At 43.6% G+C, this 57671-nt stretch carries 54 protein-coding genes (1 of these 54 running past the window's edge); 21 read left to right on the top strand and 33 right to left on the bottom strand.

All coding sequences use genetic code 11. From position 1 onward, the window contains the following. From K1X84_04845 to K1X84_04810, 8 genes are all read right to left on the bottom strand, one after another. Positions 1-1992: the 5' portion of a dehydrogenase E1 component subunit alpha/beta gene (locus K1X84_04845; GenBank protein ID MBX7150943.1), read on the bottom strand. Its footprint begins 81 nt before the window's first position; the window shows 1992 of its 2073 coding nt (coding positions 1-1992); it begins with the start codon at positions 1990-1992; its stop codon lies beyond the left edge, outside the window. Positions 1993-2129: 137 nt separating this feature from the next. Further along, positions 2130-3011, bottom strand: coding sequence for a tetratricopeptide repeat protein (locus K1X84_04840; GenBank protein ID MBX7150942.1), 882 nt, complete (start codon positions 3009-3011; stop codon positions 2130-2132). Continuing rightward, positions 2995-3720 (bottom strand): lipoyl(octanoyl) transferase LipB, encoded by a 726-nt coding sequence (lipB, locus tag K1X84_04835; protein ID MBX7150941.1) that lies wholly within the window; start codon positions 3718-3720, stop codon positions 2995-2997. The genes K1X84_04840 and lipB overlap by 17 nt, the downstream gene beginning before the upstream one ends. Continuing rightward, positions 3717-5057 (bottom strand): replication-associated recombination protein A, encoded by a 1341-nt coding sequence (locus tag K1X84_04830; GenBank protein MBX7150940.1) that lies wholly within the window; start codon positions 5055-5057, stop codon positions 3717-3719. The genes lipB and K1X84_04830 overlap by 4 nt, the downstream gene beginning before the upstream one ends. After that, positions 5054-5779 (bottom strand): M23 family metallopeptidase, encoded by a 726-nt coding sequence (locus tag K1X84_04825; GenBank protein MBX7150939.1) that lies wholly within the window; start codon positions 5777-5779, stop codon positions 5054-5056. The genes K1X84_04830 and K1X84_04825 overlap by 4 nt, the downstream gene beginning before the upstream one ends. 147 nt (positions 5780-5926) lie before the next feature. Next, positions 5927-6436, bottom strand: a complete 510-nt coding sequence (locus K1X84_04820; GenBank protein MBX7150938.1) for a hypothetical protein — start codon at positions 6434-6436, stop codon at positions 5927-5929. Positions 6437-6444: 8 nt separating this feature from the next. After that, on the bottom strand, positions 6445-6966 hold the full coding sequence (locus K1X84_04815; GenBank protein MBX7150937.1) for an SRPBCC family protein: 522 nt from the start codon (positions 6964-6966) through the stop codon (positions 6445-6447). A 69-nt stretch (positions 6967-7035) separates the two neighbouring features. Beyond that, positions 7036-7419, bottom strand: a complete 384-nt coding sequence (locus K1X84_04810) for a hypothetical protein (GenBank protein ID MBX7150936.1) — start codon at positions 7417-7419, stop codon at positions 7036-7038. Positions 7420-7652: 233 nt separating this feature from the next. Here K1X84_04810 and K1X84_04805 point away from each other — a divergent pair, with 233 nt between their 5' ends. The 6 genes from K1X84_04805 to K1X84_04780 all read left to right on the top strand — a co-directional run bounded on the left by K1X84_04805 (position 7653) and on the right by K1X84_04780 (position 13066). Further along, a complete protein-coding gene (locus K1X84_04805; GenBank protein MBX7150935.1) occupies positions 7653-8732 on the top strand; it encodes an acyl-CoA desaturase in 1080 nt (359 codons plus the stop codon). Positions 8733-8745: 13 nt separating this feature from the next. Next, positions 8746-9219: an isoprenylcysteine carboxylmethyltransferase family protein gene (locus K1X84_04800; GenBank protein MBX7150934.1), complete on the top strand. Its 474-nt coding sequence runs from the start codon at positions 8746-8748 to the stop codon at positions 9217-9219. Positions 9220-9387: 168 nt separating this feature from the next. Further along, positions 9388-10278, top strand: coding sequence for an AraC family transcriptional regulator (locus tag K1X84_04795; GenBank protein ID MBX7150933.1), 891 nt, complete (start codon positions 9388-9390; stop codon positions 10276-10278). A 43-nt stretch (positions 10279-10321) separates the two neighbouring features. Next, the gene (locus tag K1X84_04790) at positions 10322-11044 is read left to right on the top strand and encodes a CPBP family intramembrane metalloprotease (protein ID MBX7150932.1); all 723 of its coding nucleotides are present in this window, start codon (positions 10322-10324) and stop codon (positions 11042-11044) included. A 204-nt stretch (positions 11045-11248) separates the two neighbouring features. Then, positions 11249-12136 carry a helix-turn-helix transcriptional regulator gene (locus K1X84_04785; GenBank protein MBX7150931.1) on the top strand — a complete coding sequence of 296 codons (888 nt, stop codon included), beginning with the start codon at positions 11249-11251 and terminating at the stop codon, positions 12134-12136. A 99-nt stretch (positions 12137-12235) separates the two neighbouring features. Further along, positions 12236-13066 (top strand): hypothetical protein, encoded by an 831-nt coding sequence (locus K1X84_04780; protein ID MBX7150930.1) that lies wholly within the window; start codon positions 12236-12238, stop codon positions 13064-13066. A gap of 118 nt (positions 13067-13184) precedes the next feature. Here the strand turns inward: K1X84_04780 and nrfA are convergent, their stop codons facing one another. The 3 genes from nrfA to K1X84_04765 form a co-directional block, all read right to left on the bottom strand. Further along, complete coding sequence (nrfA, locus tag K1X84_04775; GenBank protein ID MBX7150929.1) at positions 13185-14672, bottom strand: ammonia-forming cytochrome c nitrite reductase; 1488 nt, start codon at positions 14670-14672, stop codon at positions 13185-13187. A gap of 21 nt (positions 14673-14693) precedes the next feature. Further along, entirely contained in the window at positions 14694-15293 is a 600-nt protein-coding gene (gene nrfH, locus K1X84_04770; protein MBX7150928.1) for a cytochrome c nitrite reductase small subunit, read from the bottom strand. 210 nt (positions 15294-15503) lie between these two features. Next, the gene (locus tag K1X84_04765) at positions 15504-15953 is read right to left on the bottom strand and encodes a hypothetical protein (GenBank protein MBX7150927.1); all 450 of its coding nucleotides are present in this window, start codon (positions 15951-15953) and stop codon (positions 15504-15506) included. 222 nt (positions 15954-16175) lie between these two features. Between K1X84_04765 and K1X84_04760 the strand changes: the two genes are divergently transcribed. Next, the gene (locus K1X84_04760; GenBank protein MBX7150926.1) at positions 16176-17246 is read left to right on the top strand and encodes a DUF1624 domain-containing protein; all 1071 of its coding nucleotides are present in this window, start codon (positions 16176-16178) and stop codon (positions 17244-17246) included. On the opposite strand, the gene K1X84_04755 is transcribed toward K1X84_04760, so the two are convergent. Both K1X84_04755 and K1X84_04750 read right to left on the bottom strand, forming a co-directional pair. Then, positions 17247-18476, bottom strand: a complete 1230-nt coding sequence (locus K1X84_04755; GenBank protein MBX7150925.1) for an MFS transporter — start codon at positions 18474-18476, stop codon at positions 17247-17249. Between the two features lie 106 nt (positions 18477-18582). After that, positions 18583-19908 (bottom strand): MFS transporter, encoded by a 1326-nt coding sequence (locus tag K1X84_04750; GenBank protein ID MBX7150924.1) that lies wholly within the window; start codon positions 19906-19908, stop codon positions 18583-18585. Positions 19909-20160: 252 nt separating this feature from the next. On the opposite strand from K1X84_04750, the gene rplU reads away from it, so the two are divergent. From rplU to K1X84_04685, 13 genes are all read left to right on the top strand, one after another. Continuing rightward, a complete protein-coding gene (rplU, locus tag K1X84_04745) occupies positions 20161-20475 on the top strand; it encodes a 50S ribosomal protein L21 (protein MBX7150923.1) in 315 nt (104 codons plus the stop codon). Between the two features lie 14 nt (positions 20476-20489). Next, positions 20490-20759 carry a 50S ribosomal protein L27 gene (rpmA, locus tag K1X84_04740; GenBank protein ID MBX7150922.1) on the top strand — a complete coding sequence of 90 codons (270 nt, stop codon included), beginning with the start codon at positions 20490-20492 and terminating at the stop codon, positions 20757-20759. Between the two features lie 151 nt (positions 20760-20910). Then, positions 20911-21834, top strand: coding sequence for a malate dehydrogenase (mdh, locus tag K1X84_04735; protein ID MBX7150921.1), 924 nt, complete (start codon positions 20911-20913; stop codon positions 21832-21834). Between the two features lie 143 nt (positions 21835-21977). Next, positions 21978-23261: an efflux RND transporter periplasmic adaptor subunit gene (locus tag K1X84_04730; GenBank protein MBX7150920.1), complete on the top strand. Its 1284-nt coding sequence runs from the start codon at positions 21978-21980 to the stop codon at positions 23259-23261. A 6-nt stretch (positions 23262-23267) separates the two neighbouring features. Beyond that, entirely contained in the window at positions 23268-24482 is a 1215-nt protein-coding gene (locus tag K1X84_04725; GenBank protein ID MBX7150919.1) for an ABC transporter permease, read from the top strand. 82 nt (positions 24483-24564) lie between these two features. Continuing rightward, a complete protein-coding gene (locus K1X84_04720; protein MBX7150918.1) occupies positions 24565-25827 on the top strand; it encodes a thioredoxin family protein in 1263 nt (420 codons plus the stop codon). A 31-nt stretch (positions 25828-25858) separates the two neighbouring features. Further along, complete coding sequence (locus tag K1X84_04715) at positions 25859-27244, top strand: alkaline phosphatase family protein (protein MBX7150917.1); 1386 nt, start codon at positions 25859-25861, stop codon at positions 27242-27244. Continuing rightward, positions 27245-28468 (top strand): NAD(P)/FAD-dependent oxidoreductase, encoded by a 1224-nt coding sequence (locus tag K1X84_04710; GenBank protein ID MBX7150916.1) that lies wholly within the window; start codon positions 27245-27247, stop codon positions 28466-28468. A gap of 190 nt (positions 28469-28658) precedes the next feature. Then, positions 28659-30134: an aldehyde dehydrogenase family protein gene (locus K1X84_04705; GenBank protein ID MBX7150915.1), complete on the top strand. Its 1476-nt coding sequence runs from the start codon at positions 28659-28661 to the stop codon at positions 30132-30134. 100 nt (positions 30135-30234) lie between these two features. Beyond that, positions 30235-31527 (top strand): peptidylprolyl isomerase, encoded by a 1293-nt coding sequence (locus K1X84_04700; protein MBX7150914.1) that lies wholly within the window; start codon positions 30235-30237, stop codon positions 31525-31527. A 10-nt stretch (positions 31528-31537) separates the two neighbouring features. Next, a complete protein-coding gene (locus K1X84_04695) occupies positions 31538-32089 on the top strand; it encodes a hypothetical protein (GenBank protein MBX7150913.1) in 552 nt (183 codons plus the stop codon). Between the two features lie 38 nt (positions 32090-32127). Continuing rightward, the gene (locus K1X84_04690; protein MBX7150912.1) at positions 32128-33468 is read left to right on the top strand and encodes a hypothetical protein; all 1341 of its coding nucleotides are present in this window, start codon (positions 32128-32130) and stop codon (positions 33466-33468) included. A gap of 14 nt (positions 33469-33482) precedes the next feature. After that, entirely contained in the window at positions 33483-34379 is an 897-nt protein-coding gene (locus tag K1X84_04685) for a DUF58 domain-containing protein (GenBank protein MBX7150911.1), read from the top strand. A gap of 44 nt (positions 34380-34423) precedes the next feature. On the opposite strand, the gene K1X84_04680 is transcribed toward K1X84_04685, so the two are convergent. From K1X84_04680 to K1X84_04585, 20 genes are all read right to left on the bottom strand, one after another. Continuing rightward, positions 34424-35959 carry an AbgT family transporter gene (locus K1X84_04680; protein MBX7150910.1) on the bottom strand — a complete coding sequence of 512 codons (1536 nt, stop codon included), beginning with the start codon at positions 35957-35959 and terminating at the stop codon, positions 34424-34426. A 17-nt stretch (positions 35960-35976) separates the two neighbouring features. Continuing rightward, positions 35977-36936, bottom strand: a complete 960-nt coding sequence (locus tag K1X84_04675) for an alpha/beta fold hydrolase (GenBank protein MBX7150909.1) — start codon at positions 36934-36936, stop codon at positions 35977-35979. 96 nt (positions 36937-37032) lie between these two features. Then, positions 37033-38307, bottom strand: a complete 1275-nt coding sequence (locus K1X84_04670; GenBank protein MBX7150908.1) for a hypothetical protein — start codon at positions 38305-38307, stop codon at positions 37033-37035. A gap of 77 nt (positions 38308-38384) precedes the next feature. After that, the gene (locus K1X84_04665; protein ID MBX7150907.1) at positions 38385-38705 is read right to left on the bottom strand and encodes an MGMT family protein; all 321 of its coding nucleotides are present in this window, start codon (positions 38703-38705) and stop codon (positions 38385-38387) included. After that, positions 38680-40341: a M1 family metallopeptidase gene (locus tag K1X84_04660; GenBank protein ID MBX7150906.1), complete on the bottom strand. Its 1662-nt coding sequence runs from the start codon at positions 40339-40341 to the stop codon at positions 38680-38682. The genes K1X84_04665 and K1X84_04660 overlap by 26 nt, the downstream gene beginning before the upstream one ends. Before the next feature lies 1 nt (position 40342). Next, complete coding sequence (locus tag K1X84_04655; GenBank protein ID MBX7150905.1) at positions 40343-40813, bottom strand: hypothetical protein; 471 nt, start codon at positions 40811-40813, stop codon at positions 40343-40345. Between the two features lie 132 nt (positions 40814-40945). Continuing rightward, complete coding sequence (locus K1X84_04650) at positions 40946-41851, bottom strand: DUF4097 domain-containing protein (protein ID MBX7150904.1); 906 nt, start codon at positions 41849-41851, stop codon at positions 40946-40948. 140 nt (positions 41852-41991) lie between these two features. Then, positions 41992-42444 (bottom strand): DoxX family protein, encoded by a 453-nt coding sequence (locus tag K1X84_04645; protein MBX7150903.1) that lies wholly within the window; start codon positions 42442-42444, stop codon positions 41992-41994. 112 nt (positions 42445-42556) lie between these two features. Beyond that, entirely contained in the window at positions 42557-43027 is a 471-nt protein-coding gene (locus K1X84_04640) for a hypothetical protein (protein ID MBX7150902.1), read from the bottom strand. Positions 43028-43059: 32 nt separating this feature from the next. Further along, positions 43060-43854, bottom strand: a complete 795-nt coding sequence (locus tag K1X84_04635; GenBank protein MBX7150901.1) for a helix-turn-helix domain-containing protein — start codon at positions 43852-43854, stop codon at positions 43060-43062. A gap of 41 nt (positions 43855-43895) precedes the next feature. Next, a complete protein-coding gene (gene bla, locus K1X84_04630) occupies positions 43896-44618 on the bottom strand; it encodes a subclass B1 metallo-beta-lactamase (GenBank protein ID MBX7150900.1) in 723 nt (240 codons plus the stop codon). 84 nt (positions 44619-44702) lie between these two features. Beyond that, a complete protein-coding gene (locus K1X84_04625) occupies positions 44703-45197 on the bottom strand; it encodes a nuclear transport factor 2 family protein (protein ID MBX7150899.1) in 495 nt (164 codons plus the stop codon). Further along, on the bottom strand, positions 45169-45651 hold the full coding sequence (locus K1X84_04620; protein MBX7150898.1) for a hypothetical protein: 483 nt from the start codon (positions 45649-45651) through the stop codon (positions 45169-45171). Before K1X84_04620 ends, K1X84_04625 begins: the two co-directional genes overlap by 29 nt. Before the next feature lie 12 nt (positions 45652-45663). Continuing rightward, on the bottom strand, positions 45664-46551 hold the full coding sequence (locus tag K1X84_04615) for a tetratricopeptide repeat protein (GenBank protein ID MBX7150897.1): 888 nt from the start codon (positions 46549-46551) through the stop codon (positions 45664-45666). Between the two features lie 85 nt (positions 46552-46636). Then, positions 46637-47254, bottom strand: coding sequence for a response regulator transcription factor (locus K1X84_04610; protein MBX7150896.1), 618 nt, complete (start codon positions 47252-47254; stop codon positions 46637-46639). After that, positions 47251-50304, bottom strand: a complete 3054-nt coding sequence (locus K1X84_04605) for a hypothetical protein (protein MBX7150895.1) — start codon at positions 50302-50304, stop codon at positions 47251-47253. Before K1X84_04605 ends, K1X84_04610 begins: the two co-directional genes overlap by 4 nt. 8 nt (positions 50305-50312) lie before the next feature. Next, positions 50313-52097 carry an ABC transporter ATP-binding protein/permease gene (locus tag K1X84_04600; GenBank protein ID MBX7150894.1) on the bottom strand — a complete coding sequence of 595 codons (1785 nt, stop codon included), beginning with the start codon at positions 52095-52097 and terminating at the stop codon, positions 50313-50315. Beyond that, positions 52094-52711 (bottom strand): nicotinate-nucleotide adenylyltransferase, encoded by a 618-nt coding sequence (gene nadD / locus K1X84_04595; protein ID MBX7150893.1) that lies wholly within the window; start codon positions 52709-52711, stop codon positions 52094-52096. The genes K1X84_04600 and nadD overlap by 4 nt, the downstream gene beginning before the upstream one ends. 61 nt (positions 52712-52772) lie before the next feature. Then, positions 52773-53573: an outer membrane protein assembly factor BamD gene (gene bamD, locus K1X84_04590; GenBank protein ID MBX7150892.1), complete on the bottom strand. Its 801-nt coding sequence runs from the start codon at positions 53571-53573 to the stop codon at positions 52773-52775. 27 nt (positions 53574-53600) lie between these two features. Further along, positions 53601-56180, bottom strand: coding sequence for a hypothetical protein (locus tag K1X84_04585; protein ID MBX7150891.1), 2580 nt, complete (start codon positions 56178-56180; stop codon positions 53601-53603). 162 nt (positions 56181-56342) lie between these two features. On the opposite strand from K1X84_04585, the gene K1X84_04580 reads away from it, so the two are divergent. After that, on the top strand, positions 56343-57608 hold the full coding sequence (locus tag K1X84_04580) for a hemolysin family protein (protein ID MBX7150890.1): 1266 nt from the start codon (positions 56343-56345) through the stop codon (positions 57606-57608). The last annotated feature ends 63 nt before the right edge of the window (positions 57609-57671 follow it).

The following is a 57671-nucleotide window of genomic DNA, read 5'->3' as shown; positions in this document are numbered from 1 at the left end:
TGGAATCGGAGAATCTTTTGCTGCAACACGGCGCACCGGACCGTCGAGATATTCGAACGCACGGTTCATGATCTGGGCAATGATTTCGCCGCCAAATCCGCCGAATTCACAATCTTCATGCACCACGATACATTTATTGGTTTTTTGAATAGAGGATGCGATGGTTTCCATATCCAACGGTACAATCGTCCGAATATCGATAATTTCAGTTTTAATTCCGTATTTCTCTTCTGCAATTTTAGCTGCATTCATCGATTTGGCTACCATCATGCCGTACGTGACGATCGTAATGTCCGTTCCTTCCCGTTTCACTGCTGCTTTGCCATACGGCAATAAATAGTTCCCATCCGGTTCCGGGCTTTGTGCGAAACCTTGGCGATAGAGCCCTTTGTGTTCGAGAAACAACACCGGATCATTACCACGAATCGCTGTTTTCAAAAGCCCTTTTGCATCGGCGGCATTGGATGGCAACGCGATTTTAAGTCCTGGAATATGGGCAAAAAACGATTCGATATTTTGTGAGTGGCACAAAGCGCCGTGAATGTAACCACCGACCGGAATGCGTATCACTACCGGCGATTGCCAGTTATTATTAGAGCGGTAACGCATCGTCGCAAGTTCATTACGGATCTGCATCATCGCTGTCCAGACATAATCGCCGAACTGAATTTCAACCACCGGTTTCCATCCTCGCACAGCCAAGCCTACGGCTGTTCCAACGATACTCGACTCGGCCAAAGGGGAATTGAACACGCGATCGGTTCCAAATTTTTTCGACAAGCCTTTCGTCGCGGTAAAAACGCCGCCTTTATCATCCTGAATATCTTCGCCGAACATGATGACTTTCGGATTTCGTTCAAGTTCTTCGGCCAACGCATGGTTGATCGCATCAACAAGAACGATCGGATTACCTGATGGAACAGTCTTTTCATATTCTAAATGGTCCGGCTCTTCCGAAAATATGTGAAGTAGCGCTGTATTTTTTTCGGGATGAGCCTGCGTTTCCGCCCAATCCGCCGCTTCATCAACATCGATCAGACATTGTTTGCGGATAGATTCATCGTCATTTTTAGTAATAACGCTCTGTTCGATAAGGAAACGCGACATCTGTTCAATCGGATCGCGTTCGCGATCTTTGGCCAGATCGGCTTCCGAACGGTATTTGCGCTGATCGTCCGACGACGAATGCGGCAGTAGCCGCACGACATCCGCCACGATCAGAGACGGGCCTTTGCCTTGCCGGGCCAGCGCTGTAGCTTCTTTTACTTTGGCATACGTTTCCAAAAAATTTGTTCCATCAACTTCGTAACAATTCAAACCGGAATAGCCTGCGCCAAGATTAAAAACCGAACTGCCGGACGTTTGTTGCCAGATCGGAACGGAAATCGCATATTTATTGTCTTCGATAAAGAAAATAACCGGAAATTTTTCCCGGCTTGCCCAATTGATGGCTTCATGAAAATCGCCTTGCGACGTTGTTCCTTCACCGGACGAAACGTATACGACGTCATCCGTTCCGTCTTTCATAGCGCCCATAGCACAACCAACTGCCTGTAAAAATTGCGTGCCTGTCGGGCTTGATTGCGAAACAATGCGAAGGCCTTTATGCCCGTAATGCTGCGGCATCTGGCGCCCGCCGGAATTCGGATCGTCGGCTTTGGCCAAAAAACACAGCATCAGTTCACGTACCGTCATTCCCACCGACATCGTCAACGCTTGATCGCGGTAATAAGGATAAAACCAGTCTTTTTTTGAAACCAATCCATATCCAGCGGCCACCTGCGCCGCTTCATGTCCCGAACATCCGATATGAAAAAAACTTTTCCCCTGCTTCAGCATACGCAACATTTTATCGTCGAGATAGCGCGATGTAAGCATCAGCTTGAACGCATGAATCAGGCGGTCTTTGGTCAATTCCGGAAAGTCGGCAAGACGATAAATAGCGCGCCCGTTGTCAGCTTTCGATGGGGATGGTTTTGTTTTTATCTCCATTAACAAACTCCTCTATATAATTCACTCACTTAGCGTCAATGTATTTTTTTAAAAAAGCGCCGAAACGTATAGAAAAAATTCAAAAAGCACAAGGAGAAATTGACTGGCATCGATTCGCCAACTATGAAAAATTTTCTCTATTTAATATCCTTCAAAATATTTTCTACTTCACCGCGATAGGTCGTTGCCGGCACCAGCTCAAGATATTTTTCGAGATGTTTGACGGCTTTTTTATTTTGATCCTGATAATAATAAGCTAAGCCTAAATAGAAATAAGCGTCGTTTATATTTTTATTCAATTTTAACGCCTGTTCGTATTCCGGGATCGCCAAATCGTATTTTTTTAATTGTGAATAAGCATTACCCATTGAATAATACGGAAGATAGTTTTTCGGGTTGATGGCCACTGCTTTTTTGAAACATTCGATGGACTGATCGAATTTTTTTAGTTTCGAATAAGCCAAACCGACGCCGTATTGCGATTGAAAAAAATGATCGTTGAGTTGTAGCGACTTCCGGATCAAAGGGCTTTCCGGCTTATCATTTTCCGTGTGCAGCCACATAAGGTAATAACTCTCAGCATCCGTTGAATCCAATTCCGTGGCTACTTTCAGAGCTTCATAAATTTCCTGTCCGTATTTTTTGGAATCGTGTACCAAAAAAGCCTGCGCCAAAGCTCGATGTGTCAAACCGATCTTTGGACCTTTACCCACGGCTTTTTTGGCATTCTCCAGCGCTTTTTCATAATAATCCTTGGAAGCCTGGCCGTTTTTTTCTATTTCGTAACCCAATAATGCATACGCTTCAGCCAGTCCGGCATACGCAAGCGCCATGTCCGCATCCGCAGCAACAGCCTGATCATAATATTTAATAGCGTCTTTATAATCGTCGACAGTAAACTTCAGATATGCTTCGCGTCCTTTATCGTACGCTTTTTTGGCTTTTTCGGAATTTTGAGCGGCGATCGATGCACTCAAAAGTATAATAAAAGCCAGAAGAGATTTATGAAAGAGTTGCATGAGGAATCTCCATGGTTAATATATTTTCTTTGGCAACAGCCGCAGCCGTTACGTCAAAAACTTCAGCAAATTTTTCAGTCAAAATAGCTTCAACTTCATGTACATCAATTTTTTTTTGCAATAATTTTTCAATCGACGTCACGCCTTTATCCGAAATCCCGCAGGGTACGATTCCATTAAAAAAATCGAGATTGGTATTGACGTTGAGCGCAAAGCCGTGCATGGTGATCCATCGCGTGACTTTAACGCCGATCGCACAGATTTTTTCAGGGCTGCGCGGCGTATCGATCCATACGCCGGTAATCGCATCAATACGTTTGCCGGTCAGCCCATATTCGGCCAGCGTCCGGATAATCGCTTCTTCAATGTCCCGCAGATACCGGTGTACGTCGCGGTAATAATTATTCAAATTCAAAATCGGGTAACCGACGATTTGCCCGGGTCCGTGATAAGTAATATCGCCTCCGCGATCGATTTCAAAAATCTTGATGCCGTGAGTAGCCAATTCATCTTTATTCATTAGCAAATGTTTACTGACGGAATCCACGCCGTTTTTTCCAACCGTGTACGTATGCGGATGTTCACACAAAAGTAACGTGTCTTCAATTTGGTTGCTCAGCCGTTTATCAAATAACGTTTTTTGTAGATCCCAGGCTGTTTGGTAATCGATAAGACCCAGATGAACGATCTGCAGGAGTTTGTTGCTCATTTTATTTTTCTTCTCTTCTTCCACAAACGTTCGAGACGTTCTTTGAACTTTTTTTCCGTTCCGTTCTCTGTAGGCTCGTAATAGATACGATCTTTCAATTCTTGAGGCAGATAATCCTGTTCGGCAAAATTATTTTCACCGCTATCCGTAAAGTCATGAGCATATTTATACCCTTTGCCGTAATCCATTTGCGACATCAGTTTCGTTGCGGCGTTACGTAAATGCAACGGCACCGGAAATAATTTTTCATTTTGAACGTCGTTGGTGGCAGCACCGATACCGACGGTCGAGGCGTTGCTTTTCGGACAGCTCGCCAGATACGCTGCACATTGAGCAAGAATCAACGCCGACTCCGGCATGCCGATATAATCGACGCCGGTAAACGTCGACACGGCCAGCGTCAAGGCATACGGATCGGCATTACCGATGTCTTCGGACGCCAAAATGATCATTCGACGGGCAATAAACTTCGGATCCTCGCCGCCTTCGAGCATCCGCGCCATCCAATACAACGCTGCATCGGGATCGCTTCCGCGAACGCTTTTGATAAAGGCGCTGATCGTGTCGTAGTGGAATTCTCCCGCTCGGTCGTATAAAATATTCCGTCGCTGATATGCCTCTTCAAAAATCGGTTTGGTCAGATGGATGATACCCTGTTCATCCGGTTTGGCCAACTGCACAGCCAGTTCCAGCGTGTTCAGCACATTACGCGCGTCGCCGCCGGCATAAAACAACAATGTTTCACGGTCGTCGATTGAAATGGTTGTTTGTTTCAGATCGGCATCGTTAGCCAATGCGTGATCGATGATCCGGTTGAGATGTTCCGGCGTAAGTTCTTCGAGCCGATAAATCTTACATCGCGACTGCAGCGCGTTGATCACCTCAAACGAAGGATTTTCCGTGGTCGCGCCGATCAGAATGAGCGTACCTTCTTCGACGGAATGGAGCAACGCGTCCTGCTGTGATTTATTAAAACGGTGAATTTCATCGATAAAAAGCAGGAGCCGTTCACGGGTTTGTTTAAATAACGCCTGAGCATCTTGAATGACTTTACGTACTTCGGCAACGCCGGAATCGACTGCGCTGAGCGAAACAAATTTACTTTTAGTTTCTTTCGCAATGATCCGAGCCAGCGTCGTTTTGCCGGAGCCCGGCGGGCCCCAGAAAATCATCGATACGAGTTGCCCTGAAACGATCTGCGCCCGCAACGCCTTGCCTTCACCGAGCAAATGTTCCTGCCCGACAAATTCAGAAAGCTTTTGAGGGCGAACACGCTCGGCGAGCGGAATTTTTGTACGCGAAGGAGTATGCCGTGTCTCTTCTTCGAATAAATTCATGACGGTGAATTAATTTTTTTTGATTTCACCAATTCATCATAATAGTTATAGGGTTTACCTTTTTCATCGGTAATTTGCAAAACCATCAGATGCAGATGCGTGGGTGAACGTTTTTCGGATGCATTGCGGCCCGTACGCCCAACTGTTGCAATACGTGTTCCGGCATGCACGATGTCGCCGAGTTTGACCATAATAGTATTATTGTGTGCGTAATAATAATAGCGTTGGAGGTTCGGATTATAGATCATCAGATAATTACCGCCGCGCAATGTATCGCCGCTTACCCAATTAGTTTTCATACCTATGACGATACCGTCAGTCATGGCAATTACATACGCAGGCTGTTTCGTATTGTCATCCAAATTATCCTGGTTTTCGTCGTGGATGAAAATATCATGTGCGGGGTGACCGCGATGACGGTTACCGTGCAGGAAATTATATTGATAGGCAATAAAGCCGCTGCCGTCCTTTCCGCCCACGTCGGACAACCCGTGATTTTCAATCGGAAAATAAAAAGCCGAATCTTGCAGAACCGTGATGCGTTCGCGGATTTCTTTCGCGATAGAACGCAAGATAGGTCCTGAGGCTTTACGATCCACCGAGCCGTATTGCATTTTCTCATACAACGCATTCCACTGCTCGCACAAATCTTTAACGTCGGCTTTTTCCTGGGCTAAAATATGTGCCACAGCCAACCACAGTGCAAAAACAAATAATTTCATAAACTTCTCTTCTGAATGCGATAATGTATCACGCACGGAAAGGAAATGCAAACCAATTCGGTTTCTCACGAATCACTGATATGCAAACCTCATTAAAAAAAACTCTGCAATGTTGCGTAAAAAGTTAGTCGCCTTGAAGTTGAAAATTTATTGCATAGTCTCGACGAGCACTTTCAATCGCTCGTAATCGATTTGCTGGCGATCGGCAATCCATGTTTTGGTCAATGCATACCACGAACGCCAAAAAAAACCGTCACCGTAAATATCGCTGCGGCAGGAAACAATGGTCGAGTCGGAATAGCGTGAGAAACGTATGCGGTGCTGAATACGGTAATGATCGTAAAAAACCGAAAACACAAACAAACGCCCGGCTTCAACAGAATCAACTGACATCGGCCGTAGAAACGTTCGATCTTCCGCTGTAAATAACATTTGAAAGCGATTCGTATCGGACGAATCCCGCTCAACCGTCTGGAGATCCGCCATCCAATTATTCCAATAATATGTATCCGTCAAATAACCGTACACATCGCCCGGCGGCTTGGCTACTTGAAACGCTGTCACGAACGATACTTTTGCCATGAACCAACCGATCATGAAATATGAAAGCACGCAAGCGCCTAACAACGTAAGCGGTATGGAATAGTGATCTTTCATCGCTTGTACTACTTAGATTCGCTAAAATTTTTGAATGCGGAAAAATTATTTTGATTACGTTCGATAATTTGTTGTTGCGCGAGAAACAGCAGGCTTTTCCAGAACAATCCTTTTCCTTCTGATTCATTATGGTAAATCATCTCCGTCCTGTTACTGTCAATAGCTTTGAAAGTAAATTCACCTTTGCCATTCAGAACTTCATTATCCATTGAAAAAGCGAATTTCTCCTTTTCAGCCAATACCAGCAACTCTTCGTCGACGTACACTTCTTCTCCGTTTTCATCAAACGTCAGACGAAATTTACTCCCAACCTCCCCCGGATTGCCGCTCACGTTTTCTATTTTTTTGAATCCCTGCATCCAATGTTGCATGTTATTTTCATCGGCAAATTTTTCCCATACGACCGTAATGGGTTGGTCGATCTGAACAGAAACCGTGAAAGTTAATTTAGGATTGGCGACGCCCAATGAGAAGAAAATAACGAGAGCAACGCCGATGATCGCACTGATGATGATGAATATTTTTTTCATAACTATTTCCTTTTTAAAACAGAATGGCGCACTGAGCGCGGTCGAAGTAACCGGCTTAAAACGAAACGGTTATTTTCGTTTTTTCTTTTTTGGTTTAGGAATCTTCCCGATGCGCGGATCGTGACGTAAAAGCAATTCACAAATGTGAGCGGCTGACCGGTCGAAATCATCCGATTCCGCCGGCAGCATTTGCCAATTCGTTTCACCCGGCCCTAAAACGTTGATCGAACGCATGGATGGAAATTCTTTGCGCAAGCTTCCATGATGTTCGGCCGTGGTTGCGATCCAAACGCCGTTATCTTCCGGATGCGATTCCCGGTCGCGCAGGATCAGAACGATTTTCGGCCCGACGTAAATGGCCGTACATCCGAACATCGGCCGCGTCACAGGCTCCAGAGGTAATAACGCATCGAGAACAAACTCAAAAGGGATCGTTTTCTTTTTACGATTCATCCCGTACTCAAAAAAATAATGTCATGGAACCGGATTACGCTTTAGTTTCGCGCCACAAGATCGCGTACTGCCATGAAATTTCCAAAGAAAAACGTTGAAAAAACTCAAAGAGGCTTTTTGCCGGACACGGTAAAAAATATTCCTTGAAAATACCTCGTTTTTAACGTAATCTAAACCGCTTTTCTTTCGGACACACACTTCAAACATACCAAATTTAACGTGGAAACCTACCTATGAGTAAAGTCGCTTTTATTGAAAGGGACGCGTGCGGCTTTGTTACCGATCTAAAGGCCGCCGCGGCCGATTATTTTACTCGATCCGGCATATCGGACAAAGCCAATTTCGCTATGATCCGCAAAACCGTTGTTATTCTTACCTTGACGTTCGGCGCCTATGCGTTGATCTTGTCCGGGCAATTCGCACCGTGGGAAATGCTGATCCTTGCCATCACCATCGGCATCGGCGTTGCCGGCATGGGTTTTAGTATCGGACACGACGCACTGCATGGCGCTTACTCGTCTCACCCTTGGATCAATCGGATTTTCGGGCTTACTTTCGATCTCGTCGGAGCCAATGGATATATGTGGAAGTTGACGCACAACGTAATTCATCACACCTATACCAATATTCACGGTGTGGATGAAGATTTGGTTGTTTCGCCTTTGCTGCGCCTGTCACCGCATACGCCCCATCAATGGTTTCACCGGTTCCAACATCTGTACGCTTTTCTTGCATATTCATTCACAACTATTTTTTGGGTTTTCATCAAAGATTATAAATATTTCATGCTTCGCGACCTCGGCCCGTATAAAAATATCAAACACCCGTTTTCACAAGTCGTGACCATGCTGTTCATGAAAATGGTGTATTATAGTTGGACCATTATCATTCCTATGATCGTATTGCCGATTCCATGGTGGCAAATCGCCATCGGATACGTAGCGATGAATCTCACCGCCGGATTGATTCTCGGTATTGTATTTCAATTGGCACACGTGGTGGAACATACGGAACATCCGTTACCGGATTCTGCGGGTAATATGGAACTTGCGTGGACATTGCATGAAATGGCTACGACATCGGATTTTGGCCGCACTAATAAATTTTTGTCGTGGTATATCGGCGGATTAAATTTTCAGATCGAGCACCATTTATTTCCGAAAGTCTGCAGTATTCATTATCCGTCGCTGAGTAAAATTGTCGAATCGCTCGCTGCCAAACATGGAATTCCTTATCACGTTCACCCCACGATGCGGGCTGCGGTGGCTTCGCATTATCGTACGTTGAAAAACTTCGGCCGGCCGCTCGCATGAGGTTTTGGCAATTATGGAAATATTCGGTAAAAGCCCTATACCGGGTTATATATTGATCCTGGGCAAAATTGCTCTGTTTATGTCCTGCTATTTTCCATTTGCGGCCGCCTATTTGCCGGCGTGGTATTTTACCGATTATTTTTGGCTCGCCGGCCTCGTAGTATATGCCGTTGGTTTGATCTTATTTTGTTTTGCAGTTTTCCAATTAGGCACCTCGATCCGAGTCGGACTTCCTAACGAAAAAACTTCGCTCAAGACGCACGGTTTATACCGTTTCACTCGTAATCCGATTTATGTAAGCTCCTATATTATTTGCGCCGGATCATGTATGATGGCCATTCATCCTCTGAACGGTCTGGCTTTTGCCATCGGTGCAATGATTCATCATGCCATAGTCAAAAAAGAAGAAGAATTTTTGGAAAAAAGATTCGGAGATGAATGGCTGGCTTACAAACAGCAAGTCCCGAGATATTTAGGATACTCTTGAAATCTTTCCGATGAAACTTCAAAATCCTTCCTTGGGTTACCACAACTCAATAATATTCAAAAAATAGCTTCAAAGACGATCATCCTCCTCGTTTGAAACATTCGGACAAACCATGCGTAACGCTGGGATAATTGTTGTCCCTCCAATTCCGGAATAAATCCCAGCCTGATGCAGCTTAAAGCCAATTCCCTCAAGTCATCTGTTTCAACCATTTCCCACAACACCGACAACTCTCCCGGCCGTGCATGGTCGTGGTTTTTGCCTGTTTTGGGAGGGATTGAATGTTTTCGGGCAGAAGAATTTGTGCACCATTACGGATGGCACAGCCATGAGACGTATGCCATCGGAGTTGTCGAAGCCGGAATCGGCGGAATCGATTATCGCGGCGCATCGGGCCGCATTCCCGCAGGCGGTATCGTGACGCTGAATCCGGATGTGCCGCATACCGGTTTTTCAGCGGACAACCTGCCTCTGACGTATAATATGTTTTACATTCACGCCATTGTTTTCAGAAATCTTTTACCGGAAAAATCGCCGTTGCCGCATTTTCGGGAAATTCAACTGAGCGGATCGAAATGGAGTACTTTGCTGACCCGTCTTCACCGTTCGCTTGAATATCCGTCCGATCGGCTTGAGCAAGAATCACGAGTCGTGGAAGTCTTGTCAAAATTTGCCGAAACATTCGGTCACTGCGGCAATCCTGTAGAAGGACACGCCGAACATCGTGCCGTTGACCTTATCAAAGAATTTCTGCGAGCAAATTACCAACGCCCCGTTACGATCAACGATTTGTCAAATCTTACAGGATTGAATCGCTCGTATATGATGCGCACGTTTAAGCGAACTGTCGGGATGTCTGTACATCAATGGTTATTGCAGGTTCGTATACATGAAGCAAAAAAATTATTATCCATTCAAACTCCAGCCGCACAAGTTGCTTTAGACGTGGGATTCGACGACCAAAGCCATCTTACCCGCCGTTTTAAACATATTACCGGACTCACACCTGCTCAATACGCCAAAAGTCACTTTTCTTCAAGAAAAAGCTCGGTCCACTGATTACTTTATATCGAAAACATCTATCAACTTTTAAGTAAAACCGATGAAAAATCTATTACCTCAGACTGCTCTGCGTATAACTACGGCCTTAATCGTATTGGTGTGGCTATTCGACTTTATTAATACTTTTTTCGGGACTGGATCAGTTTATAAGATATTGGATCCCAATATCAGTGTTAACGAAAACTTACCTAAAGCTTCGATATACATCATTGCCTTCGGTATTGTTAATTTTTTAATCGCTCTTTTTTTGCTTCACATGTCCGGCGAGGGTCTGAATGATTTAGGTTTTAAAAAAGAACGGCTGCTCGGCCAATTTGGCAAAGGTGCGCTGTTCGGAGTACTGATTTTTATCCTTACCACATTTTTAGTCAATCCCGTGGTTGAGGCTATTTTCCCAAAATCGGAATCCGATTCAATCGTAAAATTATTTACGACTCCGGGTAATATCGTTTTGCTGGCTTTTCTTTCGGTATTTAAAGGCGGTTTCCTCGAAGAATTCTTCAGAATATTTGAATTAACACGATTCGAAAAAACTTTTGGAAAAATTGGATTAATGATAGCGCTGGTCGGCTCCTCCGCCACGTTCGGGCTTGGTCATGCCTATCAGGGAACAAGCGGTATTTTTTCCGCCGCTATAACCGGATTTCTGTTCGCTCTGACTTACTTACGAAAACGTTCGGCCGTCGAAGCGATATCGGCCCATGCAGCTTTTGATTTGATCGCATTGATTTTAGGGTGTCTGTTGTATTATGGCGGCCAATAAATCTATTAAAAAAGGGGGTGAAACTACTATCACCTAGTTACGTTAATACAAAACACTGTCAAGCAATACATTGGGTTTTGTATGAACGTCAATCTTATTCTTTTAATCGCGGGTGGAATTCAAGGCATAATTCTATCTCTTGTAGTATTAAAAAGAGCAATAAACAAAACAGCGGGCATTGCGCTTTTTTGTCTAATTTGGGCTATGAGCGCACAAATATTTCTGAAAGCTGTCAACAAGTGGTGGATGATGGATCAAAATATGCTGATCTATCAATTGTTGTACCTAACGCCATTTATCATAAATCCTGTTATTTTCTTATTTGCAAAAAGCCAAAAAACCGATGAATATTTTGATAAAAAAGATATTGGATGGATTGTTCTATTGGCTCTTGTGGGAATACAATTTTATTTCAAGTTGTGGATTACAGGGGATTTTTACAATGAGAGGTGGTGGCGTGCGGTTTTTCAGTTAATCACATTATTTTATGCTTTCTACCGGTCATACCCTCTTCTTCGCCAAAACAATTGGGGACTTCAATTTCTTAAGCTCACGACTTTGGTCCAGTTTGTTGTTATTCTAGCCCTGTCATTATCTGTGGAATTTCAACTTGCCAATGTTTGGATTCAAATCATGTTCTTATCACTGTCCGTATATCCTTATTGGATTGGTTATTCTTTTATGATCAATCGAGAGAGCTTTGACCATCGTAAGTATCTCCATTCAGGACTCCGTTATTCTGAAATGCCTCTCATGATTCAATCAATTATTGAAACAATGGAAAAAAAGAAGCTTTACAAAAATCCGGATCTTACATTAGACGGTTTTTCCGCGATGGCAGGATTTTCAAAAAACCATGTTTCGCAAGTGCTGAATGGTCAACTTGGAACATCTTTCAAAGACTGGACCAACAAATATCGAGTACAGGAAGCCTCCGATCTTTTGCTTGATCAACATTATAAATGCGAGACCATAGCATCCATTGCTTTCGAATCGGGATTCAATTCGTTAAGCCACTTTAACGAAGTTTTTAAAAAGCAAAAGGGATTGACTCCAAGCCAATACCGATCCAACCTATCTAAAGCCGTATAAAATTGTCCAAAAGCTTCCTGACTTATAGGATAGGAAGATTTCTGTCAACTCATGGCGTAAATTTATCTTGAACTTCCAAGATAAATTTAAGGATGGGTTATGGTAAAGAACACTCTATTTTTTGTTTTTTCTTTTTTTAATACGCTTTATGCCAGCGGGCCTCAATACGATTCGCCCAATACGAAGACGGTCATTGAGTCCATGATTCAGGCTCATGGTGGATTTGAAAAGTGGAAAAACGCAAAGACAATCAGTTATGATAATATTTTTTTCAATCCGACAGCTCCTCCGGATCAAAGTCCGTGGTGGTTTTCTCACGAAGTTTTCGATCAAGCAACTCGGCGCACTTATCACAATTGGTTTTTGGACGGAGCAGTTTTGGCTAGCGACGGTGCAAAAGCGTGGACAAAAGACTGGAAGCAAGCTAATTATCCTGCTTTCATGGCGTATTTCTTCTATTATTTTGTCAATTTGCCATGGCTTACTCAAGATAAGAACGTGAAACTCAGTGACGTTGGTAAAAATAAACTTCCCGGTTCTTCAACAGAGTATTGGACGGTCAAAATGGAATTTGTCAATCATCCGCCACTGGGCCGCACAAAATCGGATTTTTTTGTCTTATACATTGATCCTAAAACTTATCGTCTGGCCGGATACCAATACAACGTCTCTTATGGCGCCATGCTGGATTTGATGGGCTTTCCCAAAGAGGTGACGTACATGGGCCCCGTTCTACGGATCATTGATCAACTGAAAGAAGTCGACGGTCTTTTGTATCCAACGAGATTTCATACTATGAATCTTGAAGGCACACAAACATTCGGCTATCATATTATCACAAATTTTTCGACAACGGAAAAGTTCAATGAAAAGCAAATGATCCAACAGTCCGGATCAATCCTTGATTCAAGTTCTGAGCTTCGGAAATAAGTTCAAAAAATAATTTTTCCAGATTGAATCTTAATGCTGTTTGTTGTTATTAGTAACAATATAAAAAAATTCTCAGGCTATACCGGGCTGAGAATTTTTTTATTGCTTTCAATATTAATTACTTCCCTCTGTAGGCGCTCATCTTCCCTTCCCGTTCCTGTGCTTTTTTATCCCATTCTGGGATAACCGTTTTGATAAATTCGATTTTTTCATCCCGTAATTTTTTCATATCGAGACCGATAAACGCTTGGGCTTTCTCTTTTGTAGAAATATCCGGTAGAGTGACCGGAACTTTCACGCCATGTTTGATCAAAACTTCAGCGATTTGAATACGAGCCTCCTGAGCTTTTTCAATTCCGGCGCCGATCACGCGTACCGATTCCAATGGCGAGTGAAATGATCCGCCGTGGCTGGCGGCCGCATAATCCCAGCGCCATTGCGCCTGTCGAATCAACTGGAGTACCGGTTTCATTTCTTCTTCGTTGGCGCCGTTATCCCATGCGATCTTCGCTTCGATGTGCGCTTTCGCCAAAACCGATTCCAGGCGCCCACGCACTTCGATAACTTTATCCTGGCGGTCGTACACATTTTTACGCAACGTCTCTTCGCTTTCGCGGTGGCATACCTGGCACGAATTGGCAATATTGTTCAGCGGGCTTTGAATATGATGATCGGTGAATTTCACGCCGCCTTCGCTTCGATACGGCATGTGGCAATCGGCGCACGATACGCCGCGTTCCGCATGGATGCCGGTTTTGTAAATTTCATAATCCGGGTGTTGTGCTTTCAGAATCGGCGCACGGCTGAGCTTATTGACAAAATCGACATGCTGTACGCTGTCGTAATAGGCTTCCATATCCTCCGCCCGGAATCCTTTATCCCATGGAAACGTCAGATATTTATCATCTTTGCCTTTAAAATAATATTCCACGTGACATTGAGCACAGACGAGCGAACGCATTTCCTGGTGCGTCGCCTGTTTGATATCTTTGCCCATACGTTGAAAAGCTTCGGCCAGCGCCGGACGTGTAATGCGAAGATTCATGGTTTTATTGTCGTGACAATCCTGGCAGCCGATCGGATTAACAATCTGGTCGCCAAGGTGATCCCATTTGTCTTTATAAAATTCAGCGATGCCACGTTCGTTCATGACGCGTGGAACATCCGTACTTTTGCAAGTCCAGCATGTACCGGGTTGAGGAACGCCTGTGCGAAGTGTGTTTCGAATATCTTTGATGGCATAATAATGACCGCGCGCCTGATTGAAATCGCGCGAGAACGCATACCCGGCCCACAAAATCACCAGATTAGGATATTCCTCCAACATGTCACGCGTTGCCGCGCCACCGTGCTTGCTGCGGAATGTTGAGTCCATTGTAGCTTTATAACTCTCAAATTCACGCGGAAAATTCTCACCCCAAACTTCGTTGCGCGGTTCCCAGTCGGCAATCGGTTTGACCAATTGAAACAGGGTCTTTTCTTCGCCACGACGTTCCATGATCGAATTTGCAAGCAGTCCGACCAAAAAAACGACGACCACCGTTGCCGCGAAAAACAGCCACGCCAATTTCGGTTTTTCCTGTAAAATCTGTACGATACTTTTCATGTCTCCTCCTTGTAAAAATTTCTATTTTTTTTCTTTTTTGACCAATTGATCGATCCAATCCGGCATAACGTTGCTCAGGCGTGGAATGCGCGCATACGGAACGGAAGCTAATCCATTGACGCGGCCGTGCGGAGTTTCGCGGTGACATTGCCAGCAAAGCTGTCCCTGGCCGTGATTATAATTTTTACCCGTAACGTCGCTCGCCGATACGTTTTCTACCAAATTACTGTGACAACGAATACAATTTTCCTGCACAACCGTAATGCCGGCCTCTTTGATATGAATCACTTGGGGTTCAAGCCGGAATGTAAACATACTCGCGTGCCGCATGCCGTCCTGTGCTTTGAAAAGATATTTTCTGAAAAAGTTGTCATGAGGAACATGGCAATCATTGCATACCGTTACGCGGCCGTGGCTGCCGCGCTGCCACGTTGCAAATTGAGGCGCCATGACATGGCAATTCATGCAGGCTTTCGGATCGTCCGAAAGATACGACGCAGCATTGGAAATGGTGATGACCAGCAACCCGATGCCGATCAAGACACCGGATAAAAAAAATACCGGAATCCGCCATTGCTCGGGCGGTACGAAAAACTGAATGAGGCGTTTGAATCTTTCCATCAGTACATTCTCAGTTATGACTTCAAAAAAATATATTGGTAATTGGAAGGCTGCTTAAATTAAGATTTTCAATTTTGATTGTCAATCAAAACAGCTACGAATCTCCCGAAAAAAAGAAGAGCGAAACAATGTTTCGCTCTTTATAAAAATTTTCCGACTTACTTCATACTGGAAAAATCAACCAGTCGTGACAAATTCGTGATGCCAATATTATTCACCTTTTTGCTGAATATTTACCGTAATTCGGTAAGCATTTGAATCAAGCGGTTGATCTGAATATGGCGCCGGCATTAGCTCCACCAATTCCAATCGCCATATATTATTTTCGTAAACCACCGGGTTCGATGTATTGAATTCAACAGGCACTACATTTGGAGTTTGAGTTTCACCGCCCGGTCCGGTTAGTGTCAGATGTATTTTGGCATTTCCCATCCATATACACACTGCATCCACAGGACAACGTGAGTCTTCCGACACACGATCAAATGATAGAACATAACCATCGTCCAGATGGACGGCTGAATGAACCGATATTTTTAAATTCCCGGTTTTTTGTAATTCAATATCGGCAGAATCGCTGAAGTTTTCAAAACACGACGTAAAAGAAATCATTAAGACAATTATCATATTAATGCTAATTCGAATCATATTTCGGATCATGAGACGCATCCTTGATTTTCGTTGAACAAATATGTCCATTACAAACCAAGAATCATGCCGTTTATAAATTATAATTAAAGTAATTAATTATTTTTGAATTACAAATTCAAAGAATCCAGCTATCCGTATTTATTATTATCAAAAAATTAATAAAATATTGGATTTTCGACAAACCAGTCATTAATATCTCCTAACCAATCTGATTCTTAGATACCCCGATTTATGAAAAGACTATTGTTTATCGACATTTTCCGCGGCTGGGCCGTTTTGGCCATGATCGAAACGCACGTCGTCAATGCGTGGATGGACGCAGGATTACGTCATTCTGAATGGTTTCCCTATTTGAATCTCGTCAACGGTTTTGTCGCGCCGTCTTTTTTATTTATTGCGGGCGTTTCATTTGCCATTGTTTGCCGTACCAAATGGGATGATATGACTCACCTGACGCCAACGCTGGGTAAACAAATGCGGCGATTGTTCATGATCCTCGGCATCGGATATTTGCTGCACATCCCGCGCATCGAATGGAATGGCATGACTCCAAGCATTGTGGCGGCTGATCTGAATGAATTTTTTCGGGCTGACGTTCTGCACACGATCGCCGTAAGCATGATTATATTGCAAATCGTTTTATTTCTGTCACGAAAACGAAATGTTTTTTTGTTTACTTTATCCATTATGACGTTGACGTCTCTCCTGGCGACTCCGCTTTTGTGGAAAACAGAATTTACCGTTCACCCTTTTATTACTAATTATCTGAATGGTTTAAATAATCCGTTATTTCCTCTGTTCCCGTGGTGCGTATTTTTATGGTCAGGCGCACTGATTGCGTTTGCTTTTCTTGATTACGTTGAGTCGGACGATGAAAAAAACGGTGTGGTTAAAATTACACTTTCCGGTGCTGGAATTTTTTTGATAGGATTGATCAGCGACTGGTCGCCGGTTCAATTGTTTACGTACGACAATTTCTGGCTCGTCAGTCCTAACTGGGTTTTGATGAGGCTCGGCATTCTGTTGATTTTATTCGGAATGTTTTGGCTGTTGGATTTCAAAAATTGGCACACGTCCGCTAAAGTCCGCACCATCGGCAGTCAATCGCTCTTCGCCTACGTCGTTCATCTGTGGTTGATTTATTCTATAACGGGCGAGAAAGCATCGTGGCCAATTTTCAGTCAGGATAACAGTGTTCCTGTAACATTAGCCATGCTCGTAATATTGATAGTTATTATGTATTATCTCACGATCGGATGGACGTTGGCAAAGAAAAAAATTTTTGGTAAGGCGGCCGGATAGTCATGCGGCAATATTTTCTTCTTCGTTCCGAAAGTGTCCATGTTGATGCAGGCGAATAGCCAGAAACACCGAACCCGCCATTAAAAAAGCAGCGAGATAAAAAGGCGTCGTATGCCCGGCTACATCATACGCGATGCCGCCGATCGTCGGACCGAACATCCTCGCCAGACTTGCAAAACTTTGAACGATTCCGAGAATGACGCCTTGTTCGCCGGGATCAGCTAATTGTGAAGTCAGGCTCATGATCGACGGCGTCAGACAACTGCTTCCCATCGATAAAAGCGCTGTACCCGCTATGACACCATAAATACCTATTGTTCCTAAAAGCGCCGAAACAGGAAATCCCAAAAATCCCAGCATCATCAGCGTCACGCCGATAACGATTAATTTTTTTTCACCAAAAAACCGGTTGAGCTTACCGATCAAGCCGCCCTGAATGATCGCACTGAAAATACCGATCTCAACAAAAAACCATCCGGTGTGCGAACTCGAAAGACCGAACGGCGGCTCCATCACGAATAAAGGAAACGTCGCAAAAATATTCGAAAACGCTACCGTCACGATGCATAATAAAGTGATGACAATTCCCAACTGCGGGATTTGTAAAGCGCGTTTAAAACCTTTAACATCAAAAAATGACCGTGCTGTTGCGATAGTACGTTTTTCGTGATCAAGCGACTCAGGTAATAAGAAAAAAGCTGTAATCAAATTGATCAACGATAATCCGGCGGCAATCCAACCGGGCAATGTATACTTCAAGCTGCCAAAGAATTCGGTAGAAAAAATACCGCTGATCAGCGGCCCGAATACAAATCCTAGCCCGAATGCCGAACCAATCAGACCCATACCTTTTGCACGCTCTTCCGGCTTAGTCACGTCAGCGATATAAGCCTGCGCCACCGAAAGATTGGAATTGGCAATACCGGCCAGTGTCCGCGACAAAAACAACATCCATAACGAATTCGCTGTTGAAAATAGGATATACGCCGCAACGGATCCGATAACCGTAATTAAAATGATCGGACGACGGCCATGATGATCGGAAAGTTTGCCCCAGACAGGCATAAATAAAAATGTCATCAAGGAAAAAACACTCAGCAAAAGTCCGACCATAATGCCCGATGCGCCAAATTGCTGAGCATAAAACGGCAATAGCGGAATGACAATCCCAAAACTAACGAGATCGATAAATACAGTAATGAAAATGACAAACAAGGGTGAACGCTTCAAAACATGATCCTTAATGGTTGAATAAAATAGCCGATTTAATTTAAATCAATAATGAATGGGTCAGAATGATTGATCGGTAAAGAGCTGCGTATCGTCGGTTAACGGATCAAAAAATTTCGATATGCTTGGCTTCCAACGCTTTCTTCTCATTGACAAAATATAAAATGATCATACCTGCGAAAAAAAACACAATCAGAGACAAAATCGACAACCGCGCTGTCCCGCTGATTTGCCGGATAAGCGCAAATACGAACGGTCCCCAAATAGCTGAAAATTTCGTAAAGACCGAGTAAAATCCGTAAAATTCAGCCGTAGCTTTCGCTGGGATCATGGCCCCATAAAACGAACGGCTCAGCGATTGTGAACCGCCCAATACAATTCCTACAACTATTCCCAGTGCCATGTATTCCCCGGCCGTCGTCATAAAGTACGCATACACGACTACACCGGACCACACTATTAACGTAACAATGATCGCCCGTTTAGTCCCGATTTTCCCCGCTAATTTACTAAAGGCCAACGCGCCGACCATCGCAACAAGCTGAATGACAAATAACGTTATCATCAGGACGTCGGAAGATAATCGCAATTCTTCTTTTCCATAGATCGTTGCCATCGCAATGACCGTCTGGATGCCTTCGTTGTAAAGCATGAAGCCGATCAGAAAAAGCACCAGATGTTTAAAATGGACAATTTTTCGGCTGGTAGCGATCGTTCGGGAAAAACCAATTTGAATATACGCGATAATTTTAGGACGTCCAGCGTATTGCAGCGGAATGATTTCTGCCGCAGCAGCATCATGAACATATATCCAAGTGAAAATTGAAAAACCGCCCCACCACAAACCCGAAAACGCCAGAGCCCATCGAACTGCTTCGCCTGAAGTTAATCCGAATGAATCGTGCATCAGTATCAGTCCGAGTGACATAGCAAATTGAATATCGCTGCCGATATATCCGTACGCATAGCCTTTGCCGGAAACCCAATCCATTTTTCCCGGCGGCGCTATCTGCGGTAGAAACGCATCATAAAAAATATTGCCCCCGACAAAACCAATTTGCGCAATAATAAAAAAGAACATTGTAGTCCATACGTCGCCGCTGTTGCAAAAATACAACAGCACTGTAAAGAGGCTTCCGGCATAGCAGAATGTCATCATAAATTTTTTCTTAGATGACGAAAAATCAGCAATGGCACCCATGACCGGAGCACATAAAAACACAAACAACGCGGCACTGCTGATCATAAATCCCCACAGCGCCGTTGCGCTGTAAGTTTTATCGCCAATTGTAAAACCGTCGGACCCGACTACGGCATCGGCAAAATACAGGGGCAGAACCGCCGTGATGACCGTCAACGTAAAGGCAGAATTGGCCCAGTCGTACATACACCAGCCGAAAATCGTCTTTTTATTTATTTCGGGAGATTCCATATATCCATTCGATCAGATTTTTTTTTTGGCGCTCAATGTATTGTTTTTTCCGACATTTCACAAATTTTCTTTATTGTAATTTTATCCTTCATTTAACTTTACAAAAACCCGCTTCTTTTAAAGTTATCAAGAAGTTATGCAGTAATTTTTTTGAGGGTATTTTTTAGCAAATATTTCTTGCATTCTTAGGTTCGATCCGCTATATTAGCGACCTAATTTCATAAAACGCAAACCCATAGCTTGGAGACTCGCGTGTACGCAGTAATTGATATCAAAGGTTTTCAGTTCAAATGCGAAGAAGGCCAGAAATTGGTTATTCCCCGCGTGGCTGAAGCGGAAATCGGCGACAAGATCGTTTTCGATCATGTGCTCCTGATCTCCGAAAATGGCGATGTCAAAATTGGCATGCCTACCGTAAAAGGTGCAAAAGTCGAGACCACCGTGTTGCAACACGGGCTGGGCGACAAAGTCATTCATTTCCGTAAGTATCGCCGCAAAGGCTTTCAGAAGAAAAAAGGCCATCGTCAGCCTTTCACGGAAATTGAAGTTAACAGTATTACGAAGTAAGAAAAGGAGAGACCATGGCACATAAGAAAGGGCTCGGTAGTACCCGCAACGGACGCGACAGCCACGGACAACGTCTCGGTGTTAAGCGTTACAGCGGTCAATTCGTACTTGCGGGCAATATCATCGTTCGCCAACGCGGTACCAAGTTCCATGTCGGCAAAAACGTCGGCATCGGCAGCGACGATACGATTTTTTCTAAAATCGACGGCGTTGTCAAATTCGAGCACAAAGACAAAACACGCCTCAAAGTCAGCGTGTACCCGGTGCCCGAAGCGAAAGCGTAAACCCAATCCGATATACCTACGGTGTATCGGATTTATTTTTTGGACGGACTCATGGCTTGAAGTAAGAATATTTTATTTTTATTTTTCCAGAGTCCGTTTTTTATTTCAATGCTGACAATCCTCACCATACAAACCCCAGGGAGTAACTATCATGAAAATTACAGTCGTCGGTGGCGGTAATGTGGGCGCTACGGCCGCTCAGCGCATTGCCGAAAAAGAATTAGCCAATGAAGTCGTTCTCGTGGATATTATTGAAGGCGTGCCTCAAGGAAAATCGTTGGATATGTATGAATCGGCTCCAATTGAACGATTTGACGTTCGCATGATCGGAACGCAAGGATACGACGAAACGGCTGGCTCGGATATTGTCTTGATTACGGCCGGTCTGGCACGGAAACCCGGCATGAGCCGCGATGATCTTTTGCTGAAAAATGCAGAAATTATTCAAGGTATCACTAAAGAAGTTGCCAAACGTTCTCCGAATTCCATCATCATTATGGTAACCAATCCGCTGGACGTGATGACCTATGTTTCACACAAAATCAGCGGTTTCCCGAAAGCCCGCGTGATAGGTATGGCCGGCGTTTTGGATTCGGCGCGTTTTCGCTCGTTTATCGCGATGGAACTCGATGTATCGGTGCGCGACGTATCGGCATTCGTTCTCGGCGGTCACGGTGATACGATGGTGCCCTTACCGCGTTATTCGACCGTTGCGGGCATTCCTCTTCCGGATCTTATGGACGAAGCCACTATCAAACGGCTTGTCGACCGCACGGCCAACGGCGGCGCGGAAATCGTAAAATTACTCGGCACCGGATCGGCATACTATGCGCCTTCGGCTTCCGCTGTTGAGATGATCGAGTCCATCGTTAAAGATCAGAAACGTATTCTGCCTTGCTCGGTATGGTTGGAAGGTGAATACGGCCAGAAAAACGTTTTCTGCGGCGTACCGGTTAAACTCGGACGGAACGGCGTGGAACAAATTGTGCAGATCAAGCTAACCGCTGACGAACAAAAAGCGCTCGATAAATCAGCACAAGACGTCAAAGATAACATGGCTAAACTGAAATTCTGATTTTTTTTGTTTTTTATATTGTAAGGGCAATTTCACAATGAAGTTGCCCTTTTTTTATTCATATTTAATTAATTAAACTTTATTTATCTTTACACGTCTATGACAAAAAAGAAGACACTCTTGATAATTTTTTAAAATATTTTATGACTAAAAAAATCGTTGCAACTGTAGTTATGCTTTCTCTGATAATCGCTGCCTATTTTATTTTTTTTGCAGGCAATAAATCTTCCGAGAAAAAAGAATCGAAGACAGCATTGGTCACCCGCGTCATGCCACTGCATCGGGGTACACTGTCTGTCACAGTGAGCGCCACAGGAACGGTCTCACCAATTAATATCATCGAAATCAAATCCAAAGCCAGCGGGATCGTCGAAGCCATTCCCATCGAAGCCAGTGATCACGTTCGTATCGGTCAACTTATTACTCGGCTGGATCAAACCGATACGCGCAATAATTTTGAGCAAGCGCTCGCCGACTCTCAATTAGCCGCAGCGAGATTAGTGCAGCAAGAAAATAACTGGAAACGCTCTCAGGATTTATTTTCTAAAAATCTTTTGTCACAGCAGGAATATGACCAGGTATTTGTCGATTATGTCAGCTCAAAATCCTCTCTCATCAAAGCGCAATCCAGCTTACTCCTCGCTCGTCAAAAATTGGCTGAAACGATTGTGTTGTCCCCGATCAACGGTATCGTACTTTCTCGTAATGTTTCCGCTGGCCAAATCGTTTCTTCAGCCGTTTCTAATGTCGGCGGAGGGACAACCATTGCTCAGATTGCCAACATGGATGAAGTGTACGTAGTGGCAGCCGTTGATGAAGTCGATATCGGAAAAGTTCAGCTTGGACAGGCGACCAGTATTATCGCTGATGCTTATCCTTCGATGGAATTTACTGGCAAAGTTATTCGGATTGCTGCGCAATCTACGGTTGTCCAAAACGTGACGACGTTCGATGTCATCATTTTAGTTCCCAATAAAAACAATTTGCTCAAAGCCGGCATGAATACCTCGATCATGATCGATATTGCCCGCCGCGATAATGCTTTGTTGGTGTCAAACGAATTACTGCGAAGCAAAGACGATTTAGAATCCGATGCTCAAACCCTCAAAAAAGCCGGCGTCATTATGCCGGAACGAATGCGAAAATCGGCCGACTCCAGCAACACGAACCGCAGTGAATTGCGTAAAAAAATCATGTCTGACGGCCAGATGATTCACGACGGCGTTCTTAAATTTGTTGTCGTGCAAGAAGGTACCGATCTGAGAATGGTTCCGATTCGAATCGGACTTGCTAATTTCGATGAAGCGGAAGTTTTAAGCGGTTTATCCGATACCTCAAAAGTCGTCTTGGTTCAGTTCTCACAAGCGTTGCAAGAAGGCGAGCGATTCAAAGAGCGTCTTAAAGAACGTTCCGGCGGAATCCGATAAAGTTTTATGAATTTTTTTGAAAGCATTATTACCGCGTTGACCGCGTTGCGATCCAATCGGTTACGAAGCCTGCTGACGATGCTTGGCATTATCATCGGTGTCGGCGCCGTCATTGCGATGGTGGCTATCGGCGAAGGCTCACGCCGGCGTATCAATGAACGCCTGAAAAACCTCGGTACCAATTTACTTATCGTTCGTCCCGGCGCCCAAAGTATAGGACGCACGGTGCTGGCGGCCGGCAGCTCCATTACGTTGAAGCTGGAAGACGCCGAAACCATCAAGGCACGATCTGAATGGGTACAAGATTATTCACCCGAACTTTCACGAAATTCTCAGGTCAAATACGAAAACAAAAACGTCAACTCGTCCGTCATCGGCACTCTGACCAGCTATCCGAACGTTCGCAGTTTCACGATTGCTCAAGGTCGTTTTTTTAATGAAGAAGAATTGCGCGCACGATCCAAAGTCGCCGTCATCGGTCAGACCGTTGCCGATGCGTTATTCGAACGGGTTTCTCCCGTCGGACAAATCATTAAAATCAATTCGCAAAATTTTTACGTTATAGGATTATTTGAAAAGAAAGGCTCATCCGGCATTCAGGATCAGGACGATCAGATCGTTATTCCCCTTACAACGGCCCAATTACGATTGTTCGGACTGGATTATATTAATTCCATCGCGGTGATGGCAAAGGACAATGCGCCGCTCGAAGAAGTGACCTTTGATATCGAGCGTGCGCTCCGGCGCCAGCATCGGCTGCGTTCCGACCAGGAAAACGATTTCAATATCCGGAACATGTCTGACATTGTTTCGACGGCTCAAGAAACGAGCGCAACTTTATCGATTTTGCTGGCTTCTATTGCGGCAATTTCTCTGGTGGTTGGCGGCATCGGTATCATGAATATAATGGTTGTCTCGGTAACGGAACGCACCAAAGAAATTGGTATCCGGAAAGCGATTGGTGCAAAACGAAAAGATATTCTCGCGCAATTTTTGATCGAAGCATTAGTCATCTGTCTCCTCGGCGGTTTCATCGGCATTGCCATGGGTATTGGCACCGCGTTATTCCTGGAGTCCAATGCAGGTTGGGCTATTGCCATTACAACCGATTCGATCGTATTGAGTTTCGGCTTATCCATTGCCATCGGTATTTTTTTTGGTTTTTATCCGGCACTAAAAGCCGCCAAATCCAATGTTATCGATGCCCTGCGATACGAATAAGAAATCAACAAATTCCATTTCCTTTTTACCGGCGCCTTCATTAAATTGATGGCGCTTTTTTAATATACAGAAGGGGTCTCCCATGAAAAAACTATTATTGCTTTTACTTACAGCGGTATCATTAAGTTACAGCACTGAATTGATTCCAGGTTTCGTCGACGGCGACGTGGCTTCAGTTATGAAAGCCGCCAAAACAAAAAATCAGATCATCATGATTGATTTTTTTACGACGTGGTGCGGTCCTTGCAAATTGCTCGATCAGAATATTTATCGCAGTGCCGCTTTTAAAGCGTATACAGAACAAATGATTTGTTACAAAATCGACGCCGAAAAAGGCGAAGGCATTGCGATGGCGGATAAATATGGTGTTCGCGTGTATCCTTCTGTCGTCTTTATCGATGCCGATGGAAATGAAGTTGAACGTAAAGTCGGATATGAACCGGATATCAATCGGTACCTTAAAGAGCTCGACCGCATCATTCTCGGAAAAGACGTTTATGCTCAATGGATGAAAGAATACCAGAAAAAACCTTCCTACGAGTCTGCGGCAAAACTTGCCGAGTATTATTTACGATATGATTTGATTAAGGCGGTGCCGTACTATCAATTCGCACTAAACAGTGACCCTCAAATCAGTAAAGGTATGACCCGCGATCTGCTGATGCAACATGCGGTTACCGCATTGCAATTCAGCATCGATTCCATCGGTATTCCGGAAGCTGAAAATTTTCTCAAGCGTTTCCCCGAGCATCCGGCCAGCCATAGCGTTGCGGCCAATTTAGCGTACGCCTATCTGCGGAAAAATATGAATGATAAAGCATGGAATTTGATTACAATGACATACGAAAAAGCGGATGATGCCGGGCGAAAAGGAATTGAAGATATATATCAGCGCATTCGTCAGGCTACCGGCCATACGACAAAAGAAGAAGATTACGCCGAATTGGAAAAACTGGACGGAACTGCGGCCCGAGGCGCTTCCCGTATGATCGAAATTTATACCAAGCACGGTGAAAAAGACAAAGCTGCCTCTGTTGTATTGAATTGGATCCAGAAAAATCCGAACGGTTCGTTGAGCGATTACAACGATGTCGGCTGGAGCGCCTTTGAAGCCAAAGCCGCTGAAAAAGAAATGGCCACATCGCTTATAAAAAAATGGGATTCAAGCCCAGCTGCCAACCAGGATTCGTACGTAGCTGACACGATTGCTAGTTTATGTGAAGCTCTCGGTGACAAAGCTAACGCGGTGCGCTTTGGCGAATACGCCGTTAAAATGTCCCGCGACGGGTCGAAAATGAAAAAAACTTTTGAAGAAAATCTGAAACGTTACCAAAACATGAAGTAAGTTGAGTTTTGATGTCAGTCCGGAGTCGCTTATGAAATACTGCTTGTTCCTGTCAATGGCTGTGTTGTTTTTTAATGTCGAAATTTCAGCGCAAAATGATTTGCTCCAGTCCGGTCCCATGCTCGGTTATTCTGAAAAAACCGAAGTTCTGGTTTGGATTCAAACGACGAAGCCCGCTAAAGTTGAAGTCCGGTACTGGGATCAACAAAAAGCCAAAATTGAAAAGATCGATAACATTGCAGAAACGACCAGACTCATTCAGACGGCGGATGAAGGCGATCACATTGCACAATTTGTAATAGGAGGTCTTGGTCACGGACGAACTTACGATTATGAAGTTCTCATTAATGGTAAACCTGTCCGACATTCTGTACCCTATACTTTTAAAACGCAATTGCTTTGGGAGTGGCGTACCGATCCGCCCGATTTTACTGCAGCAATAGGTTCGTGTGCGTACGTCAACGAGGACTCTGTCGATCGTCCGGGCATTCCTTACGGAAGCGATTACCATATTTTTCAAACCATCGCCGATAAAAAACCCGATCTGATGTTGTGGCTGGGCGATAATACTTATCTGCGTGAAGTTGACTGGAATTCCTGGTCGGGTATCCTCCATCGCTGGCGTCATACGCGTTCACTTAAAGAACTGCAGCCCCTCTTGCCGTCCATTCATCATTATGCCATCTGGGACGATCATGATTATGGCCCCAATGATTCCGATCGTGGATATATGTTCAAATTCAAAACGCTGGAAGCATTTAAAATGTATAACGGTAATCCGGCATACGGATTCCAGGATGTACCGGGAGTTTTTTATAAATTTAATTGGAACGATGTCGATTTCTTTATGCTCGACGACCGGTTTTATCGTTCACCAAAATATGAAGAAGATACACCCGACAAAACCATGCTTGGAAAAGTTCAACTGCAGTGGTTGAAGGATGCATTGACCACCAGCATAGCGCCCTTTAAAATCATTGCCTGCGGCAGTCAGGTTTTGAACGAAATCGGCGATAGCGAATCGTATAATCTTTACAAATTCGAGCGCAAAGAATTGATCGATTTTATCAGAAAAAATGAAATTTCCGGCGTTCTTTTCATTAGCGGCGATAGGCACTTTACAGAAATGAACCGTAAAGATCTCGATTCGAATTTTTATCCGTTATATGATTATACATCATCGTCATTGACCGCAGGCCTGCATACAAGCGGTAAAGATATTAAAAACCCTCTCCGCGTAACAGGCAGCGTCTTCAGCGATGTTCATAATTTTGGTTTGCTTAAATTTTCAGGCAAACGTAAAGATCGTACGCTGACGATAGAAACGTACGATGACAAAGGCAATTTGCTTTGGAATTTTTCAATTCACGAAAATGACTTGAAACCCAAATCTAAAAAAACCGACAGCCGTCATTAAATGACTTCAATGGCTCAACAGGCGGAATTTGATGTGATTATTGCCGGAGCCGGACCGGCGGGAAGCAGTGCAGCAATCATCTTCGGACAAGCCGGCAAAAAAACTCTCCTCCTCGACAAATCGTCTTTTCCCCGCGACAAAACCTGCGGCGATGGCCTCACGTTCAAATGTATAGAGCCGCTACGTAAGCTTGGCGTACTTGAACATTTTATGGAAAAAGTTCAATTCTATTCACACGGATACTCATTGTTCTTCAGTGATTACAGCGAATTGACCGTGCGGCGTGCAATGAACGAATCAGAATATTTCGTGTACGTGCTGCCGAGATTTATCTTCGATAATATACTGCTTCAACGGGCTCTTGAATATCCATCAATCACGTTCATTCCTGCATCCACGGTTGAGTCGGTCATAAAAAACGATCATGGCGTTGCCGGAGTCAATGTTTCCAGCCAAAGTAAAAATCATACGTTTTCAGCGCCGCTCGTTATTGATGCTACAGGCGTCAATTCAACTATTGCAGTGGACGCCGGAGCGGGCAATCAGGATTCACACCGATGCGCCGTGGCGATTCGAGGTTATTATGAAAATATCACGGGTTTGCAAAATACAGTTGAATTTTATTTCGACGAATCGATTCTACCGGGCTATTACTGGATTTTCCCCACTTCAGCTACGACGGCCAATATCGGATGTGGTACGTTTCAGCATATTATCGACGAACGAAAACTGGATTTGCGCAATTTAATGGACGGTTTTTTCAAAAACCACCCTATCGCTAAAAAGAAACTAAACCGTGCATCGTTATGCGGTAAACTCAGCGGAGGTAAAATCCCTCTTGCGATCGAATATCAAAATTCAAGAGTTCGCGATGGATTGATTTTAACCGGCGACGCCGGATCGTTTACCGATCCCGTAACAGCCGAAGGAATTTCCTACGCCATGACGTCCGGCATTCTGGCAGCCGAAACGGCGATCTGTGCTATGGATGAAAATGATTATTCGACCCAACAACTCTCGGCGTACGATCATTTGTGGAAAACACGATTCAACCGCCAATTTTCAAAAGCTCCTTTTTTAACCACTCTCTTGTCGGCGGATATTTTTGCCGATTATCTCTCAAAATCCTTTCGTGAAAACGATCGGGCGCTCCGTTCTATCGGAAAACTTGCACAACAATATGAGTTGATGTTCAAACTTAAAGCGCTGATGAAAGCGATTTGAGTTTTGCTGACACATTGCCAGTTTCTATTGATGAACCTTCTGGAAAATCTTCCATTTTACAAAGTTTTTAGCGTGTTGATAACTTGTTGATACTTTTGTTTGCTCTTGACATTCAAAATAAAAATCAATAGGTTATGTCATTATAAAACAACACCCTAAAGAATGATAGCCGATATTAACGGGAGGTTAAATGGCCGCGTCAGCAGATGTGAAGATTTTTGACATCAAAAACACTAAGCTTTTTATAAACAATGCTTTTTCTGATAGTGCAAATGGAAAAACTTTTTCGACAATCAACCCTGCAAATGAAAAAGTTATTGCACAAATTGCTGAAGCGGACAAGGCCGATGTCGATAAAGCCGTCACATCCGCCAGAAATGCTTTTGCAGATGGCGGTAAATGGGCTAAAACGAGTGCAAGCAGACGTGGAAAATATTTGTGGAAGATCAGCGAACTGATCATGAAGTATGCCGACGAGCTTGCTTACCTCGAAACGATCGACTGCGGCAAACCAATTGGCGAAACTAAAGGAATTGAAGTTCCTGTAACGGCGGACATTTTCGCGTATTATGCCGGAGCAGCGACCAAAATCGAAGGAGAGACCATTCCGGTCAGCGGTAATTTTTTTAATTATACCTTACGCGAGCCGCTCGGCGTACTTGGACTGATAATTCCATGGAATTTTCCGCTGATCACGGCCGCACGCAAAATTGCGCCGGCCATCGCCGCCGGAAATACCGTCGTCGTGAAACCTTCTGAATTTACGCCGCTAAGTACCTTAAAGCTGGCCGAAATTATGGCCGAAGCCGGTCTCCCGGAAGGCGTTTTTAATGTCGTCACCGGTTACGGCAAAACGGCCGGAGCGGCATTGGTCGCCCATCCCGACGTCGATGGGATTGCATTTACAGGTTCGACGACTACCGGGCAAGAAATCATGAAAACGGCGGCATTGACCATGAAACGGCTTTCACTTGAACTGGGCGGTAAATCACCCAATATTGTTTTCGCCGATTCTGATATCGACACGACGGTCAAAATGGCCGCCGCCGCAATTTTTTATAACAAAGGTGAAGTTTGTACAGCAGGATCGAGGCTGCTCATTGAAGAAAAAATTCACGACGAATTCGTGGAAAAACTTGCGGCTCGTGCCGCTAAAATGGTTCCCGGCGATCCGCTCAATCCCGAAACCAAATTAGGTCCCTTATCCTCCGATGTACAACTGAAAAAAATCCAGCACTACGTCGATGCAGGTAAATCTGAAGGCGCGAAATTGCTCGCCGGCGGTAATCGTATCGGCAACGAAGGATATTATTTTCAACCAACGGTTTTCGGCGAAGTTAAAAATTCTATGAAAATTGCATCGGAAGAAATTTTCGGTCCTGTTCTTTCCGCTTTGAAATTTAAAGATTTCGACGACGCCGTCCGTATTGCCAACGAAACCTATTATGGTCTCGCTGCCGGCATCTGGACGCGCGATATCAAAAAAGCGCATACTCTCGCTCGTAAAATCAAAGCCGGAACCGTCTGGATCAATACATACAACATGTACGATGCCGCCATGCCCTACGGCGGTTATAAAATGTCCGGATTTACGCGCGAATGCGGTATGGAAGCCATTTATGAATTTTATACTCAGGTCAAATCCGTATGGGTTGATCTGAATTAATGTTGAAATGACCGATGGTATAGGATTTAGTACAATACACTTGCGCCTTAGACCCGATTTTTGACTTTCTAATCACTATTTCTAAAAAAGGATTGTTTTCATGTACCTGAATTTCCGCTTTTTGGCATGCTTGCTGTGTTTGTTTCTTTTCGGACAAACGGCAATAGCTCAACGCCAGATCATTGACCGCATCGCCGCCGTTGTGGACGACGAAGCCATTCTCGAATCCGAAGTTCAAAACTATGCCTATTTTGAAGCTTTGAATCAAAAAATCGATCCTGAAAAAAATAAGGATGAATACGATAAGCTCGAACGCAACATTTTGGAAAGTCTGATCAATCAAAAAATTTTGTTAGCCCAAGCCAAACTAGACAGCGTGACCGTGGATGAATCGCAGGTTGAGAGCACGCTCGATCAGCAAATTCAACAGCGCGTTCAACAAGCCGGTGGCGAAGATGCACTCGAAAAATATTTAGGTAAAAAAATTTCTGAAATCCGGAAACTCTACCGTAATAATGTACGCAAACAATTGCTGACGCAGAAAATCCAATCATCCCGATTTCAGGACGTCAAAATTTCACGTTCTGAAGTTGAAACGTTTTTCAAAACGTTTCAGGATAGTTTGCCGGAAGTCGGCAATTCCATCAATATGAGTCATATCCTGATGGAAGTGAAAGCAGGCGACGCTGCATATGAAGAAGCACGTAAACTGGCGGCCACCTTGCTCGATTCGTTGAAACGCGGTGGTGATTTTGCGGCGCTGGCCAAAAAATATTCCAACGATCCGAGTTCTGCCAAAAAAGGCGGTGAACTAGGATGGTTCAATCGTGCCGATTTCGTCAAAGAATTTGCCGAGGCGGCGGTTAAACTCGAACCGGGCGAAATTTCCGATATCGTCAAGACGCAATTCGGCTATCATATCATTCAACTCATCCAGAAATCCGGCGATAAAATCAATACGCGTCATATCCTGATCGGCGTTAATGCGACTGAAGACGATAAAAAAGCTACGATTGAAAAATTAAAACAAATACGGCAAGACATCCTCGACGGTAAAACCACGCTTGAAGAAGCGGCGTTAAAATATTCCGACGATCCGGCTAAAAAAGGCAATCTTGGAAATCTGGGATGGATTGAAATTTCAACCTTCCAGGACAAAGCTTTTTTACAAGCGGCTCAATCACTGAAGACCGGAGAAATTTCCGAGCCGTTTGAAACTTCATTCGGCTATCACATTGTCAAACTGAATGACCGTCGTGAAAAACGAAAAATGAATCTGCGCGAAGACTGGCAATCTATTGAGAATATGGCCATGAATCAAAAACAAGCCAAAGAAATGGATCATTGGCTTAAAGAGATCCGTTCTAAATTTTACGTTGACGTACGTATGTAAGTCCGTTTTTATGTTTGAAAAAATGTGGAAATACGTGATTACGCGATTTCTGGTTTGGCATTCCAGATTTCGCCAACCGTCAGAGCCGGTCAGTTTCAGAACGGTCGTGACGGATGCAACGCGTATCCTAGTATTTCTTCACGATTCCATCGGACATGAATCCCTCTCGTCGATGGTGGACCTGTTAAAATCGCGATTTCCAAAATCGATTTTTGAATTTATGATTACCGAATCCTTTGCACCGGAACACCGTCACAGTATCGAATTGCAAGGTTTCGAGGTACATATCATCCGTAAAACGGATGTTAACTTTTTCAGGATCATAAAAAAAAATAAAATTCGCCCATTGCGGCAGAAACAGTTTGACTTAGTGTTGGACATGGGACCTCGTTTCGACATAACCTTCGCTCACCTGTTTCGTGCATGCGATGCGCGCATGGTAGCCGGCATGATGAGCCCCGCTCATCCGGATGCTTTCCACAATGTGCTCGTCAAAGCCGGAGAATCGGGCTCGCAGCCCAACACCCTTCTTGATTGCCTTTCCAGATTGCGAACGTGCTGAGCCTTTAAGATACACACTCAAATCCTAGAGTTAATACTATGGGATCCGCGAATCGTTTCCGGTTGACATGGCTTTTTTTCCTGCCATGTTTCGCTTACGTATTGAATCTGCTTACCTGCCATCCGATTCAAACCGTTAAGACCGAGTCACAACCGCTTATCGAATGGGAAAAATATCAAAATCCGAAATACGGCTTCCGTGTCGATATTCCGGCCGGCTGGAGTGCGACGTATTCCGCGATCGGAATTGAATTATCGGATCCTTTGACGGATGGATATATTTCCATCAAAGCATTGGTGGAACCAAGCCAAGAAATCACCATGCCGTTGGATGAACATTTGATCCGTTCTTATTCCGAAAGGCATCCTTATTTGGAGGAACCTTTTTCAGATTTGCATGAACTCCATTCGTCATCGGGCTTAATCGGGCATCGGCTTCGCGCTCATTTCATAAACGATTACGATTATGAAACAGCCGAAGAGCGGCGGGTTCATCGTGCCGGTGACTCATCGGCTGTAGTCGCATACATGCCATGTTTGTTCCCGGGTGATCATTATTGTTCGACGGTTGAATTTTTTTCAACCGGGACGCCCGACTCGCTCGTACAGGGTATTTTGAATTCTTACCAATACATGTTCAAAACTTTTAATCAACGAGAACTCTTATCGATGAATTTAATTTCATCGATGGACATGCCGGATCGAGCTATCTGGTACGTGGGTGAAACACGCGGATTTACAATTGATTTTAATGGCGATGGCCAGGAAGAATTATTGGTTTCAGGCATTCGCCGAAGCAGCGATTCCCTTGCGAGCAAATGTTTTGTCAAACTTTTTAAAAAATCGAATGAAACCTACAAATTAATTCTTGAAAAAGAATTTTCCGGCAATACTTTCCAGGAATCGGATATTCAGTTGATCAATATTGACAATGCACCAGGCTATGAAGTGTTCTTGCGATTCACTGATTACGGTAATGAATGGGGCCAAAACAGTACGGCCTTGGTCCATTACGACGGACAACAATTTCGTGTCCGCGAATTCGGAGCATTCGCCGAAGCACGGGATATTAATCACGACGGCAAAGAAGAAATCATTACGGCGATTAAAAATTATTTTCAGCCGGGATCGGTATCGACGTGGTACGATATTTATTGTTATGAAAACGGAAATTTTGTAGAATCCAATCAGCGCTTCAAAAACTATTTTAAAGATGTGATGCTGCCGTCGTACAAAGAGCAGATCGAAAACGCCCGGACGGAAATGCTGGAATCCAAAGTTCAGTCGTTCCGTGTCTCGGCGTATTATCAGATTCGACGCCTTGAAAAATACGTCAAGTGGAGCGAAAAAATTGCCAATGGCGAAAGTTTAACTCCTTAAAATTGAATACGTCTATCAGTACCGATTACGAAAAATATTTAAAACCGGAAATCGTCGCCAAACTTTCCAACCTTGAAATCAAAGCCCGCCTGGTTGTTGAAGGATTTATTACCGGTCTTCACAAAAGCCCTTATCATGGCTTTAGCGTCGAATTTGCCGAGCACCGGCAATACATGCCCGGCGATGAAATCCGTTCCATCGACTGGAAAGTGTACGGGCGCACGTCGCGGTATTATGTCAAACGTTACGAAGAAGAAACAAACCTTAAAGCGTATGTAATCCTTGACACGAGCGGGTCGATGGGGTTTGCATCCGCTGCAATGACCAAACTTGAATACGGCGCCTGCCTCGCAGCGTCATTAACCTACCTGATGATTCATCAGCGTGATGCCGTTGGTCTAACCTTATTCGATACCAAAATTACACGTTTTCTTCCTCCCCGCTCGACGTTAAGTTATTTAAAAACCATTCAGGAATCTCTTGCTCACTCGCATACCAGCGACGAAACTGCCATGGCGCCCGTTTTACATGAAATCGCCGAACGGATCAAACGGCGTGGTTTGATTATTCTTATCAGCGACTTGTTTGATGATCCCGAAAAAGTGTTGACCGGACTAAAACATTTCCGACATCGCGGACATGAAGTAATCGTTTTCCATATCCTTGATCCCCAGGAAAAAGAATTCGCCTACAGCGGCGACGTCATTTTTGAAGATCTGGAAACCAAAGAACGCATTCAAACGCAACCGTGGCATATACGGTCCAATTACCGTGAACAAATGCGGTTATTTCTTGATCGTTACCGGAAAGAATGTCGTGAGAACAATATTGATTACGTTTTGCTCGATACTCGTACACCCTACGACACAGCTTTATTCGAATATCTCACCAAACGAAAAAAAATGGGATAACGTGTTAGATTATCCCATGCTTAATTCCTAAAAAAATATTTGCTCTATTCCGCCAAACGTAATCGGCTTCCGGGCCCTACCGGTATATCGAACCCGATGAAAATAGCAAACAGCAAAGACCAGACAATCAGAAAAACAACACTGTAAGGCGCCATTGTCGAAATGACGGTTCCCATACCGGCTGTTTTCAAATATTTCTGAATATAGGCTACAATTAATGCAAAATACGACATCATGGGTGAAATGACATTGGTTACCGAATCGCCAATTCGATACGCTGTCTGTGTCACTTCGGGAGTATATCCGAGCAACATAAACATCGGCACGAACACCGGAGCCATGATCGCCCATTTGGCAGAAGCGCTACCCATCATCATGTTAATACTCGCCGAAACGAGAATAAATAAAAGTAACAATGGAATTGCCGGAAGCCCGATACTTTTTAAAATTTCTGCTCCCTCGACCGCCAGAATCAATCCCAGCTTGGATTGCTGAAAATACGCAACAAATTGCGCCGCGCAAAAAACCAATGCAATATACGACCCCATCGTCGACATCGCCTTACCCATCGCACTGGCAACGTCGTTATCTTTTTTAATTGTTCCAGCGCCAATTCCGTAAGCCGTTCCCGAAATCCCGGCTCCTATAAAAATAATCGCCACAATTCCTGACAAAAAAGGAGAGTGCAGTATGCCGCCGGTCTTCGGATCTAATAATACTCCCATCAACGGCCATCCATTAGCCGGTAAAACAGACCAGATCAAAAACAATGTAAAAAGCAGAGACGAATAAAAAGCAAAACGTAATCCTTTTCTTTCAGAAGAAGTTAAAGCTTCGATCGCTATCGGTTTTTCATCACCGGTATATTTTCCAAGCCTTGGTTCTACAATTTTTTCAGTCACAAAAGTTCCGGCAATAGTTAATATAAATGTCGAAATAGTCATGAAATAATAGTTGCACGCCGGATTCACGAGATAGGCCGGATCTACAATACGAGCGGCTTCCTGGGAAATTCCTGACAGCAACGGGTCGACAGTGCCCAACACCAGGTTTGCGCTGTAACCTCCGGAAACGCCCGAAAACGCCGCGGCCATACCAGCCAAAGGATGACGCTCTACTGCAAGAAAAATAATCCCAGCCAACGGGACCAATAGCACATAACCGACTTCCGAAGCCGCATTGGACATCACTCCACAAAAAACGAGAACAACCGTCAATAGCCGTGGAGGAGCCGATGTGACCATCAAGCGTATCAACGAGGATAATAAGCCAGATCCTTCGGCCACGCCGATACCTAACAACGCAACCAACACGGTACCGAGCGGAGCGAATCCCGTAAAATTAGTTACCATACTCGTCATAATGTAACGCAAGCCATCGCCCGTCAATAAACTAACTGGACGAATCGTCTCGCCGGTTCCCGGGTGAATAACAGAAACATCAAACAATGATACTACACCTGAAGCAATGACTACGATTACGGCGAAACTCGCAAACAAAGTCATAGGATGCGGCAAAAAATTGCCAATTTTTTCGACCCAATCTAATACGCGATAAAAAAATGATTTTTTTTCGAGCATTCTTTCAATCCTTAATTTTATGATTCAATGAACTCTATTGCTCTTTTTTCGGACCAGTATATTCCGTCGCTGTTAAATCGAATGAATCCGACATGGCCTCCTGAATTCGGAATTTCCAGAAAAAAATTCGGATTACTCGTTGCTTCGTATGGAAAACATGACTCTCCGAGAAAGGGATCGTTTTTGGCGTTGACTAATAATGTCGGAATCGTAACGGCATGAAGAAATGATTTGCAACTGGCTTTGGCCCAGTAATCCTCCGCATCTTTAAAGCCGTGAAGCGGGGCCGTATAACGATCATCGAATCCTTTAAAGTCACGAATTTCATCAAAACGATGGTCGTCGATTTTTCCGGGATACAAACGCATTTTGGCCCGAACTTTTTCGTGAAGCAGCCGGAGAAAACGGTTCATATAAATCTGATTGGTTTTTTTTGCCATCTCTATAGCACTGGACTTCAGATCGCACGGAACTGAAAATGCAACGGCGCGTTTGATCAGTGGAGACAATGTATGACCTCGTTCGCCGATATATTTCAATGTCAGATTGCCACCCATGCTAAAACCAATCATAATGATCGTATCGTAGCTTTTCATGGAAATAGCATGATGAACGACGGCATCAAGGTCTTCTGTGGCGCCGCTGTGGTAAAAACGGAGTTGACGATTAACCTCGCCGCTGCATCCACGAAAATTCCACGCGAGCACATCCCATCCGTAACCGTTCACAATACGAGCCATTCCGCGCATGTAAGCGCGATCGGTATTACCTTCAAGCCCGTGCGACAAAATTACCAAGCGACGCGAACCGCGTCTCAGCCAATCAATATCGAGAAAATCGCCATCCGGCGTATCAATTCGTTCTCGTACATACGCTACAGGCGTAACTTTCCTGAATAAAGTGGGATAGATCGATTGAATATGACCGTTTGAAAATAAAAAAGGAGGAACGTACGTAGAACGAAAAACCGTCGGCATAATAACACAAACATCCTATGTTAAGAAAATTCGGTTGTGCAAAATAGGATGTTCGTGTATCGTAATCAAGGAAATAGGGATAAATGACCAGAGCTTTTATAGTTTTACTTTTAGAATAACCGGTTCATGCAAACGATCCATCGGAAGAATTTTGTTTTCCTTGTCAAAGCTTCCTCCCTGGCTATTCGCAATAAAAAAGAGTTCGCCGCCAATAATCACACCCAATGTCGGTTCATCGAACGCCGAATGACTCGCTTCCAATGTTTCATAGGAATCAACTTGATCGAGCGCTTTATTGAGCTTAAACCGTGCGACACGATGCGGAGTGATACCATTTTGAATCCCGATCAACTGGTTTTTATAAAAATACATCCCATCAATGCCAAGCGTGCAAACATCCGAAGCAAGTTTTAAAAGTTCGCACGATTTGGTGTTCATGTCGATTCGAAAAATCCCCAGCGAATAATCGGCCATAAACAAATATTTTTCATCTTCACTGAACGCAATGCCTTGTGGTGAATTAAAATATCCTTTCGGCAGGAATTCAGTAAGCTCATCCTTTTGAAAATCAATTTTGTATATGCCTTGAGGACGACTGTCGGAAATATACGCATCGCCGTTTTTGGCAATCACCAGATCACCGAACCAGTGCGCGCCGGTATTGGCTGGAGGTAAGTATTTTTTCAATAATTTTTTCGTTTTTAGATCGTATTTAAAGACGGCCGTCTGATTTTCGTTTTCTTTCATGAAACCGTCCATTTGGGGGGTTGCCGTTGTCGTAACCCACAAAATTCTTCTGGCAGCATCAACCTTCATTCCCATGACAGCGAAAAGGCCATCGTCCGGAATGGAAAAATCGCTGACATTGCCTGCTGCATCGCGTTTGACAATTTTCTTTTTGTGAATACTGCTGATATAAAAATTTTTATCCACCGGATCGTAGGCTACACTTTCGGTAATTAAATCCTTCTCGGGTAAAGAAAACGCCGTCGAACTGCGATTGATAGGAAGTTTATTGTCCTCGAATTTTTTGATGACTTTTTTAAAGGTGTCATCGTTAAACATCGTTACGAAATCGCTGTCTTTTGCAATTACCGCATACGATAAGCCCATTCGCCCAAGCCTGTCCAAACATGCTATGGCCTCCTCTTTTTGCCCGTTAACGGCATAAGCTGAAGCAAGATTGAGTATCATTCGCGGCGAGTTTGGACGGAGCTTATTCACTTCAAGCATGTTTTCGAGAAAAGCCGGATAATTTTTAGTCTCATAGGCCCCGACAGCTTGTTGAAAATAATAATTCATGTCTTTCTTTTGTTCTTGTGCCATCAAAGACAAAGCTAACGCTGCAATCAATACAATTATTTTTTTCATACTTTCTTTCATGAGGTTAAATGAACCAAATAATTAAACAGCTTTCGTTCGCTGATCAAATGCCCTAAACAGGTATATTATTTTTTCCATTGATATTTTTTCAAATCAACGCGATCACGAACAAAAATGATTTTTTCTTTTTCGAGTAATTTCTTTTGCAGTTTGAACATAGGACTGTTTTTTGGAAATGAAATTCTGCCTTGCGCATTGATTACCCGAAACCACGGAAAGGACGAGCCTTCCGGTAAGTGGTGCAGTGCGTAGCCGGCCAACCGTGCATGCGATGGAAATCCTGCAATACGCGCTACCTGGCCGTAAGTCGCAACTTTGCCATACGGAATATCGTCAACCGCTTCCCAGATTTTATAATATTTATTGTGATTGTTTTGAGATTTCATCGATCAGTTTTGTTTTTTTCAAAAACCAGTTACGTTCGTCTGCAATCGGTGTCGTATCCGAGGTAACAGTAACCGGATTCTGACCGATCATTATTTTTTGGGTACCGGCACTGGTTCGAACTTCCATCGGCAGTTCGAAGTCAACACCTTCCATGCGTATTGCATATGTCCGCTCGTTCATATGGACAATAACAATTTCCGGAATCTGCGTCGTATATAAAAATGCGGTTATAAATGGTGTATATGCAGTGCCGGCATTTAATTCAACCAATCTGATAAAGTCATCCGTTGAAACATGACGTTGGTAGATATAGTTGGAGTCGGTAGCAAATTCTTTGATAATTTTAAAGCAAACGGAATCGCCGAGCAGAAATCTCAAACTATGTAAAAGTATAGCACCTTTATTATAAATATCCGGATGATACGATTGAAACGAATTGACGTCACGACCGCCAACGATCGGCCTGTTATTTTTGATTTGACGCATGATTTTGTTGATATACACGTGATATCCGGTTTCGCCGGATTTATCCAAATGGTATAATGCTTCGCCGTACGTAGCAAAACCTTCATGAATCCAGAAATCGGCCCAATCGCTCACTGTGACTTTATTGCCCCACCATTCGTGCCCCATTTCATGCAGCATCAATTCGTCAAATGTGTTCCCATTAATAACCTGATACCGATACCCATTCCCATACGAGTTTATCGTTTGATGTTCCATACCGAGATAATCCGTTTCAACAACAGCAAATTTTTCTTTAACAAACGGATATTCGCCAAAAAACTTACGATAAGTATACAACATATCGACAGCCATATCGATCAATGAATCGGCACGGCTTCGATTTTGCGATAAGACGTAATAATAAATCGGCATGGTTAAACCGGATTCTGTACTGTAGGCACGTTGTACGGTCTCATACTTGGCAACATTAATCGCAATATTGTAAAGGTTGATCGGATAATTAGTTCCCCAATAAAAAGTTTTTTCTCCGTTTTGTTCGGCTGTAACCGATCGCAACAGACCGTTGGATGCGCAATAATATCCGTCAGGAACGGTAATATGTAAAGTCACGCTGTCGGGCTCATCGGAAGGGTGATCTTTGCAGGGAAGCCAGATTTTAGCGCCCTCACCTTGACACGAAAGCCCGATCCAATCATCGTTGTTAGCATCTTTAGACCAGTTGAAACCGCCCAGCCACGGCGGATAAAGCGCCGTCAAAGGTTTGCCCGAATAATTAACTTTAATCGCAGCCTTTGCATCTGCAATCAATGCTTTGTCAGGTATGATCCAAAGTTTGTTATTCTGATGTTTAAATCCGGCTTCAGCTCCGTCAACGTCGACATTGGAGACTGTAAAAGTATTCAAAAAATCTAATTCAATTTCCGATAGCGTCGATAAAGCCTTTAAAGTTACGACTACATACCCACTTAACGAGCGGTCTTTCGAATGAATATTCAAATGGATATCATATGCGGTTACGTCGAATAATTTTTGATTGGCCGACAACGGCCCACCTGTTGTATATTTACCCGGTAAAGCATACCGTGAATCCAGATATAAATAAGCCGAGACACCGGCAATGGTCACCACTGCGACAATCCACCCAAACCATTTTAAAATTTTTTTCATATCACTTCTCGAGTTTCTTCATTTTATGACCAATCGATTCTCCGCTCCAAATACCGGCCATGGGAATCCAGAAACACGCCGCGATCCATCCTAACGATTGTTTGAAAGCGCCCCAAAAAACTTCGATGATATTGGAATACGCCATAAGGCTTTCCGGTCCCCGCAAATTAACCGACGTCCATCCGTATATATAATAACCAATAACAAAAATTCCCATTACTACAAAATACCCCAGCAAGTATCCGCAGATCACTGCCGTTCGAAAAACGCCCGGTTCGACCGATCGAACACGTTTGACCAGATAACGCCCTGAAATCAATCCGATGGCCAGCGATGCCATCCAAAACCCAATCAATAACATCCGGTCACGACTGATAAAATCGTTCCGCATCTCCTGACCATACAGCACATAGATGGATGGAATTAAAAAAGGAACTATCCAAAAAGCCGTTAAAATGGTTTTCAGTTTCATTGATTTGAAATTTCGTATGACGATAAAAAAATAATCAATCGATTAATGATTATCAATCCGGAAAAAAGACAAAGGGATTGAATCAATTTCCAAATTCAATCCCTTTTAAATTCTCATTCTAAAGAAAAGAGTTTATTCCAAAGCTCGCACATGAACGTTGCCGCCGGATGTGTGTGCATAGATGGTATTACCGCCGCCGTTGATGCTGCCTTTAATGCGCATTTCGCTGATCTTGCCGGAAATCGTCATCGGCAGATCGCATTCCACTTCGCCGCCGCTGGTGGACAGATCCAAACTTGCGGCTGTATTTTTTGGAACGCTGATATCAATATCGCCGCCTGACGTTTTTACGAAAATACCGTCATTGGCTTTGCGAACACGCACGTCGATATCGCCACCGGAAGTTTCAGCCCTCACTTCGCCTTCTACATCCAGAACTTTGATACGTCCACCGGAAGTCGAAACATCCACTTTGCCTTTCGCTTCGGCAATCATGATATTGCCACCTGACGTCGCCATCCGGATATCACCGTTTGTTTTTTCAACACGGATATTGCCGCCGGATGTACCGAGATCAACCTGGCCTTCGACTTGGTTCAACGATAAGTTACCGCCGGAGGTTTCGCCTTTGATTTTTCCTTTGACCGTTTGGATTTCGATATCGCCGCCGGCCGTACTGAGATACATGTTATATTCACTTGGAACTTTGATCGTGTAATGAACGTCCATATTCCATGAGGTACGGAACCAACTGCGTTTCATCTTTCCGGCAACTTCAATTCCACGTGATGTTTGTTCAGCCGTAATCGTAAAATCTTCCAATGTTCTTTGACTTCCACGCATTTCGACGTAGACCGATACTTCATTGGCCGCCGTGCCTTCGATTGAAACTGATCCGACGTCTGTTGACAAATAAAACGTTTCACCGGGCGAAACTTTAAATTTTTTGTCAAATGTTTTGTCGGCTTCGCCGGCATAGGCTGAAACAGCCATCATAATGATTGCGAAAACCGTTGTTGGAATTAAAAGCTTTTTCATAAAACCTCCTGCGTGTGGGCTTTGTTGGACATCATCATAAACGGAGGATGGAAGGATAAGTTTCAGGAATTAATAAAAAAGAAAGAGAACGCCTCTTTCGAAACGTCCTCTCTCGTCCAAGCAGGGGAAGGAAGGAAATACTATTTTAAAAATTTTTGCGTCAAAAATTGATCGACTGACCATTTGCCACTGCCTTTGATCATAATCGCGATGACTAATCCCAACGCCAGCAAATGGTATTCTATGCCCTCGCCTTGCGGTTTGGCATACCAATTCATGAAAAAGCCCCATCGAAAATGTACGATAGAAATTGCGCCAAGCATCACCAGCCCGATACTAAAGGCCATAAACCGACCGGCCAGGCCGATCACAAGAGCCAGAGCGCCAAGCGATTCCGCCATGATGACCAGGAAAGTCAGAACCGGCGCCACCTGCAATATTTGATCGAAGAATTCGATGGTACCGCTGACGCCCTTGCCGCCGAACCATCCGAAAAGCTTCTGAGCGCCGTGTGGAAAAATCACTCCGCCCAATGCGATCCGTGACACCAATGCCGCCGTGTCGCCGTTTGTCTGAATGAGTTTCTTCCACATGAAATTGCCTCTGCCCTGCTGATCGGATGAATATATCTTGATAACATAAGGGTATATTGGAAAATAAAAAATGCCCCAGAAGGGGCATTTGCTTGTTTTATCTGTCATCATGTTATTTTGATTTTATAAAAATATATTCACCGCGCTTGGTTTCACCATGTTCGATGCCCTCAATCCTAGCCCATAAAGTATCGGCGCCGCGCTTCGTATACCAAATACGTTGCGGAAAATCATGCGCCAAATTTTCAAACGTTATTTCCTCGCCGGAATATTGAATCATTTTAAATGGAACCGCCCCTTGATTGCCTTCAACAATAGCTGAAAAAATTACGGCCTGACGGCGTTGTTCGATAGTCATTTTTTCAAGCATCAGCGTATCGATGGCGGTTACACGGTAACTTGTTCCTGACAGCGTACTGTCATTTTCCTGAGTCCAGATTTCAATCATGGTGCTGCCGGGTTTTTCAATTTTCCATTCACCGACTATCCAAGCTAGTTGCGAAAATTCAAACGGTTTTGTTTCAGTTTTTGTTTCCCGTGAACACCCTGTAAGGATCAAGAAAAACAGGCAGACTTTTTTCATGAGTTTCACTCTTTAATAAAAGTTTAAAAAAATTATTCAAAATTAAATGCCGACTGGGGACGGTTTTTACGCGTTAATAGTTCCGACATCTTGTAAGCTTTTGCAAAATACGACGACGGTAATTCTCCGGCAAACGATTTAAAATCCTTTAAAAAATGTGATTGATCGTAATATCCGCATTCAAATGCCAGCGGCGACCAATCGGTTGCCGATTCCGATTCAAGCGCCCGGAATATGGATTGAAAACGGATGATGCGAGCAAACATTTTTGGTGAAAGTCCCACCTGATTTTTGAATAACCGCTCCATTTGACGCTCGCTGATACCCAGAGTCTGTAGAAAATTTTTTAAATTAATCACACCGTTGCGTGCAAGAATGGCTTGCGTAGCCCATTGTGTCAACTGAAAATCATTTTTGTTGGATCGAAGGCTCGTAGACAACCACGTTTCGATAATTTTTTTTCTGCAAAGTGTGGATGATTGGTCGTAAAGTTCTGAAAAAAAATCTGAAAAAGGAATGAGGTCTTCAATATTGAAAATCCGGTCGGTTATTTCGCTCTGCGGAAATTTAAAAAATGGGAAAGCGCCGCCGGGATGAAATCGAATGCCGAGCAAATCAATTCGTCCGGTAGGCTGGATCATCACATGTTGGGTCATCTGACCCACTACCAATGCTGGTGGCTGAACCTCTACCGAACCGTCTGAATGATATCGTTTGAAAGATTCGCCAAAATTTAAAACCAACTCAAAACAACCGTCGGGCAAAATTCGCTCCGGCTGGACGTGACCGTTATACGTATCGTCGCGTAATTCCCAAAAGCATTCCACATACGGGATTAATTCAGGGCAAGGTATGTGTTGACGATAAATCATTGTTGTTTGAGTAAATTCATCGTGTGTATGAGTAAATCTTTGTTACCCGTTTCGCCATGCCCGGGAATAATGATAGCCGCGTCGGGAAATTTTTTCATTACATGATCAATGGAGATTGGCCACTCATTGAGTACGGCGTCGCCCGTAAATCCAAGGTCGGTCGATTCGGCCGACTTGACCAGGCATCCGCCGAATAAAACATGCACCGACGGGATATAGACAACGATATTGTCGGGTGAATGTCCCGCACCCGGATAATAAACCTGAAATTCCATTTCATCAATGGAGAACGTCGAGTCATGTTGAAATACAACATCAGGAAGTGGTAATTTGTTTTTCTCGGCCATTTGTTTCGTCAGATAGTATGCCATAACCGAGACATGCTCGCGATGCGCTTGCACAATACCACCCAACCGGTCATCGTGAAAATGCGTCGATAAAATCCAGCGGATCGGTTTATTGAATTTTTTCCGAACCCATTTAACCAATTGTATTGTAACCGAGTCGCCCCAAGCTGTATCTACGATGAATACACTTCCGGATGTAACTACAACCAAACCATTTGACGGAAATGGATGGCCGTTCAGGTTTTTGTAAGATGTATGAATCCAAATATTATCAACGAGAGGGCGGGCTACAAGATTTTCAGAGATTTTTTCCTCTTCACCGGCAAAAACGGCTGCATTCAAAAACGTCAACCATAGAAAAACAAAACGCATGACAATTTTCTAAAAATGGGGATTGAACATATTCATGTCAACATATTTCATTCCCACCAATAATTCCAGTAAAATTCGTACGTCTCAACGATCGATCGAACGGATATCTGTCCAGAGCTGACGCCATATTTTCCATTCGCCATTCGACTGTTTGCGATAAACCGACACAGCAAATCCCCATTGATCTTTGGCGATTTTGACATCACCTTTGACATAGGACCACGAAAGAAATGTTTTTTTGAAGGTCGAGGCAATCGTGCTGTCAATCGTGATTGCAACGATCTGATTGTCAAACACGTGAATGGTTGTGACGGAAGAATCTTTTGGAAACCAAAAATTACTAATCGCATCAATGCCTTTGATTGCGCCCATCCCGTTAGGCATGATCATGGCATTTTCTTCAAAAAGTGAGAGAACGCCATTTTCGTCGTTGCGTAACCAAGCTTCAGTATAACGTTCATTAATAGCACGAATGGTGCGTTCATCAGAGGTATCTTTGACAGATTCGCATGAAACCGCCAGGATCAGGCAACCGATCAGTAATACGGATCTAATGTTTGCGTATGTAAATAAAATCATAAGCTATTTGCCAGTTCTTTCCATTGTCAAGCGACATCTCGGAATATTGCCGGACTTTATCCGGTCCGAGGTTATAAAAAATCATTTTCCTTAAAATTTTCTTCCCGCTGGCTCGATGAGTTTCTCCTTCGAAGACCATGGCGCCGTCACGGTATTCACCGATAAATTCGCTAACATTGCCAACGTGATCTACCCATGTTTGCCGCCATTTTTTCAAATAACGGTCATAGAAATTAATGCTCTTGCCCGTATAACCGTCACTTTGTGAGTAATTTTCCATGATAATTGAACTGTCGACCAAAAATTGTTCGACGCTGGTCGCAATGACTTGCTCGGAATCCGTGACCTCCCATTCACCAATCCAAAAATCGAACTGACGTTGCGGCTTTACTTCTTGAGCGTTCAAACTTGTAAAACTTACAATCAAACAAATCGCCAAAATACTTCTGCACATATTTCTTCCTGTTTATTTTTTTCGCCAATAATGGCCGTCAAATGTAGTCGTCCAAGTTTTACCGTCGTCTGTGCTGTTTTCGATAAATTGCCGTACATGATCAGGCGACAGGTTGTAGAACGTCATTTTTGTAATCGTCATGACGCCGCCTTGTAAAAACGGATCCGTTACAAACCACATCGCGTTATCGTGGTACGTGCCATTAAAAAGTGTGACCGCGCCGGAATTATCGACATAAAATTGCTGCCACTTATTGATGCTCGAATTATAGGCATTAAAACTCCTGCCGATATATCCGCCCGGGTTGGTGTAATGTTCATGAATCGAACAATCGTTCAGGATTCTTGTGATAGAACTGGTGCCTACGGTCACCCCTTGTGGATTTTTGACATCCCACTCGCCGACCCAGAAATTGAATTGCTGCGCTTCGGCAATGTGGGCACACGGGGCCGCATTGGAATCAGCTTTTGCCAGGATCGTTTTAAAGCGCTCATCATTTTTAATCCCTTTAAAATCCGCTTCATTTTCAATCATCGCTTTATTGGAAAAGCCCCAGTTCATGGCTTTGGTCAGCCATTCAAAAGCTTCGTTATTTTTTTGCATGAGTGCATTGACTCTGGCCGACCGAAGCATAATGGCAATTTTCAAATACCCTTTTTGATCGGCTTTTTCGTACGCTTTCAACGCCTGTGCATATTGCCCGAGCGCCTGCAAACAATTGCCTGACCGAAACAGTGCGTATGCATTATTGCTGTCTTTTTTTGCAATCGCCTCATAGTGTTTTAAGGCTTCCGGATACTTTTGCAAATTAAAAAGAGTGTCGGCTTTGGACATATCTTGCGCCCACGTTAAATGATTAATAAAAAAAATAAAAATGATCGCAATACCTACCGGCTTCATAAATAAAATCCTTATTAATAAAATTGATGAAGAAAAGTAGGAATGAAGCGCGTGATAAACCGTACCCAATTGGGGTGTAAAAAAATCAGATGAGTTTTCGTCTCAGAGCCGTGATGACAGCCTCGGATTTAGAATGGACGTGGAGTTTGCGGTAAATATTTTTAATGTGAGCGTGCACCGTGTCACGGCTTACATTGATACGATCGGCGATTAGTTTGTAACTCAATCCTTCGCACAATTTGGACAATACTTCTTTCTCACGTTCGGTTAGCACGACGCCGGGTTCGATCTTGAACGATGCAACGACCATTCGCGCAATAGGCGCACTCATGGGCGCACCGCCCTGATGAATATCTTTGATTGCCTGTAAAATCTGCGATGGCGACGCCGTTTTGATCAGGTAACCTGTCGCACCGGCGCACAACGATTCAAAAACCATGGTATCTTCCTGATGAACCGTCAACATTAATATATCGACCTCAGAAGCGTTGGCCTTGATTTTTCGAATGACGTCGATCCCGCTCATGCCGGGCAATTCAATATCGAGCAATAAAACATCGGGAAGATTCTTTTTCAAAGCATCAACCGCACTCTCGCCATCGCCGAATTCTCCGACCAATTGGAATCCCTTCGTACTATTCAGCAGAAGCTTCAATCCTTGCCGGATGTCCTGATCATCTTCAACAATCGCCACTTTGATCATGCAAATAATCCTTTAATGGACGAGATGATATCCCAACGAGAACGCTTGGCGTTACTGGACGCAACTACGATCTGATAACGACTGCCAATTAAGGCAAGGCGCGTTCCATTTTCTGATGATTGAATATTGAACTGCGCATTGATCTTGGCGGCCCTTAAACGCATATTGGATAATCCGTTACCTTTTCGAGGGCTCTCGCCCAATCCTTTGCCATTATCGCTCAAGTAGATTCCAAAATCGGTGCTACATAATTCAATAACTAATTCTGCCTGACCGGCATTGGAATGTTTTAAAATATTGTTCATGCCTTCTTTGAAAATCAGCGTTGCGTGACGTCTCCAGTCCATGGAAAGTTTCACATCAACGAGGTTTTCCGAGATACCTTTAACGCTAAACTGTACGGAAGATGAATCAAAAAGATCATATCCGAAATCCCTTAAATTGACGATCAGGTCTAAGAGCGTATCTTTCTGAGGATCGAGCGTCCAGATAAAATCGCGCGTATTGACCGACAAACTGTTCGCTGCATCGGTGACTTTTCCAAGATGGGACGCCATCTCTTCATCATGAACATCCATTTTACGACGGATCAATTCACCGAATAAATTAATCTTTGTCAATTTGTGCCCGAGCTCGTCATGAAAGTCTTGCGAAACCTGCTTTCGCACGCGTTCACGCTCTTCAATTCGTAAAGTTTCTTCTCGTAATTTTTGCCGCACTATCCGGCGATGAAGAACGGCTAATGTCAGCACGAAAATCATCACACACGCGGCATAAAACCACATCGTTTTCCAAAACGGAGGCGTAATAATAATTTTCACTGTACGTTCGTTAGCGCTCCACACGCCGTCATGATTAGTCCCTTTGACGTGGAAAATATACGCTCCGGGCGCCAGTCCCGTATAGACGGCTTCAGGGGACTTCGTATAAACCCAATCGGGGTCAATGCCTGAAAGCTGGTAAGCATAACGATTTTTTTCCGGAGCTGTAAAATCCAACGAGCTGAAAGCGACTGTAATAAAATTTTCAGTGTAATCTAGGATCAGTTCACTGTTTTGAAAAGTGGCTGGAAAACGATCGAATTTCTTGATCTCTGTAATTTCAATATCGGGATGAAACGGATTATCCAGAATTGTTTCAGGTGACACGGTATTCACTCCGAGAATTCCGCCAAAATATAATTTTTCGGAAGCACTCTTAAAATAAACACCCGGCGAAAAAAGATTGCTTTGCAATCCATCGGCAATGTCATAATTGTGAAATGCTCCGGTTTTTTTATCAAACCGGCTCAAGCCTTTATGCGTACTGATCCACAAGCGATGATCGCTATCTTCTAAAATACCGCAAACGACGCTGTTAGGTAATCCATCTTTTTCATGATAGGCAATAAATTGCCCGGAGGACGCATTGAATCGATTGAGACCTCCAGCCGTTCCAACCCATAATTCACCGTCAGTATCCTGCAGCAGCGAATACACGTAAGGATTGCTCAAACCGGTAGTATCGTTCGTCCGGTGCATAAAAATTCGAACTGAATCATTTTCATATAGTAATAATCCTCCAAGCGTTCCAATCCATATTCGATTTTCGCGATCTTCGTAAACTACTTTCACTGAACGAACCAATTCCGAAACGGAACCGATCGATTGTATAACGTCCGTAACCTTATGAGTATGTTTATCGAGTTTGTACAATCCTAAGCCGTCGGTTCCAATCCACAAATTTTTCGCATGGTCTTCAAACAGGAACGAAATTTCAGCTTTCAGTAATCGTGAGTTATCGCTCAATAACCTCCACTGCTTGCTATTCGGATCAAATTCGAACAATCCTTGCGTACGCGTCCCAATCCAAAAATGGGATCCGGATTTCAGCACCGATGTGACATCAAAATTTTTACCGGGTGTGAAAAGCTCGATGTTTCCGGTCAGTGAATTCCACCGGTTCAATCCCTGTTTAGTTCCCATCCAAACGTTGCCACCTTCATCTTCTATAACGCAATTCACAGCAGGATCGCCAATGAGTGGATCGTTTTTTATGGACAAAAATTTATTCGCATATCGTGAAAAAGTATATACGCCGTCATAATACACGGAAAACCACAACAATCCCGAACGATCCTCCAGAATAGACACTACCGGCTTTAACGGGTTTTGAAAATGTTTGTATACGACCGGTACTTTTCCGGGCTCCTGCAGCCATAACCCTTCGCCGGTTCCAATCCATAATACGCCTTCACGATCTTTTACAATATTTATAATTCGTTGTGATCCGAAAATTTCAGGAAATACTTTTTCAAAAATTTCAGATGCTGGGTTAAACTGAAAAATACCTTTTCCAGTTCCAACCAACAAATTGGATCCATCACATAGCAACGAAACGACGGACATCTTTCCTGAATTTGTTGAGGGAAAGTATGAAGTAAATTTTTTCAGTTTTGAATCCCATTTTCCAAGTCCATTGTCAAAAGTTCCAATCCACATTACCCCGTCTTTTCCACGCCGGAGCGTTCGTATCGATTCAATCCTGATCGAATAAACAGAATCGCTTTCACATTGGATGAAAACAGGATTAGAATCATGTCTCATCGACGACGGCAGGACAAAAATACCGTTGCCTTGGGTTGCAAACCAAATATTTCCCTCTTCATCCTTTTCTATATCCCAGACAATTGTTTCCGTTGCATTGGAATCCGGAAAATAACGGACAAATTTGCCTGTTGTCGGATCAAAGCGATTAAGTCCACCGCCGTACGTGCCGACCCAAAGACAACCGTCGTCATCTTCATCAAGGCACACAATATCGTCATGGGACAGGCTGTTGGCATCCGCAGGATCGTGGCGATAGGTCGTATAGCGATAACCGTCATACCGCACAAGCCCATGTAAAGTCCCCAGCCAGACATAACCTTTGCGATCCTGATGGATAGCAAAAACAGCATTGGAAGAAACGCCTTCTTCCAAAGGCAATTTCTGCGGCATCATTCGTGTGATTTGAGAATGTAAGAAAGAAACGAATGCTGTCTGCAGAAGAATGTAGATCCAAAGTTTCATACTATGACTTAAATTTCGGCAATCTCTTCTTCAAGAAGTTGCCGTTGATACATATCGGCATAGATACCATCCAAGGCAACCAATTGCTCATGCGTGCCTTGTTCGATGATAGCGCCTTCAGATAATAAGATGATCCAATCCGCTTGTTTCACAGTCTGTATACGATGGCTAACCAGCAAAGTCGTACGATTTTCCATCAACACCTTCAGTCGTGTCAGAATTTCATCTTCAGTATGCGTGTCGACGCTGGAAAGTGCGTCATCGAGAATCAGAATTTTTGGCTCGCGTATCACTGCACGTGCGATGGCAAGCCGTTGTTTCTGTCCTCCGGAAAGTGTAATGCCGCGTTCGCCGATTACCGTATCATATTTTTCCGGAAAGTCTTCTACATTGGATTTTAATTGCGCGACGTCTGCGGCCCAAACGGCTTTGTTCGTATCCGTATGTTCTACGCCAAAAAGAATATTATTCAAGATTGTATCGGAAAAAAGAAACGTATCCTGCGGAACCATCCCGATATGGCGACGCAATATATCGATCGGGATATCGTGAATTTCGACATCGTCGATAAAAATCGTATTTTTCGGAATTTCATACAACCGCGGAATCAGATTGACCAGCGTACTTTTTCCCGAACCGGTGTGCCCGACAATACCTAACGTCATACCGGCATGAATGTTTACGTTGATATTTTTTAAAACCGGCTCGGATCCGTTGTAATGAAAAGTCAGATTACGGATTTCAATTTTTCCTTCGATCGTTTGAATCGGTTTCGCAGAAGGCGCGTCAACAATTCGAGGAGCAGTTTCGAAAATTTCATTCATACGTTTCATCGAAGCCGATCCGCGCTGAAAAATATTGATGACCCATCCAAGTGCGATCATCGGCCAGATCAAAACGGCAAGATAAAAATTAAACGCCGTGAATTGCCCCAGCGTAATATCACCCATCATCACCAGCCGTCCACCCTGCCAGAGCAATATGGCTACACTCAACCCTATCGTCAATACCACACTCGACATCATGATACCGCGTACGCGAACGGCATCCATATTCAATCGAATGTAATCGGAATTGAGCAACCTGAATTTTTCAATCTCGTGATCCTCACGTACGAATGATTTAATCACGCGGATGCCGGAAAAATTTTCCTGCGCACACGAACTGATATCGGATAATTTTTCCTGAACTTTCTGAGACCGGTGATGAATCAGCTTTGACAATTGATTAATGGCAAAAGAAAGAACCAACAGTGGAACGAATGCAAGTAAGGTCAGTTTGGGACTGATGTGAATCATCATCGGAACCACGTACACGAATGCGATAATGGTGTTGGCCGTGTACATAATTCCAGGCCCGAGAACGTCTCTCACGGCACTGAGATCATTGATCATGCGGCTCATCAGGTCCCCGGTTCGCGTATATTGAAAAAACTGCAGGTGCAGTTTCTGCAAATGCGCAAAAAAATCATTACGTAAATCGTATTCAATTTTCCTCGATGCAACGATCAATGTCTGTCGCATAGCATACAAAAAAATACCGTGAAAAATTTCAATCGACACATACAATCCGATAAAAACAAACACCAGTTCAATCCCCCATCCGTCATGTACCCATCGGACAAGCGCGCTGTACCATGAATCAGAGACCGCCGCATCTTTTAAATGGTCAATGGCTTCCCGGACAATTTGCGGTCCCATTGATTGAAAAAAATTTTTAAAAACGACCAGAGCAAATCCGACAAGCAATAACTTTTTGTACCGTTTGAGATAAGGAGCTAAACTTCGAATCATTTTTCTGTCGTCCTGTGCGCTGGCTGATTGATATTATAAAGATTGTTTTCCTGCATATAAGTTATAACCGCATCGGGCACCATGTAACGAATGGATTCCCCGGCATAGATTCGTTTACGGATATCGGAAGATGAAATACTGATCAATGGAATATCCATGATCTGAGCGCGATGGCGAAACCGTGTTTCGGCGTCGGCTGGATTGAATCCTTCGCGCGGATATACGGCTAATGTAGCTTGCTTGATAATATCATCCGGCCGGTGCCAGCTTGAAAATTGCACCAGCGAATCCGCGCCGATAATCAGGAAAAATTCCGCCGCCGGGTATCTTTTTTGTAAAAGCCCGAGCGTCGTTACCGTATACGATGGATCCGTGTGCGAGTTTTCAATATCGCTGCATTCAAACGATTCGTGGCCAGCTATAGCCAATTGCGTCATCCTGAACCGATGCTCGAACGGCAGCATGTCCTCATTGTGTTTGTGCGGCGGCCTCGGCGACGGAATAAAAAGAACTCTGTCAAGATTCAATCGGTCCCGAACCGTTTCCGCAATGATAAGGTGTGCCGTGTGAACCGGATTAAACGTTCCGCCGAATATTCCTAAAGATAATTTCATAAAAAAATCCCGCATCCGCAAAAGTCATCAAGCGGTTGCGGGAAAACTTTAAATGATTAATTTATTTACCTTCTTGCGATAATTTCGTTCCGCCTTGCTTTTTCTGCAACTCATCGATTTCTTTTAGAATTTTCTGCGCTTCTTCGGCCAATTCCATGTCTTTGTCTTTTTCATCGGCAAAACGTTTCAAAATCAGCGACGCTTTCTGAAATTCTTTTAGCTTGAAATAACAATAGCCTTTCCAGAATTTTGACGGCGTGGCAAATTTAGAATCATAAAAATCGGTAATAACCTGATCGTAATAAACAATGGCCGCATCATACTCGCTCAATTTACGATAAATATTGGCGCTTTCAAACTGCTTGCGCGCCAGTTTCGTTTTGATGATATCGTGAATTTTATCGACGTCGGCCCGGCGTTCACTCGACGGGTAAAGATCTAAATAATTTTGAACGGCCTTCAATGCTTCGTAGGTAAACTTCTGGTCAAGTGCAAAATTAGGCGATAATTCATCATAACAAATAACCAGATGGTACATCGATTTCTCGACAAATTCACTTTTCGGGTAAGACGAAACGACGCGTTCGTATTCCGACGCGGCCGACACATAATCTTTTTGTTCGAAATAACATTCGGCGAGATAATACTGAGCATCGTCGGCGACATCCGAGCCACTATATTTGTATGTTATGAGGGAAAATTCTTCCTGTGCCTTGAGGTATTGTTTCTTTTGGAAAAATTTCATGGCATACTGGAAATGTTCGCGGGAGGTCATATATTGCGTGACGTTTTTCTTACCACCACACGATGCCGTTAACAGTACTATAACAAACATTCCCAGCAAAATTCTTTTAATCAACATGCAATCCTTTCTTGATGAACTTTAAATTTAACTCTTTGATTTGGTCAACTCGAACGTATGTTTTAAAAATACTTTAAATTTTTCTGAATTCGCAACCCTGTCATATTCAATTTTTATAATGCCCGCCGGTTTTTTATTGGTACTCAGATGGTATTCCATCCGCTTGATCTGATCGAGATACCGGTTTTCAAGCGTTGAAATATAATCTTTATATTTTCCAGAATTTTTTGTGTCCGCACGCAAATCTTTGACTATGTTTTCGATAACAGCTCCGGTTTTTGCGATATTGGTCTTTAATTCGTTTTTCAAAATATTTTGTTCTGCATAGAATTTTTTCCAGTCATCAACAGTTGACTGTTCGGCATAGCCGGTGGCTTTTGCAAGATATTGCTGAAACCGATCGTCGTTCATCAAGGCTATAAATTCGGAACGTACTTGCGGAGCTGATTTTTTACCCCCTTCAAGGCTGTCTTTATTATCGACAAGGGCAAAAAAATCATCGTCGCGAAGTTTGGAAATAATTTCTTCATGTGCCGCATCTTTATCTTCGGCCAACGCATCAAGTAATTTAGACATGAACCGGTGGTATTCATCGATCAGCGGTACGACTTCTTGTTTGGCGCGAATTTGTGAGTTTTCAAAATGTCGCCATCCAATCGCGTCCTGGATCAATGCAAAAATCAAATTGAGCGAACGCTGAAGATGCCGCGGATATTCAGGCTTGTCTAAACGCCGCGTCAGTAGATAAGTTGCGTAATTTTTGATATCCAAAACCGTTTCTTCGAAATCGCCGTCTTCTTTAGAACGATCAAGAATCGATTCGGGTATAATATTTTTTTCTACGGCTTCTTTTTCGATGACTTCGATTGATGCCGTTTTAAAAAGCGCTTTGACTTTCTGTTCGACGTATTCGGAATTAAAATTAGCCCCGTCATCGGATCCTTTTGTAATCGTCCCGGCTTTCACGTATTCGTTAATGGCGAGATTCAGCTCGATATCGTTGATCGTTTCCAGAATTCGGAACACACCGTTCTTATCTAATTCGATCTTTTCTTGATCAATCAATGACTCTACTTGATTCATCGTTAAAAAAGCACGCTCGGCTTTATTGAAAAAAGAAAGGCGTTTGCGAACTTCGTTGAAATGTGAAACGCGTTGTTGCAATTCCTGTTCTTGCGGTTTCAATTCCGGAGTCAATTTCGTATAATCGACGCCAACATGATCGGTTGACAGTTTCAGATACGCCGGATCGATCTGATATTTACTCATGAGCCTCGCTGATAAATACCGCGCCGACAATGCTGCTTTTTTGATGTCGGGATCTTCTTCTTTCATCACGCCCTTGTCAATGCAAGGGAGCTCCGCTTTGAAATATTCCACAACGCGCTGATAGTGCTCGTTTTTAACATCCAACTCACCGATGAGTTCGACAAATTCATACACTTCTTTGATCTGGAAACCTTTGACTTTAAAAATCATCGATGTGAGATACTGCGTCTCGATAGCGATCTCGATCAACTTGCCCGGTTCGTGAATTGATTCGTCCGGGTTATCTAAACGTCGGGCAAATGAAATGGCCGCGATAGTCTGATCCGCTATATTCTCCGACATCAACGTCTGACGAATTGCAACTTTGTCTTTGTCCGCAACAGGTTCGAAGCGATCCTTTTTTAATTTTTCCTCATATTGCTCGAGGGCAATTTCAACCTCAAGTTCATTCATCAGTTTCAGCCATTCTAACTTTTCAGTTTTTGAGCCCAGTTCGATATTCAGTTCGCCTGATAACGTGTCTTTGATAATCCGGTCAAGAATTCTAAACTGGCGTCGGATATTATTCGACTGCCCGAGACGATTAATGATAATGCCTTCCAGCGTTTCATTAGGATAACCGTATTCGGCTAGTTGCATCTGCAATTTGGATAACAAGTAAATATTGACGAGATCTTTCATGTTGATCGATTCGCTTTTTCTCATTGTCTCGTCACGTTTCATCGCTTCGGCAAGCAAATTGACGGTGAATACGCTTTTGGTTTTCCCATCGCCGTTCAGATCGATGGCGTCGATAATCTGGATCAAATGGATGAAGGTTTCCGTATCCCGGATTTTACGATCAAATAATTCTTTCAACCCTTTCGAATGGGATGAATCATTGGATTTCTCGGCGACAGCTTTTTCCAGAACGATATTAAAGATCGCATGTTCGATAGAATTATCGAACAGTTCGTTTAATTTCCCTTCGAAAATCGGAATAGCGAAATTGGAAGATTTATTGACCAGCAACGACAAGAGCATATTGATAACCGGCTCAGGCACCAATTTTGTTTCCAGCATGACTTCCATTTTGGTGAGCGCAGTAATATCTTCAATTTTACTGATCAGAAGTGTTTTGCCGGCTGTTTTTTTCTTGTCAATTTCTTCTTCTATTTTTTCAATAACGGCCGTCAATTCGACGTCGTTAAATGTAACGAGTTTGACTTCGTATTGAGAAATATGTTCGGGCATCAGTTTTCCCGGAAAATCAGGAGCTTGAACCATCGACATCAGTTTGCGGATCAAGTCGTTTTTTTCATCGCTCCCGTTCACAGCGCGTGTTCCTCCACTCGCCATAAAACCTCTGCATATCTATAATTTCTAATAGTTTGAGAAAATGTAAGCTATTCACTTAATCATAGCAAGCATTAATTCCTTACGCTTGACTTTCGAATGCGATTTCGATAATTTGAACGGCATCATTCACCTAAACCAATCCTCAGGACTAACTACAAAGGCATGGAAGCTATTTCTTCGTTTGAAATTACGATTTTCTTTTTACTCATTTTCCTGTCCGGTTTTTTTTCGAGCGTCGAAACGGCCATGCATTCGCTCAGCAAAATCACCATCAAAAAAATTCTTTCCGAAGGCGGCTTGAGCGGCAAAATACTCGGTGTCTGGACGGGTAATCAGGAACAATTTTTGAGCGCCATCTATTTTGGCAATAATATTCTTAAAGTCAGTGCGTCCGTACTGGCCGCCAGCATCGCCATTGACTTTGCACGGTTTCACGAATTGTACGAGCCGTATGCGCTGGGAATTTCGATTTTAATCAGCACGCTATTTTTTCTCATTATCGGCGAAGTGGCGCCTAAAACCGTAGCACAACATAGCCCCGAAAAAACATTTCTGATTTTGGCTGCTCCAATTAATTTTACGCTTACGCTCTTACGCCCTTTCAGCGCATTTTTTTCTACGATATCACGATTCGTCGTGTGGCTGCTCGGCAGCAGTCTATCGCGGAAAAACCTCAATGTTACGGAAGAGGAGATCCGCGCCATTGTGGAAGCCGGTGAGAAAGACGGTGCAATCGAAGAAGATGAAAAACAGATGATCCACAGCATCATCGCATTGGGCGATACGACGGCTAAAGAAATCATGGTGCCGCGTGTGGATATGATATGCGTCGATGTGGAAACCCCTATGGAAGAAATTCTGGACATCATGGCGCGCGAAAAATTGTCGCGAATTCCGGTTTATGAACATTCGATTGATACGATCGTCGGCATTCTCCATATTAAAAACGTAATGAATTTTTGGCGAAAAAACATACAGGATATGACCGCCATCGAATTTATCACCATGCCGTATTTCGTTCCTGAAACTAAAAAAGTCGACGAACTTCTTCGGGAATTTCAATCCAAGCACATGCAAATGGCAATTGTAGTGGATGAATACGGCGGCACGGCGGGATTGATCACCATGGAAGATATTATCGAAGAAATTGTCGGAGAAATTACGGACGAATATGATGATCACGGCCCGATGATTCGCAAACAAGAGGACGGCTCTTACCTTATCGACTCAAAATTTGAAATTGACGCGCTCAACGAACAGCTTGGACTTCAAATTCCTTCAGGCGATTATCAAACTATCGGCGGCTTAATTATGTGGATCCTGCGCCGCGTACCGAAGAAAAATGAAATCGTTGCGTATGAAAATCTCAAATTTACTGTTATCGAAGCCGATCGGAAACGCGTTCATAAAGTCGTTTTGAGTTTTTAATACTGTTAAATTTATGATTACAATTTACGCCCAGCTTCAGGAAAAAGAATTTGTCAAATCGAT

The sequence above is a fragment of the bacterium genome, from assembly GCA_019695335.1.
Classification (GTDB): domain Bacteria; phylum CLD3; class CLD3; order SB21; family SB21; genus JABWBZ01.
The sequence above is the reverse complement of the archived record's forward strand: the minus strand, read 5'-3'. Positions and strand labels throughout refer to the sequence as shown.

What these genes read in the sequence shown, in the direction of transcription:
- K1X84_04840 (MBX7150942.1), bottom strand. Translation starts at nt 3,011, where the DNA reads ATGCAACTCTTTCATAAATCTCTTCTGGCTTTTATTATACTTTTGAGT.
- lipB (MBX7150941.1), bottom strand. Translation starts at nt 3,720, where the DNA reads ATGAGCAACAAACTCCTGCAGATCGTTCATCTGGGTCTTATCGATTAC.
- K1X84_04830 (MBX7150940.1), bottom strand. Translation starts at nt 5,057, where the DNA reads ATGAATTTATTCGAAGAAGAGACACGGCATACTCCTTCGCGTACAAAA.
- K1X84_04825 (MBX7150939.1), bottom strand. Translation starts at nt 5,779, where the DNA reads ATGAAATTATTTGTTTTTGCACTGTGGTTGGCTGTGGCACATATTTTA.
- K1X84_04820 (MBX7150938.1), bottom strand. Translation starts at nt 6,436, where the DNA reads ATGAAAGATCACTATTCCATACCGCTTACGTTGTTAGGCGCTTGCGTG.
- K1X84_04815 (MBX7150937.1), bottom strand. Translation starts at nt 6,966, where the DNA reads ATGAAAAAAATATTCATCATCATCAGTGCGATCATCGGCGTTGCTCTC.
- K1X84_04810 (MBX7150936.1), bottom strand. Translation starts at nt 7,419, where the DNA reads ATGAATCGTAAAAAGAAAACGATCCCTTTTGAGTTTGTTCTCGATGCG.
- K1X84_04805 (MBX7150935.1), top strand. Translation starts at nt 7,653, where the DNA reads ATGAGTAAAGTCGCTTTTATTGAAAGGGACGCGTGCGGCTTTGTTACC.
- K1X84_04800 (MBX7150934.1), top strand. Translation starts at nt 8,746, where the DNA reads ATGGAAATATTCGGTAAAAGCCCTATACCGGGTTATATATTGATCCTG.
- K1X84_04795 (MBX7150933.1), top strand. Translation starts at nt 9,388, where the DNA reads ATGCAGCTTAAAGCCAATTCCCTCAAGTCATCTGTTTCAACCATTTCC.
- K1X84_04790 (MBX7150932.1), top strand. Translation starts at nt 10,322, where the DNA reads ATGAAAAATCTATTACCTCAGACTGCTCTGCGTATAACTACGGCCTTA.
- K1X84_04785 (MBX7150931.1), top strand. Translation starts at nt 11,249, where the DNA reads ATGAGCGCACAAATATTTCTGAAAGCTGTCAACAAGTGGTGGATGATG.
- K1X84_04780 (MBX7150930.1), top strand. Translation starts at nt 12,236, where the DNA reads ATGGTAAAGAACACTCTATTTTTTGTTTTTTCTTTTTTTAATACGCTT.
- nrfA (MBX7150929.1), bottom strand. Translation starts at nt 14,672, where the DNA reads ATGAAAAGTATCGTACAGATTTTACAGGAAAAACCGAAATTGGCGTGG.
- nrfH (MBX7150928.1), bottom strand. Translation starts at nt 15,293, where the DNA reads ATGGAAAGATTCAAACGCCTCATTCAGTTTTTCGTACCGCCCGAGCAA.
- K1X84_04765 (MBX7150927.1), bottom strand. Translation starts at nt 15,953, where the DNA reads ATGATCCGAAATATGATTCGAATTAGCATTAATATGATAATTGTCTTA.
- K1X84_04760 (MBX7150926.1), top strand. Translation starts at nt 16,176, where the DNA reads ATGAAAAGACTATTGTTTATCGACATTTTCCGCGGCTGGGCCGTTTTG.
- K1X84_04750 (MBX7150924.1), bottom strand. Translation starts at nt 19,908, where the DNA reads ATGGAATCTCCCGAAATAAATAAAAAGACGATTTTCGGCTGGTGTATG.
- rpmA (MBX7150922.1), top strand. Translation starts at nt 20,490, where the DNA reads ATGGCACATAAGAAAGGGCTCGGTAGTACCCGCAACGGACGCGACAGC.
- mdh (MBX7150921.1), top strand. Translation starts at nt 20,911, where the DNA reads ATGAAAATTACAGTCGTCGGTGGCGGTAATGTGGGCGCTACGGCCGCT.
- K1X84_04730 (MBX7150920.1), top strand. Translation starts at nt 21,978, where the DNA reads ATGACTAAAAAAATCGTTGCAACTGTAGTTATGCTTTCTCTGATAATC.
- K1X84_04725 (MBX7150919.1), top strand. Translation starts at nt 23,268, where the DNA reads ATGAATTTTTTTGAAAGCATTATTACCGCGTTGACCGCGTTGCGATCC.
- K1X84_04720 (MBX7150918.1), top strand. Translation starts at nt 24,565, where the DNA reads ATGAAAAAACTATTATTGCTTTTACTTACAGCGGTATCATTAAGTTAC.
- K1X84_04715 (MBX7150917.1), top strand. Translation starts at nt 25,859, where the DNA reads ATGAAATACTGCTTGTTCCTGTCAATGGCTGTGTTGTTTTTTAATGTC.
- K1X84_04710 (MBX7150916.1), top strand. Translation starts at nt 27,245, where the DNA reads ATGACTTCAATGGCTCAACAGGCGGAATTTGATGTGATTATTGCCGGA.
- K1X84_04705 (MBX7150915.1), top strand. Translation starts at nt 28,659, where the DNA reads ATGGCCGCGTCAGCAGATGTGAAGATTTTTGACATCAAAAACACTAAG.
- K1X84_04700 (MBX7150914.1), top strand. Translation starts at nt 30,235, where the DNA reads ATGTACCTGAATTTCCGCTTTTTGGCATGCTTGCTGTGTTTGTTTCTT.
- K1X84_04695 (MBX7150913.1), top strand. Translation starts at nt 31,538, where the DNA reads ATGTTTGAAAAAATGTGGAAATACGTGATTACGCGATTTCTGGTTTGG.
- K1X84_04690 (MBX7150912.1), top strand. Translation starts at nt 32,128, where the DNA reads ATGGGATCCGCGAATCGTTTCCGGTTGACATGGCTTTTTTTCCTGCCA.
- K1X84_04680 (MBX7150910.1), bottom strand. Translation starts at nt 35,959, where the DNA reads ATGCTCGAAAAAAAATCATTTTTTTATCGCGTATTAGATTGGGTCGAA.
- K1X84_04675 (MBX7150909.1), bottom strand. Translation starts at nt 36,936, where the DNA reads ATGCCGACGGTTTTTCGTTCTACGTACGTTCCTCCTTTTTTATTTTCA.
- K1X84_04670 (MBX7150908.1), bottom strand. Translation starts at nt 38,307, where the DNA reads ATGAAAAAAATAATTGTATTGATTGCAGCGTTAGCTTTGTCTTTGATG.
- K1X84_04665 (MBX7150907.1), bottom strand. Translation starts at nt 38,705, where the DNA reads ATGAAATCTCAAAACAATCACAATAAATATTATAAAATCTGGGAAGCG.
- K1X84_04660 (MBX7150906.1), bottom strand. Translation starts at nt 40,341, where the DNA reads ATGAAAAAAATTTTAAAATGGTTTGGGTGGATTGTCGCAGTGGTGACC.
- K1X84_04655 (MBX7150905.1), bottom strand. Translation starts at nt 40,813, where the DNA reads ATGAAACTGAAAACCATTTTAACGGCTTTTTGGATAGTTCCTTTTTTA.
- K1X84_04650 (MBX7150904.1), bottom strand. Translation starts at nt 41,851, where the DNA reads ATGAAAAAGCTTTTAATTCCAACAACGGTTTTCGCAATCATTATGATG.
- K1X84_04645 (MBX7150903.1), bottom strand. Translation starts at nt 42,444, where the DNA reads ATGTGGAAGAAACTCATTCAGACAAACGGCGACACGGCGGCATTGGTG.
- K1X84_04640 (MBX7150902.1), bottom strand. Translation starts at nt 43,027, where the DNA reads ATGAAAAAAGTCTGCCTGTTTTTCTTGATCCTTACAGGGTGTTCACGG.
- bla (MBX7150900.1), bottom strand. Translation starts at nt 44,618, where the DNA reads ATGCGTTTTGTTTTTCTATGGTTGACGTTTTTGAATGCAGCCGTTTTT.
- K1X84_04625 (MBX7150899.1), bottom strand. Translation starts at nt 45,197, where the DNA reads ATGATTTTATTTACATACGCAAACATTAGATCCGTATTACTGATCGGT.
- K1X84_04620 (MBX7150898.1), bottom strand. Translation starts at nt 45,651, where the DNA reads ATGTGCAGAAGTATTTTGGCGATTTGTTTGATTGTAAGTTTTACAAGT.
- K1X84_04615 (MBX7150897.1), bottom strand. Translation starts at nt 46,551, where the DNA reads ATGAAGCCGGTAGGTATTGCGATCATTTTTATTTTTTTTATTAATCAT.
- K1X84_04610 (MBX7150896.1), bottom strand. Translation starts at nt 47,254, where the DNA reads ATGATCAAAGTGGCGATTGTTGAAGATGATCAGGACATCCGGCAAGGA.
- K1X84_04605 (MBX7150895.1), bottom strand. Translation starts at nt 50,304, where the DNA reads ATGAAACTTTGGATCTACATTCTTCTGCAGACAGCATTCGTTTCTTTC.
- K1X84_04600 (MBX7150894.1), bottom strand. Translation starts at nt 52,097, where the DNA reads ATGATTCGAAGTTTAGCTCCTTATCTCAAACGGTACAAAAAGTTATTG.
- nadD (MBX7150893.1), bottom strand. Translation starts at nt 52,711, where the DNA reads ATGAAATTATCTTTAGGAATATTCGGCGGAACGTTTAATCCGGTTCAC.
- bamD (MBX7150892.1), bottom strand. Translation starts at nt 53,573, where the DNA reads ATGTTGATTAAAAGAATTTTGCTGGGAATGTTTGTTATAGTACTGTTA.
- K1X84_04585 (MBX7150891.1), bottom strand. Translation starts at nt 56,180, where the DNA reads ATGGCGAGTGGAGGAACACGCGCTGTGAACGGGAGCGATGAAAAAAAC.
- K1X84_04580 (MBX7150890.1), top strand. Translation starts at nt 56,343, where the DNA reads ATGGAAGCTATTTCTTCGTTTGAAATTACGATTTTCTTTTTACTCATT.